49 protein-coding genes and 2 pseudogenes (1 of these 51 running past the window's edge) are annotated in these 57,671 nt (G+C 53.7%); 34 read left to right on the top strand and 17 right to left on the bottom strand.

Going from position 1 to position 57,671, the window contains the following annotated elements:
* From ACR0AO_RS21430 to ACR0AO_RS21420, 3 genes are all read right to left on the bottom strand, one after another.
* Positions 1–1,396 carry the 5' portion of a DUF1173 family protein gene (locus ACR0AO_RS21430; RefSeq protein WP_480608317.1) on the bottom strand. It extends 41 nt beyond the left edge of the window, so the window shows 1,396 of its 1,437 coding nt (coding positions 1–1,396); it begins with the start codon at positions 1,394–1,396; the stop codon falls past the left edge of the window.
* Between the two features lie 575 nt (positions 1,397–1,971).
* Positions 1,972–2,385 (bottom strand): thermonuclease family protein, encoded by a 414-nt coding sequence (locus ACR0AO_RS21425; RefSeq protein WP_480608314.1) that lies wholly within the window; start codon positions 2,383–2,385, stop codon positions 1,972–1,974.
* Between the two features lie 117 nt (positions 2,386–2,502).
* Positions 2,503–2,856, bottom strand: coding sequence for a hypothetical protein (locus ACR0AO_RS21420; RefSeq protein ID WP_170717111.1), 354 nt, complete (start codon positions 2,854–2,856; stop codon positions 2,503–2,505).
* Positions 2,857–3,244: 388 nt separating this feature from the next.
* On the opposite strand from ACR0AO_RS21420, the gene ACR0AO_RS21415 reads away from it, so the two are divergent.
* Entirely contained in the window at positions 3,245–3,796 is a 552-nt protein-coding gene (locus tag ACR0AO_RS21415; protein WP_480608310.1) for a hypothetical protein, read from the top strand.
* A 46-nt stretch (positions 3,797–3,842) separates the two neighbouring features.
* On the opposite strand, the gene ACR0AO_RS21410 is transcribed toward ACR0AO_RS21415, so the two are convergent.
* Together ACR0AO_RS21410 and ACR0AO_RS21405 are read right to left on the bottom strand one after the other, a co-directional pair.
* Complete coding sequence (locus tag ACR0AO_RS21410) at positions 3,843–4,826, bottom strand: alpha/beta hydrolase (protein WP_480608307.1); 984 nt, start codon at positions 4,824–4,826, stop codon at positions 3,843–3,845.
* On the bottom strand, positions 4,819–6,453 hold the full coding sequence (locus ACR0AO_RS21405; RefSeq protein WP_480608304.1) for an RcgA family putative transporter: 1,635 nt from the start codon (positions 6,451–6,453) through the stop codon (positions 4,819–4,821). Before ACR0AO_RS21405 ends, ACR0AO_RS21410 begins: the two co-directional genes overlap by 8 nt.
* Before the next feature lie 210 nt (positions 6,454–6,663).
* Between ACR0AO_RS21405 and ACR0AO_RS21400 the strand changes: the two genes are divergently transcribed.
* Positions 6,664–6,846 (top strand): hypothetical protein, encoded by a 183-nt coding sequence (locus tag ACR0AO_RS21400; RefSeq protein WP_480608302.1) that lies wholly within the window; start codon positions 6,664–6,666, stop codon positions 6,844–6,846.
* A gap of 420 nt (positions 6,847–7,266) precedes the next feature.
* Here the strand turns inward: ACR0AO_RS21400 and ACR0AO_RS21395 are convergent, their stop codons facing one another.
* The 6 genes from ACR0AO_RS21395 to ACR0AO_RS21370 form a co-directional block, all read right to left on the bottom strand.
* On the bottom strand, positions 7,267–8,052 hold the full coding sequence (locus tag ACR0AO_RS21395; protein ID WP_480608299.1) for an alpha/beta fold hydrolase: 786 nt from the start codon (positions 8,050–8,052) through the stop codon (positions 7,267–7,269).
* 35 nt (positions 8,053–8,087) lie between these two features.
* A complete protein-coding gene (locus ACR0AO_RS21390; protein WP_480608298.1) occupies positions 8,088–10,031 on the bottom strand; it encodes an acyl CoA:acetate/3-ketoacid CoA transferase in 1,944 nt (647 codons plus the stop codon).
* A 27-nt stretch (positions 10,032–10,058) separates the two neighbouring features.
* Positions 10,059–11,774 (bottom strand): PHA/PHB synthase family protein, encoded by a 1,716-nt coding sequence (locus tag ACR0AO_RS21385; RefSeq protein ID WP_480608296.1) that lies wholly within the window; start codon positions 11,772–11,774, stop codon positions 10,059–10,061.
* A gap of 152 nt (positions 11,775–11,926) precedes the next feature.
* Complete coding sequence (locus ACR0AO_RS21380; protein ID WP_480608293.1) at positions 11,927–13,297, bottom strand: TRAP transporter large permease; 1,371 nt, start codon at positions 13,295–13,297, stop codon at positions 11,927–11,929.
* An 18-nt stretch (positions 13,298–13,315) separates the two neighbouring features.
* Entirely contained in the window at positions 13,316–13,921 is a 606-nt protein-coding gene (locus tag ACR0AO_RS21375; RefSeq protein WP_480608291.1) for a TRAP transporter small permease subunit, read from the bottom strand.
* 32 nt (positions 13,922–13,953) lie between these two features.
* Entirely contained in the window at positions 13,954–15,036 is a 1,083-nt protein-coding gene (locus tag ACR0AO_RS21370; protein WP_480608288.1) for a TRAP transporter substrate-binding protein, read from the bottom strand.
* Between the two features lie 140 nt (positions 15,037–15,176).
* Between ACR0AO_RS21370 and ACR0AO_RS21365 the strand changes: the two genes are divergently transcribed.
* From ACR0AO_RS21365 to ACR0AO_RS21350, 4 genes are all read left to right on the top strand, one after another.
* Positions 15,177–16,070, top strand: a complete 894-nt coding sequence (locus ACR0AO_RS21365) for a LysR family transcriptional regulator (protein ID WP_480608285.1) — start codon at positions 15,177–15,179, stop codon at positions 16,068–16,070.
* Between the two features lie 145 nt (positions 16,071–16,215).
* The gene (locus tag ACR0AO_RS21360; RefSeq protein ID WP_480608282.1) at positions 16,216–17,730 is read left to right on the top strand and encodes a CoA-acylating methylmalonate-semialdehyde dehydrogenase; all 1,515 of its coding nucleotides are present in this window, start codon (positions 16,216–16,218) and stop codon (positions 17,728–17,730) included.
* 9 nt (positions 17,731–17,739) lie between these two features.
* A complete protein-coding gene (mmsB, locus tag ACR0AO_RS21355) occupies positions 17,740–18,636 on the top strand; it encodes a 3-hydroxyisobutyrate dehydrogenase (protein ID WP_480608279.1) in 897 nt (298 codons plus the stop codon).
* A 432-nt stretch (positions 18,637–19,068) separates the two neighbouring features.
* Positions 19,069–20,268 (top strand): serine hydrolase domain-containing protein, encoded by a 1,200-nt coding sequence (locus ACR0AO_RS21350; RefSeq protein WP_480608276.1) that lies wholly within the window; start codon positions 19,069–19,071, stop codon positions 20,266–20,268.
* Between the two features lie 14 nt (positions 20,269–20,282).
* Here the strand turns inward: ACR0AO_RS21350 and ACR0AO_RS21345 are convergent, their stop codons facing one another.
* Entirely contained in the window at positions 20,283–21,098 is an 816-nt protein-coding gene (locus tag ACR0AO_RS21345) for an IclR family transcriptional regulator (RefSeq protein WP_480608273.1), read from the bottom strand.
* 138 nt (positions 21,099–21,236) lie between these two features.
* Between ACR0AO_RS21345 and ACR0AO_RS21340 the strand changes: the two genes are divergently transcribed.
* From ACR0AO_RS21340 to ACR0AO_RS21275, 14 genes are all read left to right on the top strand, one after another.
* Positions 21,237–22,343, top strand: coding sequence for a C4-dicarboxylate TRAP transporter substrate-binding protein (locus ACR0AO_RS21340; protein ID WP_480608270.1), 1,107 nt, complete (start codon positions 21,237–21,239; stop codon positions 22,341–22,343).
* Positions 22,344–22,438: 95 nt separating this feature from the next.
* Complete coding sequence (locus ACR0AO_RS21335; RefSeq protein WP_480608267.1) at positions 22,439–22,942, top strand: TRAP transporter small permease; 504 nt, start codon at positions 22,439–22,441, stop codon at positions 22,940–22,942.
* 31 nt (positions 22,943–22,973) lie between these two features.
* Positions 22,974–24,272 carry a TRAP transporter large permease gene (locus ACR0AO_RS21330; RefSeq protein ID WP_480608351.1) on the top strand — a complete coding sequence of 433 codons (1,299 nt, stop codon included), beginning with the start codon at positions 22,974–22,976 and terminating at the stop codon, positions 24,270–24,272.
* Between the two features lie 92 nt (positions 24,273–24,364).
* Positions 24,365–25,507 (top strand): CaiB/BaiF CoA transferase family protein, encoded by a 1,143-nt coding sequence (locus ACR0AO_RS21325; RefSeq protein ID WP_480608265.1) that lies wholly within the window; start codon positions 24,365–24,367, stop codon positions 25,505–25,507.
* Positions 25,508–26,204: 697 nt separating this feature from the next.
* Positions 26,205–27,209, top strand: a complete 1,005-nt coding sequence (locus tag ACR0AO_RS21320; RefSeq protein ID WP_480608262.1) for a C4-dicarboxylate TRAP transporter substrate-binding protein — start codon at positions 26,205–26,207, stop codon at positions 27,207–27,209.
* A 66-nt stretch (positions 27,210–27,275) separates the two neighbouring features.
* Positions 27,276–27,899: a TRAP transporter small permease subunit gene (locus ACR0AO_RS21315; RefSeq protein ID WP_480608259.1), complete on the top strand. Its 624-nt coding sequence runs from the start codon at positions 27,276–27,278 to the stop codon at positions 27,897–27,899.
* Positions 27,900–27,910: 11 nt separating this feature from the next.
* Entirely contained in the window at positions 27,911–29,314 is a 1,404-nt protein-coding gene (locus tag ACR0AO_RS21310; protein ID WP_480608256.1) for a TRAP transporter large permease, read from the top strand.
* A 423-nt stretch (positions 29,315–29,737) separates the two neighbouring features.
* Positions 29,738–30,475 (top strand): IclR family transcriptional regulator, encoded by a 738-nt coding sequence (locus tag ACR0AO_RS21305; protein WP_480608253.1) that lies wholly within the window; start codon positions 29,738–29,740, stop codon positions 30,473–30,475.
* A 322-nt stretch (positions 30,476–30,797) separates the two neighbouring features.
* A complete protein-coding gene (locus tag ACR0AO_RS21300; protein WP_480608251.1) occupies positions 30,798–31,988 on the top strand; it encodes a CaiB/BaiF CoA transferase family protein in 1,191 nt (396 codons plus the stop codon).
* Between the two features lie 229 nt (positions 31,989–32,217).
* Positions 32,218–33,000, top strand: coding sequence for a 3-hydroxybutyrate dehydrogenase (locus ACR0AO_RS21295; protein WP_480608249.1), 783 nt, complete (start codon positions 32,218–32,220; stop codon positions 32,998–33,000).
* A 15-nt stretch (positions 33,001–33,015) separates the two neighbouring features.
* The gene (locus ACR0AO_RS21290) at positions 33,016–34,944 is read left to right on the top strand and encodes an acyl CoA:acetate/3-ketoacid CoA transferase (RefSeq protein ID WP_480608247.1); all 1,929 of its coding nucleotides are present in this window, start codon (positions 33,016–33,018) and stop codon (positions 34,942–34,944) included.
* Positions 34,945–34,957: 13 nt separating this feature from the next.
* Positions 34,958–35,815 (top strand): hydroxymethylglutaryl-CoA lyase, encoded by an 858-nt coding sequence (locus tag ACR0AO_RS21285; protein WP_480608245.1) that lies wholly within the window; start codon positions 34,958–34,960, stop codon positions 35,813–35,815.
* A complete protein-coding gene (locus tag ACR0AO_RS21280) occupies positions 35,812–36,600 on the top strand; it encodes a crotonase/enoyl-CoA hydratase family protein (protein WP_480608242.1) in 789 nt (262 codons plus the stop codon). Before ACR0AO_RS21285 ends, ACR0AO_RS21280 begins: the two co-directional genes overlap by 4 nt.
* A 171-nt stretch (positions 36,601–36,771) precedes the next feature.
* A protein-coding gene (locus ACR0AO_RS21275; protein ID WP_480608239.1) for an IS3 family transposase occupies positions 36,772–38,114 on the top strand; the annotation gives its coding sequence in 2 pieces (ribosomal slippage) (positions 36,772–37,099 and positions 37,099–38,114; 1,344 coding nt in all).
* Positions 38,115–38,186: 72 nt separating this feature from the next.
* On the opposite strand, the pseudogene ACR0AO_RS21270 reads toward ACR0AO_RS21275, so the two are convergent.
* Positions 38,187–38,422: pseudogene (locus ACR0AO_RS21270) on the bottom strand (DDE-type integrase/transposase/recombinase); the annotation flags it as partial.
* Between the two features lie 299 nt (positions 38,423–38,721).
* Between ACR0AO_RS21270 and ACR0AO_RS21265 the strand changes: the two are divergent.
* A pseudogene (locus tag ACR0AO_RS21265) lies at positions 38,722–38,850 on the top strand (IS6 family transposase); the annotation flags it as partial.
* Between the two features lie 331 nt (positions 38,851–39,181).
* Positions 39,182–40,237, top strand: coding sequence for a tyrosine-type recombinase/integrase (locus tag ACR0AO_RS21260; RefSeq protein ID WP_480608237.1), 1,056 nt, complete (start codon positions 39,182–39,184; stop codon positions 40,235–40,237).
* 56 nt (positions 40,238–40,293) lie between these two features.
* On the opposite strand, the gene ACR0AO_RS21255 is transcribed toward ACR0AO_RS21260, so the two are convergent.
* Together ACR0AO_RS21255 and ACR0AO_RS21250 are read right to left on the bottom strand one after the other, a co-directional pair.
* Positions 40,294–40,638 (bottom strand): type II toxin-antitoxin system RelE/ParE family toxin, encoded by a 345-nt coding sequence (locus tag ACR0AO_RS21255; RefSeq protein WP_480608234.1) that lies wholly within the window; start codon positions 40,636–40,638, stop codon positions 40,294–40,296.
* Entirely contained in the window at positions 40,635–40,892 is a 258-nt protein-coding gene (locus ACR0AO_RS21250) for a type II toxin-antitoxin system ParD family antitoxin (protein ID WP_480608231.1), read from the bottom strand. Before ACR0AO_RS21250 ends, ACR0AO_RS21255 begins: the two co-directional genes overlap by 4 nt.
* A gap of 838 nt (positions 40,893–41,730) precedes the next feature.
* Here ACR0AO_RS21250 and repA point away from each other — a divergent pair.
* From repA to ACR0AO_RS21230, 4 genes are all read left to right on the top strand, one after another.
* Positions 41,731–42,915, top strand: coding sequence for a plasmid partitioning protein RepA (gene repA, locus ACR0AO_RS21245; RefSeq protein WP_170765366.1), 1,185 nt, complete (start codon positions 41,731–41,733; stop codon positions 42,913–42,915).
* Positions 42,915–43,883 (top strand): plasmid partitioning protein RepB, encoded by a 969-nt coding sequence (gene repB / locus ACR0AO_RS21240; protein WP_480608228.1) that lies wholly within the window; start codon positions 42,915–42,917, stop codon positions 43,881–43,883. The genes repA and repB overlap by 1 nt, the downstream gene beginning before the upstream one ends.
* A 177-nt stretch (positions 43,884–44,060) precedes the next feature.
* A complete protein-coding gene (locus tag ACR0AO_RS21235) occupies positions 44,061–45,116 on the top strand; it encodes a helix-turn-helix domain-containing protein (protein ID WP_480608225.1) in 1,056 nt (351 codons plus the stop codon).
* A gap of 154 nt (positions 45,117–45,270) precedes the next feature.
* Positions 45,271–46,380 (top strand): DUF4172 domain-containing protein, encoded by a 1,110-nt coding sequence (locus ACR0AO_RS21230; RefSeq protein WP_480608222.1) that lies wholly within the window; start codon positions 45,271–45,273, stop codon positions 46,378–46,380.
* 222 nt (positions 46,381–46,602) lie between these two features.
* On the opposite strand, the gene ACR0AO_RS21225 is transcribed toward ACR0AO_RS21230, so the two are convergent.
* The gene (locus ACR0AO_RS21225; protein WP_480608221.1) at positions 46,603–47,595 is read right to left on the bottom strand and encodes a hypothetical protein; all 993 of its coding nucleotides are present in this window, start codon (positions 47,593–47,595) and stop codon (positions 46,603–46,605) included.
* A 136-nt stretch (positions 47,596–47,731) separates the two neighbouring features.
* The gene (locus tag ACR0AO_RS21220) at positions 47,732–48,430 is read right to left on the bottom strand and encodes a Crp/Fnr family transcriptional regulator (RefSeq protein WP_480608218.1); all 699 of its coding nucleotides are present in this window, start codon (positions 48,428–48,430) and stop codon (positions 47,732–47,734) included.
* A 217-nt stretch (positions 48,431–48,647) separates the two neighbouring features.
* On the opposite strand from ACR0AO_RS21220, the gene ACR0AO_RS21215 reads away from it, so the two are divergent.
* The 8 genes from ACR0AO_RS21215 (at position 48,648) to ypfJ (ending at position 57,439) form a co-directional block, all read left to right on the top strand.
* Entirely contained in the window at positions 48,648–50,480 is a 1,833-nt protein-coding gene (locus ACR0AO_RS21215) for a DUF3604 domain-containing protein (protein WP_480608216.1), read from the top strand.
* Between the two features lie 11 nt (positions 50,481–50,491).
* Positions 50,492–52,375 (top strand): DUF3604 domain-containing protein, encoded by a 1,884-nt coding sequence (locus tag ACR0AO_RS21210; RefSeq protein WP_480608214.1) that lies wholly within the window; start codon positions 50,492–50,494, stop codon positions 52,373–52,375.
* 80 nt (positions 52,376–52,455) lie between these two features.
* A complete protein-coding gene (locus ACR0AO_RS21205) occupies positions 52,456–53,457 on the top strand; it encodes a SphA family protein (protein WP_480608211.1) in 1,002 nt (333 codons plus the stop codon).
* 17 nt (positions 53,458–53,474) lie between these two features.
* On the top strand, positions 53,475–54,248 hold the full coding sequence (locus tag ACR0AO_RS21200; RefSeq protein ID WP_480608208.1) for a hypothetical protein: 774 nt from the start codon (positions 53,475–53,477) through the stop codon (positions 54,246–54,248).
* 22 nt (positions 54,249–54,270) lie between these two features.
* A complete protein-coding gene (locus ACR0AO_RS21195; RefSeq protein ID WP_480608205.1) occupies positions 54,271–55,185 on the top strand; it encodes a peptidyl-prolyl cis-trans isomerase in 915 nt (304 codons plus the stop codon).
* Entirely contained in the window at positions 55,182–56,192 is a 1,011-nt protein-coding gene (locus ACR0AO_RS21190) for a HupE/UreJ family protein (protein ID WP_480608204.1), read from the top strand. Before ACR0AO_RS21195 ends, ACR0AO_RS21190 begins: the two co-directional genes overlap by 4 nt.
* Positions 56,193–56,217: 25 nt before the next feature.
* Positions 56,218–56,406, top strand: a complete 189-nt coding sequence (locus ACR0AO_RS21185; RefSeq protein WP_480608201.1) for a hypothetical protein — start codon at positions 56,218–56,220, stop codon at positions 56,404–56,406.
* Positions 56,407–56,593: 187 nt separating this feature from the next.
* Complete coding sequence (gene ypfJ / locus ACR0AO_RS21180; RefSeq protein WP_480608198.1) at positions 56,594–57,439, top strand: KPN_02809 family neutral zinc metallopeptidase; 846 nt, start codon at positions 56,594–56,596, stop codon at positions 57,437–57,439.
* Positions 57,440–57,671 lie beyond the last annotated feature (232 nt).

The raw sequence follows: 57,671 nt of genomic DNA, 5'->3' as shown, positions 1-57,671 counted from the left end.
AAGTAGGGGGAGCTTGCTGGTCGAACCCCATCCCAAATGTAGTTTGATTAGCATCCCTCTCCGTCGCGACATCGTCCTGTCGGCGGGGAGGGACTCCATAGGCGTCCTCGGGATCTCTTTTGGCCACGTTTTGACCGTCTGCACTGCCTACAGTTTCGCCCACGTGCCCCTCCGGTGTTCGTGAGTGATGGCTCGAGAGGGACGCGCCACGATGCGGGAACGGGCTCATCGGCCTATCGTCAAACCAGCACCAGCTCGCATACCGGCCTTCTTCAGAGGCTTTGGTGAGAAGTGCCAGCGCCCCGGCATCGTCGGGGTTGTCTGCAACAAAGACGGCAATAGGATCTGCCGTGTCCAGCAGTACGGCGGAGGCGATTGGCGCATCAGCAGGTAGGTTGAACCGCATCTGTTTCTGGAAGGCACGGGACTGTTCGGTCAGCGCATTCAGCACCTCCAACTCGCGCAACCCTTCAAACGGAATCCAGTTCTCCGTCACCAGCATCATTCCGATTTCATGCAGAACCGGATAACCCGCTTTGGCGATAGAAAAGCTGGCGATCAGGATGGCATGGCCGGACCCCATCGCTTCAAGGAGCCGCAATTGATCCCCAAACACCTTGTCGAACTTCGCGGCCAGATCGGCGTCCGCGAAGAACGCGCAGTCAGGCGCATGTTTAAAAATGAAGCGCGCGCCATGGGCGGTAGGTTCCATACCCTTGTATTCCGCGATCACGAGGCCAAGCGGGGTTGCGCCGCGCCCGGCATGACGCAGGTTTGCAAAGACTTGGTTCCGTCTGGCGGCGATCTGGGGCTTGTCGTCGAGTTTGAAAAATTCCGGGACATAGAGGATGCGGGCCAGATCCTGACCCTTGACGATCTTCGCCGCCGCAGCCCGGCGCAGGGCATGATGGATCACACCCCAGAACCGCTTTCCTTCCATTCTCGGATACCATTTGTCCAGTTCCGCCTCATGCCAAAGGAAGTGCAGAACGCTTGTGATCGTCAGCTTGCGTGGCGCGGCCTTGGCCTCGGTTGGCTTTGCGCCTGTCTGTTCCGGGGCGGTCCGGCTTTTGCTGTTCTTGCGCAGCGGAAAACCCAGTTTAAGTGTGGTGGTGCCATCGTCAGGATCTTCGGTGATGGCCGTCGCATGGATCTGCGCCAGTCCCGACAATTCCTCGGGTGGCAGGAATGACGGGCAACCGACTGCGTGATCGGGCCCGGTGCCGGGCATACGTTTGACGATGAACCTGCCGCCAACGGCAGCGACATACATGGGTGGCGCCGGAACCCGACATCGGCATTCAACGCGATCACCGGATTTGTGTGCCTGTGACAGGCAGGTTTGACCTGTTGCACTATCGGGGTTAAGCGGCTTCTGCCAGAGATAGAGAGTCAAGGGCTTGGCCTTTCATCTCTTTGGTGCGGCGGCTTCTCGGCTTTGGTCTGAACATTGAGTGAGCAGCCGCCGCTTCCATTATTCTGCACTGCGCGCGAACACGACTGGCGGGCGTGGGCATACTCTCGGATCAGTAATTGCCGGGGCGCTGCCGGTCGACATCCTTCGGTTGGGCCAACGCGTAGAACAGCTGTATTCAGAGTTCGCAAAGGGTCAGCACTACTGACGTAATTAACATAAAACGGATTACGCGGGGCGCAACCGCCCGCCGTTTTGGCCAATATTGACATCTTGCAATCTTCGGAACCCGATAGAGGCTTCAAAGCTGGCCGAGGCGTGTGCTGGTCTACGGAAGTCAATGTGATTGACTCCGCCGCTATGCTGTCCTTTTTAGGAACAGCATCGGGGTTTGCTGTTTTCTTCATCGTTACGGTTTTCTCTTGATGCGCGAGAATTGCCCCGGATGGCTTTGGGGCGTCTCTGGCCCTGTCAGTTGTTGGCGCAACCGACAGGGCCGTTAACTGCTCGATTTAGTTCTCTTCCTCCTGCTGCATTCTAGTTTCCAGTCTTTCAGCTCATGCGCACCAGGACCGGCGTTTGCCGCCCCAGTATTCTCGCGCGAGACCCTCAGAAATGAGGATCTTGGCAACATTGCGTCCATCTACCTGACCGACCGCCAGGAAGCGGCCGTGCCTGTCGACGTCGTCTTCGATTTCGAGGTTAATGTGCCCGGCTGTTTGGATGAGTTCAGTAAGCCGGATCTTGGCTTTCAAACCCAACGCTTTTTCGGCGGCACACTGCGGTTTGTAGGTTTCGGGCGCATCGAAACCCACAAGACGATAGCTGTCACGGCCATAGTCAATTGTATCGCCGTCGACGATGATCACGTCGGAAGCTGATACCTTCAATGTCGATTTCCGATACCCGACCAGATCCGCCAGGATCGCCGCACCGACCAGCAATGCTATCAAAGAAAGAGCCACTTTCATCCGGCTTGCCCTCCCGTCGGAATAGCAAAACCAGACTGGTGAGAGGCTCGACCCAAATTGCCCATTAGCAGGGCCTTACTACTCCGGTTCTCGGAACGAACTGAAGGCAGTGCGACGTCAGTCCTCGTCTTCTTCCTTGTCGAAATCCAGGTTGATCTGCCCCCGCACACCATCTGTCGTGATGGTGAGGTCGTTGTGGAGAGTAATGTCGCTGCCCTGCCTAAACCGGCTGTGAAAATTGAAGAGACCCGGAAACAGTGACAGTCTTCTGGGCACAACCCCTTGGGACGTTGCCCTCTCGGAGATGAGGACGTTGTCCTTACCGTCATAGCGGTAAATGCAAATATATTGCGGACGTCCATTTTGCCCCAGCTCGACTAGGTCATACCGAAACTCATAGTCCTTACCTGATGCATCAAGGTCTCGTGCTTCACCTTGGGTGATCAATGGAAAGTTCTTTCTGTGCGGCATGGTCGTCCCCCTATAGGACGACTTCTTGCATTCTTTCGAATTCTCCGAAAGTTCTGATCTGGTAATTTCAATACTGCAAAATTTAAAATTTGCAAAACAGAAAATATGATGATCTAACTTTTTTGCAGAAATCAGCGCAAACGATCCACGAAATCACGTTGCTCGAAAGGACCACACCATGTTTCGACCGAAGCTACTGGGATGCACATCTGCCATCGCTCTTGGATTCACCGCTCCGGCTTACGCCTACCCAATCGACTGTGCGATTTTCTTATGCCTTGCTGGAGGGTGGCCCAGTTCACCAGATTGCAATGCCGCTCGAGCCGAGTTCATCCGGCGTATCACCCCCCTGCCGGTCGAACCGCCGCTTCAACTCTGGCGATGCCCAATGGGCGTGACTTCTGGTTCTGCCGACATGTCACCCATGCAGCGCCTCGATGCCATCAAATCATCAAGTGCCAACCCGCTTCCTGAATTTCCCGGGACATACGGCAAGACCCCTCAAGTTATAGATGTCACTTACTCTCAAGAGTCTTGGTCGTCGCTCGATGTCTCTGATACCTTGGAATTGGTGCCGCTTGGAACAAGCGAAAAACCGTTGGCAACTGTCGGCGCCGGTTCCCCTGCCCTCTCTGAGCCCACGTTGGCAAACGTGAATCTATCAACTCCTGATTTCGATGTAGTCCGATCCATACGGGTGTGGCACGTCCGTCACTACAGCTACAAAGTGCGGGAACGCGAAGGGCCTTGCGAAACCCGTTTGGAAATGGATGTCGGATCGTACGACGAAAACGCCAGTTTCGGCTGGTCCGATCGCTCGCCTGGCCCGCGTCCTGCGTGGCTACCTTTGCGGCGACAATGTCCGAGCTACTACCGCGGTGTTGGTGTGGAATGGTCGGACAGTTTTGGCCGCTACGACTATGTGCTCGTGCCATACTAGCGAACACACACAGTAGCTATCTGAGCGCGGCCAGAACACGGCAGGCCTACGAGGTCGGCGCTATCGGCATGTCTTTGTTTGTTGAGCCGAAAAGCTCACAAATTTGAGCCAACACGTTTTCGCGAACACTTGGAACCTCATACAAGACGTCGTGTCTTGCGTTTTGCATCAGCTCCAATTTCCCATTGGGCCAACGTGCCATTCTGTCCTTGATTGCGGGGATTGCGACGATTTCGTCCTCAGCGCCACAGAACGTGAGACACGGAATGCTAGGAGACTTCAGCTTAGAAAGTGCTCGAGTTTCTTTGAGGGCTTGGAACAACCAAGACATACTTGGTCCGCCGATCTGCTGGTCAGGCAGAGATTCCGAAACGTTCCGATAATACTGGTACATATCAGGGTCATGCGTCAGCCGATTGTCATCAAAATCCGTTGTCAGCACATAGCTTTCCCCGCGCGTGCCGGGAGCATAGGTGTCACCTTTCCCGAGCGTTTGAAAGGCCCATGACAATGGCCAAGCGCCGAGCCGCTGCAATACCGGGAGATTGATGTCCCACAAGGGGGCTGTGAAAGCACAGGCTGAAACTGCCAGACCTTCGATAATTGCTCGCAGGCCGACACATGCGCCTAGAGAGTGCCCAATGAGGTACCATGGCTGCGGCAGATTGAGAGACTTAGCCGCTTCTATCGCGGCCGCGACATCTTTCTGGTAGTCAACGAACCTGACAACATGTCCAATCATCGGATCTTCGGTGAGCCTGTCGGAAAGTCCCTGGCCGCGCCAATCAACAGCGAAGGCAGTGTAACCAGCGCGATGTAGATATTCGACGGTGCGCCCGTATTTTTCGATGTTTTCCGTTCTCCCCTGGAACAGAAAGACGGTGCCCTTAGATGGTTCCTCAGCTGCCCAGTGGGCCACCCGGAGACGAGCATTGTCATCAGCAAAAACCCAGAAGGCGCGCACATTGGATGGGCCTTCCGCGACTTTGGGATGAATGGGGGCTTCGTCCAAAACATTCGTCTTAAGCATCTAGTTTTCTCGTTTTTGTTGAGATCAGCCGACCTAAGGAGGGGCGTGTAAGGAAGCATGCGGCCAAGATCAGGGCGGTAATCATAAGGATTGCGAAGCCGGGAAACATACCAATTAGCAAATAGGTCACCGTCAACAGGAGCAGGATCCCGTACATCGCCATCAAGGATAAACTTTCCGCTTTCTCGCCGTTCAGCAGGCCTAGGCTGGTAACCGCTTTACGTATTCTGGCCGTGCAGATCACAAACACTGCGAAAATCACAAGCAGACAGAAGAAGCTGTAGTAGAAACCCGGCACATTCTGATGGAAGCCGTATCCGTTCAAATGCGGACCGCTACTCCGAAAAAGAGTTAGCAGATCGGCCGCCAGCCAACCGATGATGTCCCCACCGTCGGAGAGCAGGAAGCTGGCCTGAAGCTTCATCAAAATAGTGATCATCAAGCCCAAAGAACAACACCGGAAAACCCCAACGATCAGGCCGTTGCCGATCCTCGTAGCGTTTCTTCGCTTTTCTTCAGCCCCGTCGTGTGCGAGGCCCGAAGAAAAATCGACGAAATCGTCGGTGAGCGTATAGAGGACGATCAGGCCGGCAAAGAACAGATAGGACCCAAAAGCATTCAGCAGAAAGACAAGCCCGGAGAACACAATGGCGTTCGGAACTGAAACCAGATCAGGTTGGAAGATCGCAATTCTTCCCCAGTCGACCGGCCAGTTCCCGGCATCCCCAGTCAGCAACGGGATCATATGTGTTTCCATCCAGTTGAAAGCCGAGGCTATCAAAACGGTCACAACAAATACCGCCCAATACACATAGGACAGCGTCGCAACCCTGCTTGCCCAACTTGTTTGTGGTGGCGTTGAAATGGACCTCATCACCAAGTCAGGTCGCCATTCTTCTTTCCACTGCTTTAGCAGATTGATCAACACGGCGAAGTAGATTGGCAGAAGTACAAGGAAAACAACATTCCAATTTGGGGCCCACAAAAAACCGACTTGCTTTGTGGTTCCGGACGGAAGTGCGAATAGAATGCTGTGGATGTTTAATGAAAACGACATCAGCCCCAAAGCGGTAGCAGCAGCGAATACCACGGCAGGCAAGCCCAATGACGAATGAGTGCTGAACATCGCTTCCGTTCGACCGGCCAGTCCAGGGATCCTCTTTGCATCCGTTGACATATGGTGTTTCGCCGTATTCACAAACGCATCTTGATCGCCGCCTCTGGAAGTGCCCTCAGAGAGGTTCGCTTCGCGTTTTTTAGCACTCCGCATCTCTCGTCGCTTTGCTGCCAAACGCCTGTTGGCGGTATTGAGTTCTGCCCTCCACGCGGTGATGGCGTCAGGATCGTCACAGCCGAATACGCGCGCCAACCAGTAAATGTTGTCTGCGCTGATGCCTTTGTCATTGTCCTGAAACCAATGCTGAACGGTTCGAAGGTCTACACCCGTTTTATTGGAATCGAATTGCGAGATTGTGCTGGCAAGAAGTTCTGGCGTCCAGGAGCCGACGGGCAATCCGTTCTGGTCAGTCGGTAGACCAGCGCCGACAGACATCAAATACTTAAAGAGCTCTTTGATGTCGTTGCCGTTTTTCGGCGGAGGAACAAAATATTTCCCGCGCTTGATCAATGGCTTCCACGCTTTCGTTTCGTTCCATTTCGTCCTGTGTCGTTTCGTTTCGTGTGATTGTCAACGAGCCATGATATTCATCTATAAGTTGAGCAATATCCCGCTTCATTTCCTGGGGTGGGTCACAAAAATCGAACAGTGGAAGGTCCCCTACCCTTCGCTTGAAGCTGGATTTTGAGAAATGGACCTGCTGGATACCAAGGAACGAAAATGCAAACACAGCAACCAAACGAGCGCGCGAAAAGAGGCGAGCCGATCATTGAGGTACAGGACGCCGATACGGGCAAAACAGTGGTGCTCGTCTATGCTTGGAACAACGGACAGGTAAGCGTCGCATCTAACAATGGGTTGAAGGTGGTAGAGCTTTCTCCCTCGGCGCGCCTTCGTCTTTGAGAAACTGGTCCATTTGGCGGCTGCAACGGTAAGAGGCGCTAATTGCACATAATTTCGCTTCTGCGGTTTTGGCTATTTTTCATAACCATAGTTATCGGCCCCGCAGACTGCGAACGTGCGCTTGGCCAAGTCTATGCCAAAAATATGTATATTTTCCATTGTGTTATCCTCCCTATCGCGACCATTCTAGGTCACTCCGGTTCAATTGCGAACCGGCAGGAGGGGCATCCAATCCATCACCTTATCAGCAGCATTTGTGTGCGCCGGAGCGCGCTACCCTGAAGTGCGACGCCTAATAGAAAACAATGTGTTATCTAATGGGAGAACATCGCATCATAGCCGTTTGAACACAAATGTCGCTCGCGAACGCCGGAAGATGGAGAACTGATTGCCCGCACTCTTCGAAGGCAAGAAATCCTATCATCGATCCAGAAAGCCAGCTACAAGCCCACCAATTTCAACCCTACGAGAATACATCAACAGATGCCCGGCTTGGAAAACTTCAAGCTCGGCGTTGGGAATCCTGTGAGCCAAGAGAAATTGATTAGCAGCTGGGATGAGCCCATCGAATAACCCGCAAATCACTTGGGTTGGCTGGCCAAGTCGATGTAGCCACCCAAGGCTTGTCCAGGAGCACATCGCGGCGACCTGGCCCATATAGCCATCGTAGGAAGGCGCAATGCTGTTCTTTGAGTACTCCTCAAAAAGCCCGGGCGATGTGATTGCCTCCCCCCCATACATAAGAGGCCCGATGAAGTTCCCGTACTTTCTGCTGGAGTACCTGAGTGGAAACATGATCTCCAAAAGTGCGATCGGGGTTCCCCACCAACTGGCCACGCCACCTGCGGACGTCACGGCTAAAATGAGCCTTCTACATGAGTGAGGGTCGTCGAAGGCCAGCTGCTGCGCAACACTTCCACCCCATGAAATCCCCAGCACATCATACTCATCTATGCTCAGTTTCGTAAGCAGCGCTTTGGCAACGTTCGCGTGCTCAGGTATCGTCAAGGGTGTTCGAGGAACGGATGACTTGCCCACTCCAACCGCATCAAAAACAACTATAGGTCGGTCCAGAAACTGATCCAACAGTGGATACAGAATCTCAATAGCTTGACCCAATCCGTTGCATACCAACAGGGGCGGCTTGTCGCTCTTCACGTCACGAAACAGCGCGCGCACAGTGTTACCGAGGATGTCCATATACATAAACTGGCCCCCGTGTTTGCAATCGTCTATTCGTGTCACTTCTTATCCCCAGCCTCGAGCTTCTCGATGAAAGCCTGCGCTTCGCTTCTTGTTTCAAATATGTGGGGAGCAACGGTTCTTGAGAGCATTTTCCCAAGCTTCATACGCATGAAACCGCTAGTCGAATAGCGCGAAACTCTGTCGTAGTACGTGTCCTCGAGGTACTGTACCATTTCGCGGTATTCCGCGGCGACGTCTTCATCTAACCGAAATGAGCCGTAGTTGACTACGAGGTCCACTCTACGCCCGGCTGAGATGCATTTGGCTTCCAATGCCTTTCTAATTTCCGCCACATCTTCACGGCGACGGACGTGCAGGTTTTGGAGATTGACGAACAAGACGTTTCTGCGAGCGTCGTAGGAAACCCTGTCTTCTATTCGAAGGTCGAGCAATGTGCTCTTGAGGTCCATCAGTTCAGGCAAGAAGATACGACTATCCATTTTTTGGGGGTCGCGAACGATGGGCGAGAAATCCATATGTGCGAGTATGTCGGCCTCAATATCGATCCCTGGGGCAACCTCGATCAATTCAAGGCCTTCATCGGCAAGTCGAAAAACGCAGCGTTCAGTGACGTAGATGACTTGCTGGTCGTGCTCAGCGGCTACTCGTCCATTGAACGTCACTTGTTGTACATGATCGACAAACTTATGTGTCCGACCCTCTTCAAGAATGTTGACGTTTCCGGATTGAAACTCAACGCGCAAACCGCCCGTCGTGAAAGTTCCTGCGAAGACGAGCTTTCGTGCATTCTGGCTAATGTTTATGAATCCGCCTGCCCCGGCCAACTTGGTTCCAAATCGGCTTACATTCACGTTGCCCTCGCGGTTGCACTCCGCCATGCCAAGACAGGCAAGGTCGAGGCCGCCGCCATCGTAGAAATCAAACTGCTGATTTTGCTCGATGATCGCGTCAGCATTGATTGTAGCCCCAAAATCGCCACCGCTTGCTGGCATTCCGCCGACGGCTCCTGATTCCGCGGTCAGCGTGATATCGTCAAGGAAATTCTCCTCGGCAGCGATTGATGCTACTCCTTCGGGTATTCCAATTCCCAAGTTAACGACCCCGTTAGGCGGAAGCTCGAACGAACAACGCCGCGCAATAACCTTCCGGGCATCCAGGGGCATTGATCGAATATCTTCTATTGGTACGCATATCTCGCCAGAGTACGAAGCGGAGTAATGTGTTGAGTAAGTCTGTCGGTGGTTTTCTGGGGATGCCTTGACGATACAATCGACCAAGGCTCCCGGCACCACGACCTGACGTGAGGGGATGGAACCATGTCGGGCTATTCTTTCGACCTGCGCGATGACAATACCGCCAGAGTTCCTCGCCGCCATCGCCATTGAAAGAATGTCCAATGGCAGGGCTTCTCTTTCGCTGGAAAGGTTGCCCCACGGATCGGCCGTTGTGGCGCGAATGAATACAACGTCGACCGGAAACGCTTTGTAGAACAGAAACTGTTCTCCACCTATCGGAAGCAATTCGACGAGGTCCTCAGATGAGAAGGTGTTTACTTTTCCGCCTCCTTGGCGCGGGTCGACAAAGGTCCCGATCCCAACTTTCGAAATCGTCCCGGGTTTGCCGCCTGCGATGTCACGAATAAGATGGGTAATGATTCCCTGTGGGAGATTGTAACACTCGATCTTTCCCTCGATTGCGAGTTGGCCGAGCTTTGGCGCCAAGGCAAAGTGTCCACCGATCACGCGTTTTAGTAGCCCGTCCTTGGCCAATCGGTTGAGACCTTGCTCTCCACCATCTCCCTGTCCCGCCGCGAAGGCCAATGTCAAGTTCCTCGGGGAGCCCGTTTCCTTGAAGCGTTTTTCCAAAGCTATAATGAGCTCGTCTGGTGTTCCTGAGCCCACCAACCCCGAGGTACACAGCGTGTCCCCATCTCGGATGACAGCAACGGCGTCTTCAACCGAAACGACTTTGTTCCTCATGCTCGTCCCCGCAAGTTAAACGACAAATCAAGCATCTTGGGGAACTTCTTCCAGAACATAGCTTCCGGGCGCAGACAGAAGGGCTGGGTAATCCTTGTTGCCAGCGCTCTTGGGTGCAGCCTTTGGTTCATCCTCCGCATGCTCCGCCAACCAATCCAACCAGTGTGGCCACCAGCTCCCTTGAACTTGGGTTGCGCTGTCTCTCCATTCCAAGGCGGAAAGACTTCGATCACCGCCATGGAAATAGGTTTTCCTATTGTTTTTAGGGTGGTTGATAACAGTGCCCGAGACGTGCCCACCGTCCGTGAGTATAAACTCGGTCTCACCTCCGACCAAGTTTGTGGCCGTGTAGGATGTTGACCAGGGAACGATATGATCACCTATTGCTCCGACGAAATAACACGGAACATCAATTGCCCCTGTGTCGACGGGTTTACCCAGAACTTCCAAGGCTCCCGGTTCCTTGAGCAAGTTCTGGTGGTACATTTTCTCAATGTAGAACGCATACCATGCAGCGGGCAGATTTGACGTGTCAGCGTTCCAGAATAGAATGTCAAAGGGTGCAGGTGACTTGCCCAAAAGGTAGTTGTTGACCACGAAGCCCCAAACGGATTCGTTAACGTGCAACAGTGCCATAGCTCTTGCTATATCGCGCCCCGGAGCGATTTTGGCTGTGTCCAGACGACCTCTGTACGCAGCTATCTGAGGCTCGTCGACAAATACTTCAACGTCACCCGGGTCACTGAAGTCGATCATTGCCGAAAGGAAAGTAGCGGTTCCGACCCTGGATTTCTGCTTGGCGTCCATTATCGACAGCGCGACGGTGAGCATAGTGCCTCCGTTGCACCAGGAAAGCAGGTCAACTTTTCGGGCACGGGATATTTCTTGGCAAACAGAAAGCGCTTTGAAAATCCCTTCCTCAACATAGTCACCCCACCCGAGTTCGGCGAGTTCGGAGGTGGGGTTTCGCCAAGAAATTGCGAATACACTGTATCCTTGGTCCAACATGTATCGAACCATCGACTTCTTTTCGTTGATATCGAAGATATAGAATTTGTTGACGCAAGGCGGGACTATCAGAATTGGTCTGGCGTTCACTCGGGGAGTCCGTGGGTGATATTGGATCAGCTCGACGAGATCATTCCTGTAGACCACCGACCCCGTTGTCGTCGCCAAGTTCTTGCCGACCTCAAATGCGCTCTCATCGGTCGTGGAAATGTATCCCCTCTCGAGATCGGCTAACAGGTTTTTGAAGCCGTCGACCAGGCTTTGACCGTTGGATTCCCGTGCCAATTGAAGAGCTTCGGGGTTGGTGAGTAAGAAGTTGGTAGGAGCCAATGAGTCTGCCAAAAGGCGCGCGTAGAAGCTGATTTTTCTTTGTTCGTGGGGAGGAAGACCAAGGGAATCGGCAACTTCTACCAATGCATTGGTAGAAAGCTTGTAACTCTCCCGGAGAAATGAAAACATTCCTTCGTTCCACGACGGGTGAAGAAACCTGCGATCTTCCGCTTTTGTCGCGTCCTGTTTCGATCTAGGCAAAAAACTATCGGCCCAAGCCTTCGCTAGGCCGGATTGGAACTTTGCAGCGCTATCCATCCAAGAACTTGCTTGATCACTAGATGGGCTTGTCATTTTTTTCATGGCCTGACGAAATTCTTGGTCACCCATCGTTGCCATGAGTGGATGGGATCGCACCAAGTTTTCGACCACATCACGGTAGTTTTGACCTAGTTCCTTGTCCATTTATCCACTCCTTGTTTAAACGCCGGCTGCTCCGACGCAATGGGCAATGTTCCTCGAGAAGCAGGATCCTGAAGCGCGCGTTGACCGCGGTCTGTTCGCCTCCCTTTCGGGGTGGCCAGCGAAGCTTCCAGATCCTGCATCCCGGGAGTTGCCTAATTCCCGTAGGCGACCTTTGGCAGCCATGTGACCAACTCTGGGATTACGAAAACGAGCACCAACCCAAGCAATTGAAGCAAAATGAAGGGAATAACACCGCGGTAGATTTGCTTCACTGTCACACCTTCGGGAGCAACGCCTTTCAGGTAAAACAATGCAAAACCAACTGGTGGCGTTAGGAACGAGGTTTGCAAACAGATGGCAAAGAGGACAGTGAACCAAACGAGGTCAAAGCCAAGACTTTGAATGACGGGGCCGACCAAAGGCAGGATGATCAACGTGATCTCGATCCAGTCTAGGAAGAAGCCCAGAATGAACGTAAAGAACAGAACCGCGATCACTACGCCGCTTGGCCCGAACGGCAACCCGTGCAAAACGTCTCCGATGAGTTCATCTCCGCCGTAACCGCGGAGTACCAGGGAAAATGCCGTCGCCCCGACAAAAATTGCGAAAATGAAGGCAGTTGTTTTGGTCGTTTCACGTCCGACCTCCCGTAGTACCTTCCAATTTAGTTTTTTGTTGAACGCTGCAAGGATCAGCGTGCCAAGAGCTCCAACTCCGGACGCCTCTGTGGGAGTTGCAATGCCAAAGAAGATGGACCCAAGAACCGCGACGATCAAAAGCGCAGGTGGAATAATGGAGCCGACGGCCTTGGCCACATCTCTAAGCTCAAGAGGTTCGTCGGACGCATTCCCCGCCGGAGCATCCTGCGGTCGCACCAGTCCCCAAATGAGAATGAAGCCGATGTAAAGAAAGCCGAGCATGACACCCGGGATCAGCGCACCCATGAACAAATCGCCCACAGGAAGTCCCTGCCGATCCGCCATAAGGACGAGCATAATGCTCGGGGGAATCAAAATACCGAGCGTCCCGATCGAACAAACCGTACCGGTCGCCAATTCCGTGCGGTAACCCGCTTGCAGCATTGCTGGAAGACCCAGCAAAGCCAGCAGGACAACAGAAGCACCTATGATCCCGGTCGAAGCCGCCAAAAGAAGACCGATGACCGAGAGTGCCACGGCAAGACCACCGCGGACGCGCCCAAAGAGCTTTGCCATGTCCTTCATCAGATTTGCGGCCACGTCGGATCTATCCAACATAAGTCCCATGAAGATGAACATGGGCAGCGCAACAAGGACCCAGTTGTTCATTGTGTCCCAGATACGGTTCACAACAACAGAGGAATAGGCCCAGTCAACACCATAAAAGGACCCAGAAAATGCATCCGTATAAGTGGTTAAGAAATGTCCCAGGGCCGTGAATAGAACAGCAATGCCGCCAAGCGTCCAAGCTATGGGAAAACCCGCGAATAGCAGCCCAATGAAGCTCGCGAACATGAACGCGCAAATGATTTCAGTGATTTCCATAGTAGTTCTCCTGCGCGCTCAAGACTCGCCGTTGGAGGAGGTTTTGAGAGCCGTGGGAAACTTGAACAGCAAGCACGTGACCCTGGAAAGCCTCGCAATTGTTGCTATTCCCAAAAGGAAAAACCCAATCGCAAGCATGGACTTGATCGCCCATCGTGCGGGAAGTCCTCCAGGCGCGTCCGATGTTTCACCGAGCGCAAAAGAATGTGCAGCAAACGGTATCGCGTAATAGGTTACAAGGGCGATGAACGGCAAAAGAAAAAAGATGATCCCTACGAGCTCGACCCAGCCTTGCGCACGTAGGCTCATTCTATCGTGCAAAACATCAACCCGGACGTGATCGTCCGCCTCTAGGCAGTAGGAAAACCCGATCAGAAACCCCACCGAATAAAGGTGCCATTGGATTTCTTCGAACTCGATTCTTCCTTGCCCCAGGATGTACCGGAACGTGACGTTTGTGATGATGACGGCTAGTAGAACCAGCCAGACCCAAGAAATCTGATTTCCGATCCACCTTATCAACCTGTCCACACGCGTTGAAAACTTGGTCGGCGGCAGCCGGGTGTGATGGACGAGTTGGTCCAGTCCGACGTGCGGTATCGAGTTGTTTGATCCCGGTCCCATTTTTTCCTCCCCGGCTGCCTATTATCGATTTCTTAGAAGTTGCGTGGTAGGTAGCCGACGGAACTCCAGGCTTGGTAGTCCTCGTGGAAGGCTTGTTGGGCTTCGTAGATTCGGCGGAAACCTTCGTCTTCCGCCACCAACTCCGCAGCTACTTCACGGTAGACGTCACGAAGTTCCTGAAGCATCTCGTCGGGGAACTTGCTGACGATCACGCCGTTGGCAGCGTTTTCCATCAGTTGCGGACCTGAGAGCGCCTCCGCTCGTGCCAAGTTCTTAAGAACACCGGCTGTGCAGGCAGTGTCCACAACCGCTTTGTCCGCCGCAGTCATGCCGTCCCAGACGTCCTTGTTTACAACGAAATGAAACGCCGTGAAGGTTTGGTGCCACCCTGGGAAGTAGTTGTACTTGGCGATCTTGTAGAGACCCAGCCGAGTGTCAGCCGGGGGTGTTGCGTACTCAGTGGCATCAATCGCGCCCTTTTCCAACGCTTGGAAGAGTTCACCCCCGGGCAACATGGTGACCGAGGCTCCAACGCGCTGCAAAACCTTGCCACCAAGGCCTGCATAACGGATCTTCAAACCATCGAAGTCTTCAAGAGACGTCATCTCTTTTTGATACCAACCAGCGGTTTCTGGGCCAGTCAACCCGCAGAGAATCGGGTGGATATTGTGCTCGGCATAAAGCTCTTCACCCAGTTGCTGACCGCCTCCTTCGTACCACCAAGCCGAATACTCCTGGGGGTCAAACCCGAATGGCACGGCTGAGATCAATGGAGCCGCTGGTATCTTACCCTGGTCATACCCGAGCCATGTGTAACCAACTGAAAGTTTGCCGGCACCCACGGCTTCGGTAATCTCAAATGCAGGAATGAGTGCCTTTGGCTCGAAGATCTTCATCTGGATGTGACCATTGGTCATGGTATCGACGGTCGCTGCGACATCCACGATCTGGTCGCCGAGAGCGGTCAAACTGGTTCCGAATCCGGTGGGTACTTTCCATCGAATATCTTCGGCGCTGGCAGCACCCGAAGAAAGTGCCAAGGTTGCGCCAGCAACGATGCCAGCAGCGGCGAGCCGCGCCGCGCCTGCGATGTTGTTAGGTTGAATTGTTTGCATTTGGTTCCTCCCGTAGTGTTTCGGCGTCACGGGCTTGCTTTGCCCGAGATAGCCAAGGTGGAACGACAATATACTTGCAATTTTGCACGCAATATTGGATTTAGTGCAGATACGATCTGCATTTTTCCACAAAGAGGCCAATGTTTAACTGGGACGATCTGAAGTTTTTCTTGGAGCTTTGTCGAAAGACCAAGCTGGTTCGCGCAGCGGACACGCTGCGGGTGGACCACACTACGGTTTCGAGACGGGTCACCGCCTTGGAGGGAGCACTAGGAACAAAACTGGTCGAAAAAACTGAAAATGGATACCGGCCGACCGATGCCGGTGAAAAGCTCATCCCAATCGCAGAGCAGATAGAGAATTCCGCACTCTACCTACAAGATGACATCGGAGGTGGAGGTAGCCAGCTTTCGGGGCCTGTAAGAGTCGGAACCCCAGACGGGTTCGGCAGTTTCTTCCTGGCCCCCAACCTACCCGACCTAATATCCAAGCATCCTGGACTGGAGATAGATCTTTTAGCCGTACCCAGGTACGTGAGCCTGTCACGCCGTGAGGCAGACCTCTCAGTCACGTTGGAGCGCCCAACAACCGGGAGATTATACGCGAGAAAGCTGACCGACTACCATCTACAACTTTACGCATCCCGAGATTACCTTGAGATAAATGACCCAGTCACGCGGCGACGAGACCTACGAAAGCACACACTTATAGGCTATATCGAAGATCTGGTTTTTGCCCCCGAGCTTCGTTACATGGAAGCCGTAGGAAAGGATCTCACCGCCAGTTTTCGCTCGACGAGCCTTGTTGCGCAGCGCCAAGCAATCTTGGCCGGGGCAGGAATAGGTGTACTTCCGCGGTTCATTGCGAATGACGATGCACGCCTCGTTCCAATCCTTGGCAACGACTTTCAACTCTCTAAAACTTTTTGGTTACTGATGCACGAGGATATACGCGGTCTCGCAAGAGTTAGGGAAACTGCTGATTTCATAACCGAATGCGTTCGTTCCCAAAGAAATGTTTTCTTGGAAGAATAGCTTTCGTGTATTTTTGCAGATTGGCTCTGCAAAATATGGAGCTGATTCTGCATTTTCATAGCAATAGTCTCTTCCCGAAGCTTCGGAGCCTGAAAAAAGGAACTCCGAGTCAGATCCATCTGCAATCTATTTCGGGAGCATTTTCGTGACGCCAAGCAACCAAGACCCTATTCCGCATTTCGTCGATGGTTCGGCGTGGCCCGGCACCGGCGACCGAACCGGCAAGATCCTTAATCCCGCCACCGGAACCACACAAGGCACCGTAAGGCTTGCAAGCAAGACTGACGTTGAACACGCAATTACAGCAGCAGAGGTCGCATTCCCGGTCTGGTCCGCCGAGTCTCCAATGGCACGGGCACGTGTTCTTTACAAGTTCAGAGACCTTGTCATGGAGGAGATGGACTCACTCGCTACGACCCTTTCTCAAGAACATGGAAAAACCTTCACCGACGCGAAGGGCGATATTCAACGTGGGCTCGACGTTGTCGAATTTGCGTGTGGCATCCCACACCTTTTGAAAGGAGAAAGTTCGGACCTTGGCAAGTCCGGTATCGACATCAAATCCTATCGCGTACCTTTGGGCGTCGTATCGGGCATTACCCCGTTCAACTTCCCCGGGATGATCCCAATGTGGATGTTCGCGGTTGCGGTCGCATGCGGAAATACTTTCGTGATGAAACCATCCGAAAAGGACCCAAGCGTGCCTCTTCGGTTGGCGGCGCTATTCATCAAAGCAGGTGCACCAGCGGGCGTTTTGAACGTTGTCAACGGCGACAAAGAGGCAGTAGACACAATCCTTAACGACCCTCGAGTCAAAGCGGTGAGCTTTGTCGGTTCAACACCGATCGCCAAATACGTCTACGCAACCGCCACGGCAAATGGCAAACGTGCGCAGGCAATGGGTGGAGCAAAGAACCACGCGCTTATCATGCCCGATGCTGACATCGACTTCGTTGTCGATTCAATGGTGGGTGCTGCCTTCGGCTCCGCTGGAGAACGTTGCATGGCTCTGCCGGTTGCGGTCCCGGTTGGTCAGGCGACAGCAGACGAGTTCATCGAAAAAATTGCGCCACGTGTGCGAGACCTGTCGATTGCGCCGCCGATGGACGACAAGGACATGGGACCACTCGTCTCTCCGGAGCATCTCGCAAAGGTAAAGAACTACGTTGATATCGGCGTCGAAGAAGGAGCGAAGCTCGTCGTTGATGGACGGGACTTCAAGATGCAAATGCAAGGCTACGAAGATGGTTATTACATGGGAGGATGTCTCTTCGACGACGTGACACCGAACATGCGAATTTACAAAGAAGAGATATTTGGACCTGTTCTGTCGGTTGTTCGAGCTGAAAGCTACGACGAAGCAGCTGCGCTGCCCACGAAACATGATTACGGGAATGGTGTCGCAATATTTACCCAGGATGGTCGAATTGCACAGCACTTCTCTAACACTGTAGAAGTTGGCATGATTGGGGTAAATGTTCCCATCCCGGTCCCGCTATCCTTCCACACCTTCGGTGGTTGGAAAAACTCGGCATTTGGAGATCACAACCAGCATGGCCCTGAGGGCGTACGTTTTTATACAAAGGTGCGGACGATCACCACAAGGTGGCCCGAAGGCAAGTCGACAGGCGCCGAATTCACGATTCCAACGCATTACTAGGAGGCCAAAATGACAAAGATTGGTTTCATCGGGATCGGGAACATGGGTGGCCACATGGCCCGAAATCTGATCAAGGCTGGGCACGAAGTAACCGTGTTCGACCTTTCTCAAGCTGCACTGGATGCTATTGCTTCGGATGGCGCTATGATAGCGACCTCCGCTGGCGGTGCGGTGCGCTACTCCGAAGTAATCATAACCATGTTGCCTACAGGCAAGCATGTCGACTCGGTCTATAGGGAAGAGGTAATCCCCCATGCCCAAAAAGGAGCCATATTAATTGATAGTTCCACGATCGACGTCGAAACTAGTCGGGCAGTAAGCGATTTGGCTCAGACGAAAGGTCACTCGATGTTGGACGCGCCGGTATCCGGAGGAGTTGGTGGCGCTGAATCCGCGACCTTGACGTTCATGGTCGGAGGTGAGGAGTCCGCCTTCGCTGCCGCAAAGGAACTTCTTGGTCAAATGGGAAAGAACATCGTCTATTGCGGTGGCCCAGGCACGGGGCAGGCGGCGAAGGTTTGCAACAACATGATGCTCGGGATTCAGATGGCGAGTGTCGCTGAAGCGTTTGTACTTGCTGAGAGACTTGGCCTGGAGCATCAGAAGCTATTTGACGTGGCGAGTACGTCTTCCGGGCAATGTTGGTCACTAAATTCGTACTGCCCCGTTCCAGGACCAGTATCAACTTCGCCCGCAAACCACGACTACGAGCCAGGTTTCGCTACTGCACTTATGCTTAAGGACATGAGACTCGCACTGGATGCGGCGGCGGAGAACGGAGCAACATTGGACGTCGCGCATGCTTCTACGCTTCTATACCGAAGCTATGCTGAGGGGGGGAACAAGGAAAAGGATTTCTCTGGCATCGTGAACTTGCTTCGAGAGCGGATAACATCGATGCAGTAGATCACCCATCTACCGTGAAACCATTTTCATCGAGCAGATGAGAGAATGGGAAAGTGGCAAGTTTGGCGCGCATACTGATCTGCTTTCCCATTTCATTTAGTTTAGGGGCTGTGGCAGCTTGGGCGTAACTAAATGCCAAGCGACATGAGTTTGGGGGTATCCTTGCAGCGACATCACCGGGGGTCGCTCGCCCGCAGCTAACGCATTGTGCTTCAGCCGATTTGCCTCGACCCAGTGCTCGCCAAAGCCAATTAAGATGTTTCACCTGTGCGGTGCATCAATTAGTTGCATCTGAATCTCAGTACGCTTTGCGATACAGTCGACCTTTCAAACGCACGTTGATCCAAGGCTGTACTCAACTATGCTGTTGCGTATTTTGCTACAAACTATCATATTATGACACTAGTTGCTCACAATATGATAGGCAAGAGAATGCTCCACTCTGATCGCATAAGGCAATTCGACAGGAAAAAACTGAAGGCTGTTGGTGAATTCTTAGAAAGAAAAACACGCGATAGGATCGTTCCCGGAGGTCAAGTTCTCTTGGAACAATCAGGAGAGATCATCGGGTCCTGGATATCTGGTTACTCGGATATTGCGGAACAGAAGCCTTGGTCCGACGATACGCTGGTACGGATCTATTCGATGACCAAACCCGTGACCTCGCTCGCCTCACTCATACTCTTCGAAAGGGGCCAACTGCGGCTAGATGATCCGCTAGAGGAGTTCTTGCCTTTTTTTTCTGAGATGGCGATCTTAAAACGAGACGCCGCCTCGATCAACGAGACTGTACCTGCAACTCAGAGGATCACGATTCGACACCTTCTCACCCATAAGGCCGGCTTCACCTATCCATTTAATCCAGGCCTGCTCGCCAACAGCTATAGAGATGAGGGTATCGACTTGACGCGACCCGCAGTTTCAATGCGTGAAGAAGCGAAGAAGCTCTCTGAGTTGCCACTTTTGTTCGAACCCGGAACACGTTGGGCCTATGGCTTCTCGACGGACGTTCTGGGGCTCGTAGTTGAAGAAATCTCTGGCATTTCTTTAGGAGAGTTCTTTGAGCGGGAGATATTCTCAGTACTTGGAATGACAGAGACGATGTTTACGGCGGCGACAGATCAAATCCCGAAATTGGCTAAAGTATACGGACCTGGAGCTCGCGGTCTTGAATTTCTCAAAGCCCCGACTCAGGTAGGTTTGAGTCCTAAACGTCAGGAATGTCATTCTGGAGGTGGCGGACTGATTTCGACCGCGAGAGATTACATGAAGTTCGCGCGCGCTTTGAAAGGAAATGGGAATGGTACAAACCTGGTATCGCGCAGAACGCTCAATCTCATGCGCGCAAATCATCTCGAAGGTGACTTGCAGGAATGTGGCGAACCGTTGTTCGCAGAAGTACCATTTCAAGGATTTGGATTCGGACTTGGCGGATGGGTGTTGTTGGATCCGGCATCAGCTGGTGTGATCGGAACGAGAGGCGAATTTGGTTGGGGTGGCCGCGCATCCACGGTGTTTTTCATCGACCCGAAAGTTGATCTCTCCATGGTGTTCATGACGCAGTTGCTGCCTAGCAACGCACATCCACTTCGAGCAGACTTGAGGACTGCGATTTATCAAGCTCTCTGTTAAACGCTATCCACTGATCAGAGAACATGATCCGAGAAGGGGGCAATGTCGCGTGTTAGATTTCGCGCGGCCTGCATGATCTCCGGAGCAACTTGCGAAACCAATTCTTCGGCTTTCCAGTTGGAAGTATAACCAATAGCTGCGATCGCACCTACGGGACGTCCTGTATTGCTGGTCACGGCCGCAGCCAAGTTAAGAGCGCCGTGCGCATGTTCTTGATTGGTGAACGCAAATCCACGCTCACGCGCACGCAGGATCTCTTTCTTTATGTCGCGCAGGTCGACGATCGTATGTGGCGTTATTTTCTCCACGCTCATATGTCCGATCACTTCATCGATCTCGTCATCCTGATTCATTGACAGCATCGACCTTCCGCTTGCCGTCGAGAGCAGACGAAGTCGAAGACCCGGGTGCGCGGTGTCAAAAGAGGAAGTATTGCTCTGTAGCGGGATCAAGAACATTACCTCGTCGCCCATCCGCGTTGCAAGGCCAACGCGAATGTCGAAAGCTTTTCTCAATTCCACGACATACGGAAGAGCATGGCTTACAAGTGGGCTGGTCGACAAAAAGCTATTTGCGACATCCAACACTTTCGGCGTCAAGAAGTAACGCTTCGAAGATGGGTCCTTTCCGATGTAACCAAGTTCGCGCCACGTGTGAGTTAGTCGTTGTACCGCACTCTTGTCCAAGCCGGTGATTTTCATGATGTCCACGAGCCCAAGCTCGCGGGAACCTGACTTAAATGCTTCAAGTACGGCGGTCGCCTTCTCTACGGATTGAACATAAGGGATCCCCGTTTTGGGCACCGTCTGAGTTCCTTCATTCCTTGCCATTACATGCCTCCAATAGTCTTCACACTAGGCCCTTCACCGATACAGATGAAGCCAAAAATCAAGTTGACGGGGCATTATTTGATCTTTATATATCACATTATGATCCTTTAGATCGCATCAAGATACCGGGAGGAACTGATGAAGACGATGTTTAACGCCGCTTTTGGGGCCGCGCTTGCAGTGAGTGTTTCGGCAGGCATTGCCGCTGCAGATGAAGTCAAATTGGCATACGGAAGTTTTCTTCCTGAAGGCCATCTCGTTCACAAATCTGGCTTGGAGCCATTCTTTGAGCGCGTGGCGGCAGACTCAGGAAACACTGTGCAGTTTGAACTTATGTCGGGTGGCGTGATGGGCGGAGCCCGTGAATCGCTGCAGATCGTGCGTGATGGTGTCGTTGACAGCTCACTCATCCTCGACGTGTATCTAAAGAGCGACTTCCCAATAGCATCGATGTTGGGTGGATTGCTCGCAGTTCCAGATGATCCGTTGGTCTTTGTCGGAGCTGCAAATGAGTTCCTGCTCCTGAATTGTCCGGAATGCAAATCTGAACTGGACAAGCACGGGCTGGTTGCATTCTCTTACTATGGCACGAGCCCTTACTACCTGATGTGCCGAGATCAGGTCACGGGGTTGAGTGATCTGGACGGCAAGAAGATTCGTGCTGGTTCCCGCCTGGGCGCGCTTGCGAACCATATGGGGGGGACCGCAGTTAGCGTAGCAGTTTCAGAAATGTATGAAGCCTTGCAACGAGGGCAGGCAGATTGCACCATCGCTGCTGCTTCCTGGCTGAAGGACTACAACCTAAAAGACGTGATCGGATCGCTCGTTGACAAGCCCTTTGGTTCTTACTTCACCCCGATGCTGTTCAATCTCAGCGCGGGCAAATGGGAGGGCCTCAATGAAGAACAACAAGCGGCAGTAATCAAGAACCTGCCGTCATTGTTGGCCGCTACTGTCTACGGTTACCTCGACCAGAGCGATGCAGCAATTGCAGCGGGTCAAGAAAGCGGGATGTCTATCATTCCTGCCTCTGATGAATTCGTCGCCCGGCTTGAAGAGTTTCAAGCAGGTGAGCGCGATTACGCAATTGCGGCTGGGACCGACGCCGGTGTTGAGGGAGCTCAAGAGATTGTCTCGGAGTTCTTCGAGACCGTCGAGAAGTGGAGGGCAATTGTCGCCGCAACTCAGGGTGACCGCGAGGCCTACGAGCAGGCTCTTTGGAACGAAATTTACTCAAAGCTCTAGTCCAAACCCAACTACTCCCGGGACGCCTGCACGACTGGTTCGTGTGGGCTTCTCGGAAGCTGAATGCGAATGTCAAGATCCTGGGGAGGTGATCCGTGTCCAAATTCTTTGACAAATATGCGCAAGTCACGAGCTTCCTGGGCGGGATTGCACTTGTGCTTATGGCCTTTCACGTAACAGCCGACGTCATCGGAAAGCAATTGTTCGGGTATCCGATCCCCGCGACCTTAGAGTTTGTTGCTAGCTACTACATGGTTGCCATTGTCTTTCTTCCACTTGGTGCAGTGACAATGGAGAATGGCCATCTGATCGTAGAGCTATTTACGCAAGGCCTTAGTGAAAACCGAATTGCGCTCCTGACATTCATCGCGTCGACTTTGGCTGCGGTCTATGTGGCCACAATTTTCTGGTTCACCTTTCAGGAAGCCGTTCACGCCACTCAGATCGGCGAAGTGTGGGAGACCGCAAACGCCGACTTGCAGACCTGGATTGCTAGGTGGTTCGTGCCCATCGGTTGCTTTGGAATGCTCGCACAGTTTTGCCTTCAGGCGGTCAGAAGCCTGAACCAAGCACGCAGCGGCCAAGACCTGTCTGCATAGACTAAAATTAGGGGTAAAGAAAATGGACGGTATGACAGTCGCCGCATTGGGCGTCGTAATCCTTCTAGGCATGCTCGCGATCAGAATACCGATTGCCGTCGCTCTCGCTACAGTCTCGATCGGAGGTATTTGGGTGCTCCGAGGCGCGGACGCTGCACTGGGCACGCTAGGGTCTTTGCCATACGAGTTTTCAGCATCATGGAAACTTTCAAGTGTCCCAATGTTTCTGTTTATGGGTGCAGTTGCGTATCACACGGGATTGACGAGTTCACTATATAAGGCCGCAAGGCTCTGGTTGAATAGTCTTCCTGGCGGATTGGCCGTGGCATCCAACTTCGCTTCTGCCGGATTTGCTGCCGCATCAGGATCAAGCTTGGCCACAACTGCGGCTATGGGCCGATTGGCCATTCCGGAAATGCTGAAATTCGGTTACGACAAAGCCTTGGCGACTGGGACTATTGCAGCAGCAGGAACCCTTGGGGCGCTCATCCCGCCCTCGATCGCTTTCGTCATCTATGGCTGGTTTACGCAGCAACCGATTGGCACGCTCCTGATCGCCGGTTTGTTTCCCGGCATTCTGACAGCCGCAATATACACGATCATGATTGTGACAAGATGCAAACTGAACCCGGAACTGGCCCCTCCTGTAGAAATTAAGGCGTCCAGGCAGGAGAAACTCGATTCACTCAAGGAAGTATGGCCCCTTCCGCTTTTGATTTTGGGTGTTATTGGGAGCATTTACTCGGGTTTTGCGACCCCGACCGAAGCTGGTGCTCTGGGAGCTGTTCTTGCTCTCCTGATTGGGTTTCTAAAAAGAAAGCTAAATCAGACCACTTTCAGCGCCTCGGTGTCGGAAGCACTTCGCACAACTGCCTCGATCTTCTTCGTTGCAATTGGCGCAATCTTACTCACTCGTTTTTTTGCAATGGCAGGAGTTCCGCGGGAACTCTCGAGTTTGGTTGTTGCTTGGGACCTTAGTCCGTTGGTTCTCGTAATTGCGCTGGTTGGGGTCTACCTCATCCTCGGAATGTTCCTCGATCCAATTGGACTGATGTTGATCACGCTTCCGGTGTTTCTTCCAATGTTCAGGGCGCTGGATATGGATTTGATCTGGATCGGGGTGATCGTCGTGAAAATGATCGAAGTCGGTCTGCTCACGCCGCCAGTAGGACTTAATGCATATGTCGTGAAAGGCGTCGTAGGCGATGACATACCGCTGACCACTATCTTCCGTGGCCTCGGTTGGTTTCTGGTTTGCGAAATCGTGATCATGGCCCTGCTTATCGCCTTCCCAGCAATCTCGCTCTGGCTCCCAAGCCTCATGAACTAAGGCAACGTAGTGAGCATTTTGGTCGGGCTTTATCCCTAAACCAGGCTCCGGCGAGCGCCACAAAAAATTGAGAAGAAGAAAGGAAAGTCGGCATGTACGACCTTTTGAAAGGCGTCCGGGTTCTGGACCTTACGGCGGTCGTTCTTGGACCGATGGCAACTCAGTATCTTGGTGATTTCGGAGCCGATGTGATCAAGGTCGAGCCACCTTCCGGAGACATCTTCCGGCATGTTCGTCCTGCCCGCTCGGATGGAATGGGCGCAGGGTTTCTGAACTACAACCGGAACAAAAGATCCGTGACACTCGATCTCAAAACAGAGGAAGATCGCAGCAAGTTCATGGCACTGCTGGCCGACGCCGATGTTTTGGTTCACAATATGCGTCCAGGTGCGGCAAAACGCTTAGGGATTGGTCCAGAGGCTATCCGCAAGGCCTTTCCAGAATTGGTGTACTGCGTCGCAGCGGGATACGGCAGCACCGGACGCAATGCCGAGCACCCGGCCTATGACGACATTATTCAGGCCGCTTCAGGTGTTGCTCATTTGAATCGCAATCAGGATGACGAACCTCGTTTTCTGCCCACAATCATTTGCGACAAAGTCGGCGGCATGCACCTGGCAATGGCGGTTCTTGCCGGGATTGCCCATCAGGCGAAGACAGGGAACGGCTGCATCATCGAGGCGCCCATGTTCGAAGGCTTGGTGGCATTCCTCATGTCCGAACAATTGGCAGGCGAGACGTTCAGACCTGCCAAGGGCAACGTGGGGTATGAACGGCTCCTTTCCCCTCATCGCAAGCCTTTTCCGACCAAAGACGGTTTCATTGGCGTGCTTCCCTACAACGGAAAACACTGGGCCAGTTTTCTCAACTTCGTAGGTCGCGAGGATCTGGCGCAAGCGGAATGGGTTCAGGATTCAGCCGCTCGAAGTGAAAACATCGACAAGCTTTATGCTGTGGTCGCCGAGGAGATGCCCAAGCGAACGACGACGGACTGGCTGAAGACATTGCGTAACCTCGACATCCCCTGCACGCCTATCAACTCGCTAAACGACCTGCTGGAAGACGAGCATCTGTCAGATGTCGGATTGTTCAGCGAAATCGAGCACCCGACCGAAGGCGCGCTGCGAGCTATCCGATCCCCGTTTTGGGTTACAGGCATCGATGAACGTCCAGACGCGCCAGCGCCCGGCTTGGCGGATGCAGGTGAGACCCTTGGTTGGTGGCCAGTACGTTAAATTGCAGCAATGATGTGGATCGGAAAACCGCCATCGTGTTCCGCTCAACCACCGGCATTGAACTTACATTCGCCAATAGTCTCGCCGAAGTTCAATGAGCAGATGTGAGTTCAGCGCTTGTCGCCGTTCATCGGTATTGTGACGATTTGCCTTTGGCATAGCTCCAGCAATGCAGAAATTGAACAAAGGACCTTTCCCTATCTCGCGAGAACGGTCGTAAGTTCGGTCGAGCATGTTCTAGGCCGCCGAAAAGACATTTCTGCCGATACGGAGTGGGTGTCTCTCTATTTGGCGACGATTTCGGACTTGCACATATGCAGCGCCGAAACAGCAGATTCCGAACACGCAGGCACTTTATCTCTGAAACGAGGTGCTGAATGACGGCACTGCCCGCAGCTTTGGGCGGCACACGTTAGGCACAAACCGTTCACTACTTGGTCGGGTATAAGTATCTCTACAGATTGGGAAGTTTACCTTTCTAAATGCGATTTCTTATTTCTGACCATTCGAGACCGAAAGATGCCAGTCGACTACCATCGCGATCACACACTAGTACATCTTCGCGGAAAACTAATCTTCTGTTGCTTATCGCTGACGCAAATTCCGCTCTGAGGATCGATTCCAGTCTTCTTACTTAATTCTTGTACAGGAACTATTTTTCCTATATAGGAAGTTTGAGGAAAAATGGGAGGACCACATGAACGCACTACCAAAACTAATCGCCGCTTCACTCGCTGTGTCTTTTTCCGCGACCGAGGTGTTGGCTGTTGAGTGGAATGTCTCACTCTGGGGAAAGCGCAGAGCTATGACAGAGCATGTTGAGAAGCTTGCCGAGTTGGTATCCGAGAAAACAAACGGAGAGTTCACCCTCAATATCTCTTACGGAGGACTCTCAAAAAATCGAGAGAACTTGGATGGAATATCAATTGGTGCATTTGAGATGGCACAATTTTGTGCTGGCTATCACCGCGACAAGAACCCTTCGATAACCGTATTGGAACTCCCCTTTCTCGGAATTACTTCACTTGAACAAGAACGCTTGGTCAGCCAAGCAGTGTACGACCACCCTGCAGTCCGCGAAGATCTAGCGAGGTGGGATGCTACGCTCCTAATGCCGTCTCCTTTGCCCCAATATAACATTGTCGGAGTCGGAGACGCTCCGAGTACATTGCAGGATTTCGAAGGAATGGCGGTCCGTGCGACCGGTGGGATTGGCGTCGCTATGGAAACGATAGGCGCTGTTCCAACATCAATGTCTGCTAGCGAAGTAAGGCAGGCTTTGGATAGCGGAATTGTAAGCGCTGTTTCGTTTCCAGAGCATGCGCATATGTCCTATGGCACCATCGAAACAGGAACTTGGTGGACAACGAATTTGAATCCTGGAACCGTCAACTGCCCGGTAGTGGCCAACACCGCCGCTCTGGAGTCACTTTCCGAGGAGCATCGGGAAGCACTACTGGGATCAATAGACGAGGCGCTCAGCCACTACCTCGAGAACTACCAAAGTGTAACTATCGCTGCCTTTGGGCCTGCTATTGACGAGCGCGGGATCGAACGCATCACTTTTTCAGATGACGAGATCGAGGCATTCAAGTCCGCCGTAGCTGGCCCGGCCGCGGCCAAATGGATCGAAGAAAACACGGCGCGTGGCCTCCCAGCTCAGGAAATCTACGACTTGGTTCAGAGTCTAATCAAAAACTAAGTCAAACGGAATTTTCTGCGCACGCCGCCACCTTTACTGGTGGCGGCAACTTCGAAAGGTCCCCCCATGTCAGCAAGGTCTTCCGTTCGGTTAGACGACTCGCTCATCAGCAAAATTGATCAAAAACTTTATCGAGTAGAGACAAAACTAGCGCTGCTAAGTGGGCTTGCCGTTTTTGCTCTTATGTTACTCGCGGTCGTATCAGTTGGTGGGCGCCACTTCATCAACCAGCCTCTCCCGGGCTACGTGGACTGGATCGAGCAAGCTATGCCCTTGATAGCTTTCATGGGCATTGCCTACACACAGCGCGAAGGCGGGCACATCCGGATGGATATGCTGATCGGTTTTCTAAAGGGCAGGCCCCTATGGGCCGCGGAATTCATTACAACTCTTTGCATCTTGCTTGTCGTTTTGATGCTGCTTTGGGGCTCGTGGGCACACTTTGAAAGAAGCTTTGATTTCTCAGAACCCTACTGGAGCCGAGACAGTTCCATGGATATTGCACTGCCACTTTGGCCTGCAAAGCTACTCGCACCAGTTGCGTTTTTCATCCTCTCGTTGAGGTTGATCGCGCAGCTCATTGCTTACGCCAAGGCGTTTTGGGCCAATGACTCACATCCCGTGGCTGTGCCTCTGATTGAAGATACGGCGACCATAGCCGCCAAAGAAGCCGAAACAGTCTCCAACTAAGGACAGCCGCGATGGAACCGATTGATATTGGAATCTATGTCAGTATTGGCATGTTGGGATTGATCATACTCGGTATGCGAGTAGGATTTGCCGCAGCCTTGGCTGGCGCAGTTGGATTGATATGGATATTCTGGGCTAAGAAGAATTACGCGCCAAACGAGTTCGGCTGGGCTTTTTCAGTCGCCGCTAAAACAGCTGGCCAAGTGCCCCACTCAAAAGTTGCGAGTCAAGCTTTATCGCTGATCCCCACCTTCATACTCATCGGTTATCTTGCCTATTATGCCGGCCTAACACAGGCGCTCTTTACGGCTGCAAAGAAATGGGTCGCCTGGCTTCCTGGCGGACTTGCGGTGTCGACAGTATTCGCAACAGCGGGTTTTGCCGCTGTGTCTGGAGCATCAGTAGCGACCTCTGCTGTCTTTGCTAGAATTGCAATCCCTGAAATGCTGAAGATTGGATATGATCGAAGGTTTGCTGCGGGCGTCGTTGCTGCCGGGGGCACTCTTGCTTCGTTGATCCCTCCATCAGCAATCCTTGTTATCTACGCAATCATCGTGGAACAGGATGTCGGAATGCTGCTGCTAGCAGGTTTTGTACCCGGCGCGTTTTCAGCAGTCATATATGCAATGCTCATAGTCGGAATGGCACTTCTGTTCAAAAACTTTGGACCGCCGGTGACCGGTTTTTCCTGGAAGGAACGTTTTTTGTCGCTTCCTCCTGCTATGCCAATATTCGTTGTTGTCGCGGTAATCATCCTATTCGTCTATAACCCGTTCGGCGGCGATGCGCTGGGGACGCCTACGGAAGGTGGTGCAATCGGTGCGTTCGTTGTGTTTTGTATGGCTGTGGCAATGGGTATGCGCTGGCCGCAGCTCCGTGATGCATTGTTGGAAACAGCAAGACTATCTGTCATGATCTTTACGATTATTTGGGGTGTGCTCGTTTACGTTCGCTTCCTAGGATTTGCTGATCTGCCGAGAGCTTTTTCCGACTGGATAACCTCACTTGATCATTCACCGATGCTGATCCTAGTTTTGATACTGTTAGCCTATGCAGTATTAGGAATGTTCATGGACGCGATAGGCATGCTATTGCTTACGCTTCCAATTACCTATCCTGCTGTGATGGCCCTAAACGGCGGCTTGGACGTCACGGCAGCTGAATCAGCATTTGGCATGAGTGGCCCCATGGCAGGAATCTGGTTCGGCATTTTGGTCGTGAAGATGGCTGAGTTTTGTTTGATCACACCTCCAATAGGGTTGAATTGTTTCGTTGTCGCCGGGGTGAGAGATGACATCAGTGTGCAGGATGTCTTCAAGGGCGTGACGCCGTTTTTCATTGCCGACGCGTTGACCATCGCACTGCTAGTAGCGTTTCCATGGATCGTTTTGTGGTTACCCAACCTTGCCGGCTAGGAATTGTCTGAAATTTGGCGGAGCAATGTGAGCTGTTCCCCAGAACTGTCCTCAACTTGTGCTTGGCATGTTCTCCAACTGAAAAGACACACGTTGCAGAAAAGCTGTTTTATCGAGGCGTAGATCGCTGGGATCGTGAAGGATTGCTAGGCTAGCCCGTTGGCGCAAGATCTGTTCCGAAAGCATGGGATAGTCCCGCTGAAGTATCAATAACGCGTAGCTGAGAATCGGTTTTTCGAATGAACATCCAATGATTTGAAACTTGTTTCGGAGCACGTCAGCATCTACAGGAATGTAGTGCTTGTTCAACTCCAGTTTCCCACTCCAAGTTTCGTGATATATGTGGTTTGGGGCCATTCTTGGTTTGAACCTGCCTGCTCCTACCTCGAAGAGCGCCGCAAATTTCGTACCGGACTATGAAACATGACAATCCGACATATCGAAAACTTTGTTTCTCTGTTCCAAGCATTCGGAACAGAGCAGCAGCCCATGACGCTTACAGCGCTATCTGAGGAGCTTGGCCAACCCAAATCGAGCATGCACAAAATGATCGAGACGTTGCTTGAACTCGGTCTAATTTATGAAGTCAAACCTCGGAGAGGATATTACCCGACCCGAAAACTTCACAGCATTACGAAGATGGCTTTGATTGGTGATCCGATTGTGGAGCTGATGCAAAAGCACTTGGACTCATTGGCGAAAGAGACTGGTGAAACAGCACTACTGAGTATTAGAGACGGTAGCCAAGTTATGTACTTGGGAGTCGCTGAATCTCCGAATCCTATTCGATACTTTGCGGCGGTGGGCGATCGGCGACCAGTCTACGCGACTTCGGGCGGCAAGGCGATCTTTTCCTCTTACTCTGACACAGAACTTCGGTCGCAGGCTGAAGAGCTTAAATTTGAAGTGTATTCAGATGCCACTTTGTCATCCGCTAAAGAGTTCGTGGATGCGGTTGTAGAAGGTCGAGAGCGCGGTTGGCATGTTAACCTATCTGAGTACACCCCCGAAGTGTCGGGTGTTGGTGTGCCGATATCTGTGGATGGACGTCGGATGGCGCTTTCAATCGCTGGGCCAAATTACAGGATGAACGATCGCATTCCTGAGCTGGCCAAGCTGATTCATCGCCAATCGAATAGCATTTCCCTTTCCAAACCTTAGACAGAGCTTAGCGCACAGAGTATAATCACCTATCTATTTCGCACGACTAGTTTTCGGGCTCATGTTGGAACTTTGAGTGTATCCGAGAGGGCGCTACGTTCCGGTACTGCATTGTTTCCTACGGCGGCATTCTGAATCTGGACCCGCAGACCAACGTGAGAGCTCCAAAGCTGTGGTAAGGCTGAAAATTGCTTCAGGCGTGAGTTCCAGCCTTGACTTTGTTGTTCCTATATGGGAATTATTTTTCGTACAAGTGAACTATTGAGTCAACTTGAAGCCTTGGGAATAAGGCCATCGTTGTGGAGCAGTTAGGAATACTCAAGTGATCGACTACCTAAAGGGCGTAAAAATCGTGGACCTAACGACCATTGTTCTTGGCCCAATGGCCACGCAGATTCTGGCGGACTTGGGTGCTGAAGTAATCAAGGTAGAAACAGTTGAAGGTGATTTAGCCCGCGCATCAGGCACAACTGGACCTGATGGCATGGGAAGTATGTTTGCAAACAACAACAGGAACAAAAAAAGCCTTTCTATCGATCTAAAATGCCCTGAAGGGAAACAAGTTCTAAATTCATTGATAGAGAACGCCGACGTTTTTGTTCACAATATGCGTCCCCAAGCGATCGACCGGTTGGGATTTTCTCCAGAAAGTGTTTCCGAGTTGAATCCCAAGGTAATCTACTGCTCCGCGACGGGATTTGGGACAGACGGTGTGTACGCAGGCACACCAGCGTATGACGATATCATTCAAGCCGCTTGCGGACTGGCAGGGCTCCCCCTGGAGGTGAACAGAAGCCCTGAATATGCGCCAAGCATTATCGCGGATAAAATAGCGGCATTGCATGTAGTGTACGCCCTACTTGCCGCCTTGTTGAAAAAGGAGAGGACAGGTCGCGGCTCCATTCTCGAGGTTCCGATGTTTGAGGCTCTCGTAGCATTCACCCTTAACGAACACTTGGATGAGGCGACTTTCAATCAAGATGGTCATCTCGGGTACGGACGGCTCCTAAACGAGCATCGGCGTCCGTTTCAAACTCAGAATGGCTGGCTTGCCGTAATGCCCTATTCAAAAAAACAATGGACGGCAGTTCTGAGCGAAATCGGTCGCGACGACATACTTTCAGAGCCTTGGTTTTCTTCAGCTTCTGAGCGGAATCGAAAATCGTCGCTGCTATATGAGGCACTCTCATGTGAACTCAAGAAGAAAAGTACCGAACAATGGATCAGGGAATTGAGGAAACTAGATGTTCCGTATTCCAAAGTTACTTCAATTCAAGACTTGGTTTCCGACCAACACCTTCAAGATATTGACTTCTTCAAGCCGACTGATGGACTGGAAGGTAGAGTGCGATCTATTCCCCAGCCGATTGTATTCTCGAACGAGCAAGCTGCTCGCGATTTGCCTCCACCTAAACTTGGTGCTCATTCGACAGAAATTCTCGGGGCACTTGGATATAGCTCCGAAGAAGTATCGGATCTGATTGATCGAGGAATTGTTGTTGTCAGAAAATGACAAATTGATGGATTGAGAGGCCCTTCCAGGTTTGGGTCAGTACTATTGTTTTAAAATGCGCTGTGGAGCTTCTGGGCAAGCACCAACCAGAAGATCACTACGTTTCCCTAGACTTGGCCATTTGCTTACGTCGCTGAATTGAGGCCGGGAAGAGGGAGACACTAAGTGCACAATTCGCACGGAAAGTACTCTCAAAGCAAAGCAAAAGAATGAAAATGAGGACACAGTCATGCTTACAGGGAAAACAGCGCTAGTAACCGGTTCAACCAGTGGAATAGGATTGGCAATCGCGCGCAGCCTTGCCGAAGCAGGCGCGAACGTCATGCTAAATGGAATCGAGCGAGAGTCTCTGGGCAAACCTATCGCTCAGGATCTCCAGGACAAATTTGGCGTACGCGTCCGGTTTGATGGCACCGACATGCGCGATCCTTCACAGATCGAGCGGATGATCTGCGAGACTGAGGAAGCATTCGGATCGGTAGACATCGTGGTCAACAATGCCGGCATTCAGAACGTTGCCCCGGTCGAAGATTTTCCTGTCGACAAATGGGATGCGATCATCGCCATAAACATGTCCTCGGCGTTCCATACAACGCGTGCGGCGCTACCAGGCATGAAGAGACGTGGTTGGGGTCGGATTATCAATCTGGCGTCCGCTCATGGGCTGGTCGCCTCTCCGTTCAAATCCGCATACGTCACTGCCAAACACGGCGTAGTGGGCCTAACCAAGACAGTCGCGTTGGAAGTAGCTCAGACGGGGATCACCTGTAACGCGATCTGCCCTGGCTACGTTCGAACACCGCTTGTCGAAAAGCAGATCCCAGATACGGCGGCGGCGCGCGGCATTACAGAAGAAGAAGTCGTTCGCGATGTCTTGCTCGCCGCCCAACCGACCAAGCGATTTGTGGACACCTCGGAACTTGGCGCGCTTGCCGTGTTCCTATGCTCCGATGCAGCCGCCTCAATTACCGGAACGGCCTTGCCTGTCGATGGCGGTTGGACGGCGCAGTGATCGGCGAGTGTCCAAATGGTCGATAAAGTCATATCTGCGCAGGCTGCGGCGGAGTTGATCAACACCGGTGATGTGATTACCACATCAGGTTTTGTGGGCATTGGCGTTCCCGACGAGCTCTTGTCGGCGTTGGAAGCTCGGTACCTCGAAACGCGAGCGCCCGGCAACCTGACCCTATTCTTTGCAGCGGGACAGGGCGATGGGCAAGAGCGCGGTCTCAACCGGCTCGGTCATGAAGGTTTGCTTGGCAGAGTCATCGGCGGTCATTGGGGCCTGATCCCCAAAGTCGCCCAGCTTGCACTTGATGACCGCATTGAAGCCTACAACCTGCCACAAGGTGTGATTAGCCAAATGTTCCGCGACATAGCTGCGGGCAGACCAGGTACTGTGTCTCACGTTGGGCTTGAGACCTTCGTCGATCCAGCCTTGGAGGGGGGTAAGGTCAATGCCCGCACCAGGGAAGATATCGTCGAAGCCGTTACTTTGGGTGGCCGCAAGCTCTTGTTCTATCATGGCGTGCCTCTCAATGTCGCCTTGCTGCGCGGCACCACGTCCGACTCGCTTGGCAACATCTCGATGGAGCGGGAAGCGCTCACGATCGATATCCTGGCGCAAGCCATGGCCGTGAAAAACTCCGGCGGTGTGGTGATCGTTCAGGTTGAACGCCTGACGGCAGACAACTCACTCAATCCCCGGTCGGTTGTGCTTCCCGCTGCTTTGGTCGATGCCGTTGTCCTGGCCGAGCCCGACAACCATGTCCAGACATACGCAACTGCTTATTCGCCTCACTTTGCGGGTGTACTGCGGTCGCCGGAAGTCCGGACGGGCCCCGCCGCTCTTGATGCGAGGAAGATCATTGCACGCCGCGCAGCCTTCGAACTTCCCGTCAATGGAATCGTGAACCTCGGTATCGGAATGCCGGAAGGCGTTGCGGCGGTCGCGCGAGAAGAAGGAATCCTGAGCCACGTCACACTGACGGCTGAACCTGGCGTCATCGGCGGCGAACCCGCTTCAGGTCTCGACTTCGGGGCTGCAGTGAACACTGACGCCATCATTCCACAGAACAATCAGTTCGACTTCTACGATGGTGGCGGCCTTGACCTTGCGGTTCTTGGCATGGCGGAAGCCGACGTCAAGGGAAACGTGAATGTCTCACGCTTTGGGTCACGGTTGGCTGGCGCCGGGGGCTTCATCAACATCTCCCAGAACGCCCATAAGGTCGTCTTCACTGGAACCTTCACCGCCGGCGGTTTGCAAATCGGTCTCGAAGGCGGCCGCGTCAACATTGTCCGCGAAGGACGTGCCCGCAAGTTTATGGAAGCCGTTGAACAAGTCACGTTCTCAGGGTCGCGCGCGTCTTCGCAGCACAGGTCCGTGCTCTACGTCACAGAGCGCTGTGTCCTCGAGCTGACCGGCAAAGGGTTGGAACTGATCGAAATCGCACCGGGGATCGACCTGGATCGCGACGTACTCGCCCAGATGGCATTCAAACCACTGATACGAGACCTGAAAGAGATGGACCCTCGGTTGTTCGAGAAGGGACCGATGGATCTGCGCACCGACTTGTTGCACCTCGACCTTCCTTCTCGCATCGTTCTCGATCATGGATCGCGCCGCTTGTTCATTAACCTCAGCAAGATGCGGATCAAGTGGCCCGCCGACGTTGAGGCCATCCAGGAGCGAGTGATCGAGCTGTGCGACCCACTGGGCCAGCCAGTGGACGCGATCGTTAATTATGATGACACAATGATCGACGAGGAGATCGCGGACGCATTCGCCACCATGGTCCGTTCTCTCGAAGGGCGTTTCTATCGAACCGTCACGCGCTATGCGAGCTCTGCGTTCATGCGGGTCAAGCTGGGCGAGCGGCTCTTTCCGGGTTCCCAACCCCATATCTTTGAAACAGCCGAGGATGCCGAGCGCTTCCTCAGCCACGAAACATAGCGGAGCCTGCCCTATGCAAGAACACGTCATACTCTTCGAAATGGGTCCGCGTGATGGGCTTCAGAACGAGCCATCCCCCATCCAAACCAACGACAAGATCAAACTTGTCGACCTGTTATCCGGTTGTGGGTTCAAGAAAATCGAAGTGACGAGCTTTGTCAGCCCAAAGTGGGTCCCGCAAATGGCGGATGCAGCGGACGTGCTTGCAGGCATTGATCGCGCAGAGGGTGTCTCTTACACCGGCTTGACGCCCAACGAACGCGGAATGGAGAGCGCGCTTCGTGCGCGGGTGGATGAAATCGCTATTTTTGCGTCGGCATCAGAAGGCTTCAGCCGAAAGAACATCAACTGTTCAATTGCGGAGAGCCTGGAACGCTTTAAGCCCGTCGTGGCACTCGCCCACGAGAATGACATCCCCGTCCGGGGATACGTCTCTTGCGTGACCGACTGCCCCTATGACGGTCCAACGTCGCCTGAGAACACAGCGAGTGTCGCGCGGTCACTCCTCGATATGGGCTGCTATGAGATCAGCCTTGGCGACACGATCGGGAAGGCCACCCCCGAAACGACGTCGTCGATGCTCGACCATGTCCTGGAGACTGTGCCAGTCAATCATGTCGCAGGGCACTTCCATGACACGAATGGACGTGCGCTCGACAATATTGAGCTTTGCCTTGCCCGCGGAATACGCGTGTTCGACGCCGCAGTTGGCGGCCTGGGTGGATGCCCCTATGCGCCAGGCGCGAAGGGCAACGTGGCAACCGAAGAGGTCGCCGATTTGATGGCCCGGCTCGGCTTCGAAACCGGCCTCGACATGGAAAGGCTGCAAGCCGCCGCGCAATTTGCGAAGAGCCTGAGGAGACCGTCATGACCACCTACGAAACGCTCTCACTTGATATCGACGACCGTGGCGTCGCCTACGTATCGCTAAACCGTCCACAAAAACGAAATGCGCTGTCCGCGCAGATGATATCTGAACTGACTCACTTAGCCGAAACTGTAGGCGCAGATGCCTCGACGCGCGCGATGGTTCTGTCGGGAACAGGCGACGTGTTTTGTGCTGGTGGCGATCTTGGTTGGATGATGGAACAGATCTCCGCGGATCGCCCAACTCGGATGCGTGAAGCCAGAAAACTTGCGGAGATGCTGAAGGCATTGAACGAAATGCCAACCCCATTGATCGGAAAGATCCATGGTGGAGCCTTCGGCGGAGGCGTTGGGATGGCATGCGTTTGCGACGTCGCGATAGGGCAAGAGGGAACCAAGTTCGGTCTAACAGAAACACGTCTTGGTCTGATACCCGCCACCATTGGGCCGTATGTCGTCGCACGCATGGGAGAAGGGATGGCGCGCCGCGTCTTCATGTCCGGGCGAGTGTTCGATGTGGACGAGGCAGTTGTTCTTGGAATTGTGTCTGCAGCCACACCTAAAGATGGAATGGACGATGCAGTCGAACTACAAGTGCGCCCCTACCTCTCGGTGGCCCCCGGTGCCGTTGGAGCGGCAAAGGCATTAGCGCGCAAACTCGGACCTAGAATAGATGACGACGTCATCGATGACACAATCGAGCGTCTCGCCGATACATGGGAATGCCAGGAAGCGGAGGAAGGCATAGCGGCCTTTCTTGGCAAGCGAAAGGCAGAATGGAGCAAATGATATGCTTGCTTCCGACGAACAGAACACACAGGTGTTCATGAAATTATGGACAACTCAATTTTCATGAATCAACGCATTGTCTAAGTGTCTGACGTCAGCGCCTATGGGTCCAAATAGCGTTATTTGATAAGAGAGTGTTCTTGGCTCATCGTAACGACTGAGGAGTGGACGATGAGAAAGACAAGTAAGAGCCCTGGCGAGAAGATCGTCAAAGACATCAAGCGGGCAACACGCAAACAGTATTCAGCCGAAGAGAAGATCCGGATCGTGCTGGATGGCCTTCGCGGCGAAGACAGCATTGCTGAGCTGTGCCGCCGCGAGGGTATCTCGCAGGGTATCTACTACAAGTGGTCGAAGGACTTCATGGAAGCTGGCAAGCGCCGACTAGCTGGCGATACGGCCCGCGCTGCCACAACCGATGAGGTCAAAGATTTGCGCCGCGAGGCACGTGATCTGAAAGAGGTCGTGGCGGAGCAAACGCTGGAATTGCGCCTTCTCAAAAAAAGCATGATCGACGATGGGGGCGACCAAGAATGAGGTATGCCGCATCTGAGAAGCTGGAGATCATCAGGCTGGTTGAGGGCTCGCATCTTTCGGCCCGCCAAACGCTGGCCAAACTTGGCATCCCGCGCACCACATTCTACCGTTGGTATGGTCGTTATCAGCAGCGTGGCGAAGCTGGGCTGCAAGACCAATCCCCCAAGCCAAAGCATGTCTGGAACCGCATCCCTGACGAGGTGCGGCGCAAAGTTGTGAAGCTGGCGCTGAAGGAGACCGAACTGTCACCACGAGAACTGGCGGTGACGTTCACAGACAAAGAAAGCTACTTTGTCTCAGAGGCTTCAACGTATCGGATTCTGAAGGCGCACGACCTGATCACCAGTCCCGCCTTCATCGTTCTCAAGGCGGCAAACGAGTTCAAAGACAAGACAACGGCCATCAACCAACTTTGGCAGACCGACTTCACCTATCTCAAGGTTCTTGGCTGGGGATGGTTCTATCTCAGCACGATCTTGGACGATTACAGCCGCTACATCATCTCCTGGAAACTCTGCACGACCATGAGGGCAGAGGATGTGACCGACACGCTGGAAATGGCGTTGCAGGCGTCCGGCTGTGATCAGGTTCATGTTGTCCACAAGCCGCGGCTTCTCAGCGACAATGGCTCCAGTTACGTCTCCGCTGATCTGGCTGAATGGTTGCAGGGCAAAGGTATGGAGCATTCTCGCGGTGCACCGTATCACCCTCAGACGCAGGGCAAGATTGAGCGATGGCACCAAACCCTCAAGAACCGCATTCTGCTGGAAAACTACTTCCTGCCCGGCGACCTCGAAGCTCAGATCGAAGCCTTCGTCGACCACTACAACCACCAGCGCTACCACGAGAGCCTAAACAACGTCACACCCGCCGACGTCTACTTCGGACGCGACAAAGCCATTCTACAACAGCGAGAAAGGATCAAACGAAAGACATTCGAAACGCGCCGCTTGCTTCACAGCCAACGCGCCGCATAATCAAACCAAACAGATGAGCCAAACTCTCTTAGTTCAGGCCGCCACTGGTTCCAAAAACTCTGATGACGGACAGTCGATGACTATCTTTCGTGGAAGGCCATTGCTTTCAAGCATTCGAGCGATGAATTTCGTAGCGGCAGGTTTGTTCCGACGCCCTGAAAGCATGAAATCCAATGTCTTGCCGTGTTTATCGACCGCTCGGTAGAGATAGACCCACGCACCTTCCACCTTGATGTAAGCTCGTCCATCCGCCAGGAGCGGTCACACGGTCCCTTGCGCCTGCGCGCGACGTCGGTTGTCACTGTGCCCTTAATTGCTGGACGCAGATACATCCTCGCGCATTTGCCCAGGTTTTGCCCTTTTTTTCTCGGATATCCACAGGTCACCAACCGGCGACCTCACATACATTCGGTGAAGGATCCAAAGGGGCCGCTGTACCTGTTCACGTCTGTCTAACACACGACTTATCCCCAGAATGCACAGTCTTGGAATTAAGGGCACAGTCCGGCAATTAAGGACACAGTCCAGAAATTAAGGGCACAAATTGGAACTGATTATGCTCAACTTTTTGAAGCGAGCGTCCAGCAATTAAGGACACAGTGACAGTGGGTTTAAGTCATTCGAATCCGCTTCCGCCACATTGGACGGCATCGAGGTCACCAACATGATCCGGAAGCGGCAATTCTCGAGTGGTACGACTTCCGGCTTTCGAATGTTTGCTGAGATCGCAGGATAGCTGCGTCTAGCATATCGCTGGCTTTAATCCTTCAAAAAGTTTGCGACACAACCGTCTGCCGTCAGGGCCCACCGGACAGATTTAGGGGTTTGAGCAACGGATGATAGCTGGTTCATCGTGATCTCTCATCTGTTAGGTGTTGGAGATGGAAACCAAACGCTTGCACGCCCGTCGAACAGGGTTGCGTTGCAAGCCCCTACCCGCTTTACGCGCAAAATTTATCCTTTTTGATCTTTACACGGATTACATCACCAAATCACTATCACTAGCGATAAGTACCGCTTATCATGTCTGATTGATTTTGGCGAAAATCGAGCATAGAATGGGCCACATGACAGCCCCTACCCCCTATCTGCCCGCGCCCTCCCCGGCCCTGTCGCAAGCGGATCAGGACGCGCTGACAGACCTTTATGTCCGCGGCACACCGGCCAATACACTGCGCGCCTATGAGCGCGACCTGCTCTACATCACCGCCTGGGCCAATGTGGCCTTCAAGAAGCCGCTTGAATGGCCAGAAACTCATGCCACCGCCCTCGCCTTCATCCTCGATCACGCCCGGGATCTGAATGACGCGGCGCCGGACGACCGCGCCCGCTGGACAGCAGAAGCGCTGATTGCGCAAGGGTTGCGCAAATCGCTGGCCTGCCCGGCGCCCTCGACGCTGGACCGGCGCATCGCCTCCTGGCTGGCCTTTCACCGGATGAAGAATCTCCCCTCGCCTTTTGACGCCCCGCAGGTGAAACAGGCCCGGGCCAAGGCCCGCCGGGCGGCAGCCCGCCCCCCTGCCCCGAAGTCACAGCACCCAATCACCCGCGATGTTCTCGAACAGCTGCTGGCCACCTGTCGGGGGTCCCGGCGGGATTGCCGCGACCGCGCCATCTTGATGCTGGGTTGGGCTTCTGGTGGTAGACGGCGCTCGGAGATCACCGGGTTTATGTTTGAAGACGTCTCGCTGAAGGAGTTCGACGAGAAAAGCCTGGTTTGGATTTCACTGCTGGAGACCAAGACGACAACCAAAGGTGAAACGCCGCGGCTGGTGCTGAAAGGCCGCGCCGCCCAGGCGTTGGTCCATTGGATCGAGGTGGGACAGATTAAGAACGGGCCACTGTTCAGACCAGTCTCAAAAGCGGATCGTGTGCTGAAACGTCGGCTTTCGCCGGACGCTATCTATCAGATCGTCAAACATCGCCTCCAGTTGGCAGGGTTGCCTGAGGACTTCGCCTCGCCGCACGGTCTGCGCTCTGGGTTCCTAACCCAGGCCGCACTGGACGGCGCCCCAATCCAGGCCGCCATGCGCCTGTCCCTGCACCGCTCCATGGCGCAGGCGCAGAAATACTATGACGATGTCGATATCGCTGAAAACCCGGCAGCGGATTTGTTGGGGTGAGCATTTACTGAGTGATCAAAGAAATCCCAGCCTGACAGATACGCTGGCTTTCGCACCTATGTCTTGCCCCCTGCCGCATCCGTTAACGTGGCCAGTGCCGAAACATGTCGCGGCAGATCACAACGGGAATGCAGGATATCGACTATGATCACACTTTCCGGCTGGTCCAGGTAGACGAGGAAATGCTCCCCTGCACGCACATATCTGAGATCTACCGACTCCTCGACCAATAGAGAACAGCTGCGGCTGGCCACCCTACCCTCTGCGATGGCCTGGCAGCGCGCTATCAGTTCTTGTTCATAAAGATCGGCTTGATGCGGTCCAAACTTGTCGATGGTCCATCGGGCAATTTCCACCAGGCTGGCTTCGGCGCGGCGTGTCAGTCGAAAGGGTCTGGTCACGCTTTGGTTCGTGCCCTTGCAAAGGCACGACGGATCGCATCCGAACCGCTGCCCTCTGCCAGATCTCCAGCCTGAGCCTGGGCCACACCCTCCTGCAGGCCTTGTTTGAGAGATACCAGCCCCGCTTCTTCCCGCTCCAGAAGACGAAGGCCCGCACGCAACGCCTCACTAGCGTTCTGATAGCGACCGGATGCAACCAGGTTCTGCACCAATTGATCCTGCGATTCTGTAAGTACGACATTGCGGGTTACCATGGCTTAAGCCTCCTCTTTGGCAATATATGCCAACGAGACTGTCGTTTCAACGATTGAGGAGCCCATTATCGCAAATTCGAGCAAGCTGGTTTTATCGACGCCAAAGGGACATGAACACACGGATCGTGTCTGTGCTCCCATATGAATCCAACGACAGCAGAGACTTGCGCCAAAAGCCGCGCCGCGCAAGCACAGTTGCACTGGATCGAGGGCGGTTCCCTGTTCCGTCGTAACTTAAAGGCACACAGTACTCTAAACCCCGTCTCTCCCTGTATGCCATTTCTTGGGCAATCGGCCAGCGGCTGACCCTAGCCGGAGTGTCCGCGGGATTTGCCTCTCCGCACGGGCTGCGCTCGGGGTATCTGACCTTGGCCGCCATGCCCTTCTCACAGCATCGTCCTCCCGTACTGGCGCAGAAGTACTGTTGCGACGTCGATATCGCGGAAAACTCAGTAACGAATTTGTTGGCGAGAGAATTTGACCAATCAGCTCAACTAGCTCCCTGCCCTTCCCAATTGCGCGATTTGCGCCACATGCCGTTCGGCCTTCACTCCAATTCCAAACTAGAGGTTTTCTACTCAAAGCGGAGCTTAGGGAGGAGTTTTACAGGAATGCCTTCGCATGCCTACGTTAGAACTTCATCGACTGAAAGAACCCATGATCCCGCTCAACCGAGTTTACAACTGTAAACCACCCTGCTCTGATGCTAAGCGTATGTAGTCCTCCGCGTTGGAAAACCTACAATATAGGCGAAAATCCTTGACTTAGCGCAATGAATCACGGCTGTTTGTCTCAAGTGGCGCAAAAATGACCACATTCTTTAATTTGAGGCAACTACATGATTCCCGTGACACCACTTGCGGCAGAAAGACCATCGGCACTCGCCACGGAAATATCTGAGAGATTAAACTCGGCTATCCGGGAACATCTACTTGCTGCATTTGCCCCCGACAACACCAAATCACTGCGAAACTTTGCAGCGCCAGAAGCTGCTGAACTCTTAGGAGTCTCAGGTCAATTCATGCGCAAAGTCCACGCAGAGGGAACGATTCCTGAACCGAATGACGTACGCAGCGGTCGGCGTTACTATACTGCCCAAGAACTCTGGGAGGCTCGCGAAACGCTTGAGAAAACCTCACGCAAAAAAGGGCGCTATGTCCCTCGCCGGACTGAAGGAGAAAAGCTCCAAGTCTGGCAGTTGATGAACTTCAAAGGCGGCAGCAGCAAGAGCACCACAACAATTCATTTGGCTCACTATTTTGCGCTTCGCGGTTACCGTGTATTGGCCGTTGACCTGGATCCTCAAGGCTCTCTTACATCCATGTGCGGCATAAGCCCAGAAATAGAGTTTGACGGGCTGACGATTTACGATGCTATTCGATATGAAGATCCGGTAGATATGGCGGACGTCGTGCTTCCGACATACTTCCCCGGTCTCTCTGTGGCTCCGTCACGGCTTGTTCTCTCCGAATTTGAGACAGAATCTGCAGTTCACTCCAATCCGGACCATCCGTTCTTTACGAGAATACGAAATGCCCTGGCCCAGGTAGAAGGCGATTTTGACCTTGTTCTGATTGATAGCCCACCTCAACTCGGATTCTTGACTATAGCAGGGATGGCCGCCGCCAGTTCATTGCTTGTGCCACTGACACCTTCAATGCTGGACGTGTCTTCGACGGCTCAATTTCTCGAACTCGCTGGGGCTTACATGGCAGTCATTGAAGATGCCGGCGCCACACTCGAATACGACAACTTCAAATTCCTAATAACGCGTGACGAGCCGACAGACGTTCCGTCTCAACAACTGGCTTCTTTCATGCGAGCACTGTTTCAGGATCGCGTTATGTCGGCTACGGCGCTCAAAAGCACTGCAATCAGTGACGCCACAATGCTCAAACAATCAATTTACGAGGTCGTGCGGTCAGAAATGACGCGCGCAACTTATGATCGGGCAAAGAACTCAATGGATGCGATCGGCTCTGAGGTAGAGCAAATGATCCATCAAGCATGGGGACGCAGCTAATGGCTAGAAAATCGCTACAGGAGATGTCGGGGATCGCAAACACCATCGCGCGCTCTAGCCCCAAGGCCATCGATAAAGCCCCAAAACCCAATGCCCCTGCTCTTGGTGCGCTTCAGGGCTCTCTTGCCGCAATCAGGGAAATTGACCCTGCTCTGATCGACGATTGGGGGCCAGCCGATAGGCTTGGTGAGTTTACAGCTGTAAACACTGACGAAGAAGACGATAGTTTTGAAAGCTTGCTGTCGAGCATACAAGACGGTGGCCAACAAGTTCCCATTCTTGTCAGAAAATCGAAATCCGACGGTCGATACGAGGCAATTTATGGGAGGAGGAGACTCAGGGCCTGTCGTGAACTCGGTATTAAAGTCCGCGCTAATGTTCAGGATATCGACGATGCTTCAGCGCTTCTCGCCAAGGGGCTTGAGAATGCTGCGAGGCGCAATCTTTCCTTCTACGAGAAAGCACGTTTCGCGGAGGCGATCCTGACTTCAGGGCATGACACTGCAACGGTGCGGCAAGTATTGAACCTTTCGAAATCAGGGCTGTCCCACCTGACAAAAGTTACCCAACATGTTCCTGCAACGATTGGTGACATGATAGGCGCAGCCCCAAAATCTGGCCGCCCAAAATGGACCGTGCTTGCAGAACACTTCATTGCAGGCAAGCTAGCGGAAGAAGAAGCGGCAAACCTGCTAGAAACCATTGAGCCATCAATGTCGTCAGATGATCGGCTAGAAATGCTCCTTAAAGCAGCTGCCAAACGTGGTGCACGACAAAGAGAAGGTGCAGCCGAAGTCAGCCCAATCGTAGGCGTTACAATCAAATCCTCCAACGGATCACTAACTGTTTCGGTCAAAAGGACCGGAGCTAACGCTGGCTTCGCTAGCTGGTTGGACAAAAACATGGCTGAAATCATCAAGCGCTCACACGCTGAGTTTACAGCTGTAAACGCTGAGAAAAAGAACTGAGGACGAGCAGAAAGGAGGAAGGCAAACAAACAAAACCCCCGAAACCGGAGCTTCGAGGGCTGCTGCGCAAAGCGCAATTCTTAGATTAGACACCTAGAATCTAGCAGCACCCGAATCGCCACACAAGAAAAAACGCTCTTGAGCGAACGGGTAAATTTTGTCTGCCAATAGATAATCATGAAAACACTAACAGCATTGGCTCCAAGTGGAGCAACCTTGTCGGGAACGGCAGGGCAGGGGAGTAGTACGCCCAAAAAATGGCTTCTTCTTCGCGCCGTTGAAGAAGCCAGAGAACCTCTTGGGTTAAAATCCACAACTCTCAATGTCCTGAGAGCGATGGTTTCTTTTGTGGGCGGTGATCAGATTGCTGCGGACCAAGATGATCATCACATCTGCTTCGCTTCCAACGCGGCAATCGCCAAACGAACTCATGTCAGCGTGCAGACAGTTGAGCGTCATATCTCGGCGCTGGTTGGGCTTGGGCTTACCCGTCGCGTCATGAGCGCAAACGGCAAGCGATGGGCGCGCCGGGATCGACAGGGCAGGGTGGTCACCGCAACTGGGCTCTCCTTGATGCCTTTGTCTGAACGGCACGCTGAGTTCATCCAGGAAGCCCAGACGCATGCCGATCGAGTTCTGGAGTTCACTGTACTCCGCGACAAGGTTTCCGCCGCTATGGCGCGCCTTAGGGAACTCGTAGCAAATGACACCGCGATCTCTGATTTGATGACCACCGTACGCAATGCTCTGCGTCGCAAACCAGATGCGAATGTACTCAGCGAGCTGCTGGCTGAAATCTCTGTGGAAATCTCAGAGATAACACAGACAGATACAGAAAATTTGAGGGCCAGTGACAGTGAAATTGAGGGGCACAAAGAGGACTCTTTGAATCCGGAAGTTAAGAAAGAAAAACTTTCTCAGATTCAGGTTTCTAAAGACCAAATGGAGCGCAGTTTTCCACGGCTATGCTCAGAACTACGCTTTGCTAAAGATCAGCCCCACTGTGATCGGCTTATGGATGATATCGCCGAGTACCTACGGCTTGGCCAAACTTGGTATACAATGAAATCAACGTTTGGCCCGGCTATTCGCTTCATTGTTCTCGGATACATCTTTCAACGTGCTGAGAACATACAATCTCCAGGGGCTTACCTGATTTCATTGTTGGCTAAGATCGAAAAGGGGGAGCTGTCTCCAAAGGCAATGCTCTCGCGAACCTCCAATGCTACGTAAATTTGGAGAAATAGGATGAGATTTACCGTTTTCAGATAACGCATCCAATCGATGATCCGATTGAAGAGTTTGGAAAAGGTGAGCAATAGGATTGACCCCTATAAATCACGCATCCATAAATAGTGAGCTATAGAAAGGAAACTTATACCTCACGATGTGGAACTGGCAGTACCCTGATTGGCCGACCTTTCGTTACGATGCCGCAAGACTCGAACCATACGAGCAACAGTTCCTGTTGTCCTCAGGGGAAGTTCTTGGAGCGGTTCATCATGTGAACACGTCGGATCGAGATCAATTACGTATCGACCTTCTAAGCGAAGAAGCGATGAAAACCAGCGCGATCGAAGGTGAGATGCTGGATCGGCTCAGCGTACAATCTTCCTTGCGTCGGCATCTTGGGCTGGCTCCCGACAGCTACCCATCCAAACCGCGCGAGCAGGGTGTTTCAGAGATGATGGTGGATGTTTACTCCAACTATTCGGCACCACTGTCACACGACACCTTGTTCCGGTGGCATGACATGCTTCTGTCTCATGACAGACAACTGGAAACGATTGGGGCCTACCGGAGGCATGAGGATGCGATGCAAATCGTCTCAGGCAGGCTAGACCGTCCAACGGTTCATTTTGAAGCGCCACCTTCACGACAGGTTCCGGCTGAAATGGAACAGTTCGTAACCTGGTTCAACCGGACCGCACTGGATGGTCCCGAACCGTTGCGTGCGCTGATCCGGGCCGGATTGAGCCATCTGTATTTCGAAAGCATTCACCCCTTTGAAGACGGCAATGGCCGGTTGGGCAGGGCGCTGGCTGAAAAGTCCCTGGCGCAAAATATTGGTCAGCCAAGCCTGATTGCACTTGCTTTCACGATCGAGCGAGAGCGGAAGGCATATTATGATCAGCTTGAACGCCATCAAAAAACGCTGGACGTCACACCATGGCTTATCTGGTTTGCAGAGACTGTTCTTACAGCGCAGCAGGTGACTCTTGAGCGGGTTGGGTTCTTCATATCCAAGACGCACTTCTATGACCGGCATCGCGATCAGTTCAACGCCCGGCAAAGCAAAGTAATCGCACGTTTGTTCAAAGCTGGACCGGGTGGGTTCAAAGGGGGATTGAGCGCGGAAAACTATATCTCGATCACCGGAACGTCACGCGCCACGGCGACGCGGGATCTCCAGGACCTGGTAGAGAAGGGCGCTTTGATCCGAACGGGTGAACTCCGGTACACACGCTATTGGTTAAAGCTGGATCGGGACGGGTAGGGAGCTGAAGTACGACACGAAGGGCGGAAAGCTGACACTCGCCGCGCTTGCCAAATGGATCTTCGATTCCCAGAAACCGGACGTTCGGATCAACCAACCATGAGAGAATTTTTGACTGGCGGTTGGCACGAGTGCAGTTTTAACACGCAAAAAAGATCAGCTGCTTTAGTATGTGAGACCAATCAATGAAGCAGTTTCGGCGCAGATCGATACCGTCAGTTGTCACTCAATTGGGACGAGTTTGGTTTGGAGGACGAACCGCGTTACCGGATCAACGTTTTCGTTTTCGAGCAAGTCTGCAAACTGGCTGTCCAGACGTGTTTCATCCCAATTGCGCATGGCAACCGCAATCTCCAAAGCCGACGAGTGATCCTGTTCCAATGCGCGGGAAAAAATCCTGATGATCTGATCTCTGAGTACAGGCGACGCCGAACCTGAGTCAGCCAGGGCGCGAAGGAGGGATCGCTTATGGTCCGGTTTGAGGTTTGCCGACCCTAACGCGGCGTCGACAACCGTGATTGCGTCTGGTCCATCGACAGATATCCCAGCCAGAGCCCAATCATACGCATATCCCGAGCGTTGAAGAACCGACCTGGGATATCGTGATCGGACAGTTTGCGTGGCCTTGTCATCGTCGGTCTGAAGGCCCAGCAATCGGATCGCAACCGGAACGAAGCTAATACGAGAGAGGCTGTCGAACTCGCGCAACAACTCGCCTGTAGCAATCGTGTTACGCAACATCTGGATGCTTGTGTAAGGTGCTCGGTCGATTTCGATCAGGGCGGTATCTCTTAGCACCCGATCTTCGTGCGCAAGGTATCGGGCAAAAAACGCAACGCGCGCATCGGATGCCGTTGCGCGATCCTGCCACAGCGCTGCTTCGGCCCAAAGCGCATCCAGGAATTTTTCACGCTCGGTGGTCAGCGTGAAAATCCTTGTCCACATGCGTGACAAGCTGCGTCCGGCGCCATCCTTGGCAACCGTGCCGTAGGTCAGCAGAACTGTCATCTCGGGGTCAGCACGAAAGGCAGCGCGGGTTGTGCTGTCGATCAGGAAGGGAATTTCAGGAACTCTCTCCAGATCGTCCGATGTGCCCTTAATGATTTGACGCGGGACAAATATGAATGGGTTGTCTTGCGCTGGTCCTGCCATGACGACGATGTCGGCCGTGATCAAGTGATCCGCAAGTGAGGCCTCGGGCAGCGTGATGCACACTTGGCATGCCAAAGCCGAACGCGGGCCGAATAGTCCAAAACAGAAGATCAAAATAAGTATGAAAACCCGAGAAAAGGCCGGGGGCAGCTTTTCCCAAGATTGGCTGCACTTATGACATGAGCCACCACGCATCGCTCTATTCCTCTACCACGCGCCGCAGTCCGTCCAAGTCGATCAAGACGGTACGCCCATATTCCAAGCGTATCAGGCCTTCGCCCGCCATTTCCCCCAAATAGACAGAGATCTTGGACAGGGCGATATTCGACAGGTCCGCAAGTTCCTGCTGGCTGGCTACAACGATGTCGGTAGGCTCGGCGCCCTGCAAAGCGCCACGCCATCCGCCCAAACGCAAAAGCGCCGCCGCGATGCGTTTGCGGGTGTTTCGTTGCGCAAGGTCATTGGCTGCAGACATTGCCAGCAGTTGGTTCATCGAGGTGAGGCGGGCAAATGCCTCCCATAGGTCAGGGCGTGCGTTGGCCAGTGGCCGAAACCGGGAATAGGCGATCCTGACCAATCTGACATCGCCTGCGGCCTTCATCTCCACCAAACCGTCAACGCCAAGCAACAACTCTGATTCACCAAACCAGGCACCGGGGTGGTGGATGTGACCCAGAACCGGCTCCATCTCGGTCAGGGCGAGGCGAACCTGAACCTTTCCCGAGACGGTGCCATAGAGAAAGTTTTGCGGCCCACCAATAGCGTAAACTGTTTCCTTATCCTTGTACGTGACGAATTCGGAAATCTGCTCGAGTTTTTCTAAGCTTTCCTGAGATACGCCTCTTAGCCATGCTGAAGAAAAGATAGGGAAAAATGTATCTTTAGATTCCTTCTTCATCGCAATTACCCCATTTGGGAAAGTATTTGGCAAACCGTTCTGTTAGCTTTGCCCAATAACGTTTACGTTACAATAGCATAATTACCTGATAATAAACAATATTATGGGGGCATTGGAGATGTATTCCGCTCAGGTTTCTCGTGAGTTTCTGTTCTCGACTTCTGCGATAAGCTGCGCTGCTATAACTTGCATTGCAGGCATATTAGCACATTCTGCAATGGCCCAGGATGCGCCGAACGTTGCGCCCGACCGGGCAGAGTATTCACCGTACCCGGACAAGAGTTTTCCCAATCAGGTCTTTTTCGGGGATACGCATCTGCACACATCCTATTCGTGGGATGCCGGATTGGTCTTTAACAAGCTGTCCCCTGCAGATGCCTATAAATTTGCCAAAGGCGAAACGGTGGTTGCGTCCACAGGCATACCTGCAAAACTGCAGAGGCCGCTGGATTGGTTGGTGGTCTCCGATCACTCTGACGGTCTGGGCATCGCACCACTGCTGACGCGCGCTGATCCGACATTGTTGGAAGATCCTTTGGGCGCAGAACTTTACGAACTTGTCAGCCAGAAAACGATCGAAAGCACGCAGGCTGCTTATAATCTGTGGTTGGGACGCGCCTACGAAGGCACGAACCATCTGGCGTCGGATCAAAATGTGCCCAAGATTCCGTGGGAAGAGATCATCGATGCCGCCGAAGAGGCCAATGTGCCCGGTAGCTTTACCGCCTTTATTGGATATGAATGGAGCTCGGCCCCGGACGGAAACAACCTGCACCGTGTCGTCGTTTATCGGGATGGCAAGGAAGAGGCCAACACCCGTATTCCGCTGTCCAATGAGCTTAGCAATGATCCCGAGGCGCTGTGGGACTGGATGGAGGACTACCAGTCCGAAACCGGAGGCCAGCTTCTGGCCATCCCACATAATGGGAATCTGTCCAACGGGCTGATGTTTGATGACAAACGGTTCTCGGGGGAACTTCTGTCTGCGGAATATGCTGAGCGGCGGCAACGTCTGGAGCCTCTGTACGAAGTAACCCAGATGAAAGGGGATGGTGAAACCCACCCGGCCTTGTCCCCCGATGACGCCTTCGCGGATTTTGAAACATGGGACAAAGGCAGTTTCGGCACCGAGGTCAAAACACCGGAAATGCTGCCGCGTGAATATGCGCGATCTGCTTATCGTCTGGGGCTTCAACACGAAGCTGCGCTTGGCACGAACCCGTTCAAGTTCGGGATGATCGGGTCAACGGACGCACATACATCCCTGTCCACCTCTCGCGAAGAAAACTTCTTTGGCAAGATCACTGCTCTTGAACCTTCGGCCCATGAAATGCGCTTCAACGAGGCGATTACCGGTCGCCTTGGTGACGAAGCTAATCAGATCAAGGCATGGGAGACCTCAGCCTCGGGCCTGGCCGCCGTCTGGGCGCGTGAAAACACCCGCGAGGCTATTTTTGACGCCATGATGCGGCGCGAGGTTTTTGCTACGACCGGTACGCGCCTGCGGGTTCGAGTCTTTGCTGGGTATGACTTTGAAGAATCCGACCTGCCGCGTTCGGACTTCGACGCCCATGGTTATGCTAACGGCGTGCCGATGGGTGCGGATCTGGTCGCTTCGGGCGATGGCCGCGCACCGCGTTTCATGGTGCGGGCGCTGCGCGATCCGGATGGGGCAAATCTGGATCGCATCCAGATCGTCAAGGGCTGGATGAACGCGGATGGAACCACCACCGAACGGGTTGTCGACATTGCCTGCGGTGGGCGCGACCTGATTGACGGCGCTTGTGATGGCCCTGTGGGCGACACGGTGGATCAGGAAACCGCCACCTGGACCAACGATATCGGGCAGGCGATTCTGGCCGGTTTCTGGGAAGACCCCGATTTCGACCCGTCGCAATCGGCCTTCTACTATGTCCGCGTGTTGGAAATTCCTTCGCCGCGCTGGACCACCTTTGACGCCAAGTTCTTTGGCACTGAACTGCCCGAGGGCGCGCCAATCTCAATTCAGGAACGCGCCTACACCTCGCCCATCTGGTACACGCCGTCCTGAGGAGTTTTACCATGTATTTGAAAGCACTTACTGTATCGGCCATTGCACTGTCTTCGGCAGCCTTCGCGCAGGACGCGCCGCCATGGAACCCGGGCGACCGCGAATACTCACCATATCCACAAGAGGAATTCCCAAACCAAGTCCTGTTTGGCGATACCCATTTGCACACGTCATATTCGGTTGATGCGGGCATGATTGGCAACACGTTGGGTCCCGATGAAGCCTACCGATACGCCAAAGGCGAAACAGTCACCTCATCGATGGGCGTCAAAACACAGCTCATCAGGCCTCTCGACTGGCTTGTGATTTCGGATCACGCCGAGGCGCTGGGGGTTGCCCCGATGATTGCCCGGTCTGATCCGATTATTCTGGAAGACCCACTGGGGCAGGAGTTGCATGCTCTGGTGATGCAGGGAACCGCGGATGCTGCGGGAGAAGCCTTTAACCTTTTCACCAAGACAAAGGCGGATGGAACGAACACTCTGGCGTCCGACCCAAATGTGCCAGTGGCCCCATGGGAAGAAATCATCGACGCCGCAGAAGTAGCTAACGAACCGGGAAGGTTCACGGCACTCATCGGGTTTGAATGGACGTCGGCCCCCAATGGCAACAACCTGCATCGTGTTGTTGTCTTCAAGGACGGTAAAGATGTTGCGAACAGTCGAATACCGTTGTCGTCTGACCTTGATCCGAACCCCGAAGCGCTGTGGGACTGGATGGAAGAGGTTGAGGCTGAGACCGATGGCAGTTTGCTGGCCATTCCGCACAACGGCAACCTATCCAACGGTTTGATGTTCAATGACAAGCGATATGGAACAGACGAACCGATAAACGCGGACTATGCGGCGCGACGTCAGCGTTGGGAGCCAATCTACGAGGTCACCCAGATGAAAGGGGACGGCGAAGCCCACCCGATGCTGTCGCCGGACGATCCGTTTGCCGACTTTGAAACATGGGACACGACCTCACTGGGTGGATTTGAACCTAAAGTGCCCGAGATGGTCTCCGGCGAGTATGCTCGTGAAGCATTAAAGCGTGGCCTTGCACATGGTGCGGAACTGGGCACCAACCCATGGAAATTCGGGGTGATTGGATCCACGGATGCCCATACCTCTTTGGCATCGACGCGTGAAAACAACTTTTTCGGTAAAGTTGCGCAGCTTGAGCCAACGGCGGACCCGATCCGTTTCGAGGAACCCGTCGCAGGACGGCTCGGACCACAGGACACATGGTTAAGGGCGTGGCAAACCAGTGCATCCGGCCTCGCGGCCGTCTGGGCGCGTGATAATACGCGGGAAGAGATATTTGACGCGATGATGCGCAAGGAGGTCTACGCAACCACCGGAACGCGCATTCGGGTGCGGGTCTTTGCCGGGTATGACTTTGAAGAATCTGACCTCCCTCGGTCGGACTTCGCGGCGCATGGCTACGCCAATGGCGTACCTATGGGGGGTGATCTGGGAAAGAGTGAAGGTCGTGCGCCGCGATTCCTAATTCGGGCTTTGCGAGACCCCGATGGAGCCAACCTGGATCGGGTTCAAGTCATCAAGGGCTGGCTGAACGCCGATGGAAATACTTCCGAGAAAGTTTATGACGTCTCGTGCGGTGGTCGTGAGGTGATTGAGGGCGCTTGTGATGGTCCGGTTGGAAACACGGTTGATGCGCAAGAAGCCACTTATACCAACGACATCGGCCAGGCCATTTTAGGCGGCTATTGGGAAGACCCGGAGTTCGATCCAGACCAGAGCGCGTTCTACTACATCCGGGTTCTGGAAATCCCTACCCCGCGCTGGACCACGTATGACCGCAAATTCTTTGGCGTCGAACTGCCGGAAGGTGCGCCTGAATCCATTCAGGACCGGGCCTATACATCGCCCATCTGGTACACGCCGTGACCCGCCTAACCTGATTAAACAATTCCCATCCAAAAAACAGCGCGACAAAAGCGTGAATTCGTTTGAACGAGGTGACAAAAATGAAGAAGTTTCCAAGCCGCCTGCGCCCCGCGCTGGGTTTTGTAACCCTTGCTGCCCTGACGGTCCTTCCAGTCAAACCAGCCTTCGCTGTTGAAGGGGGTATAGGAGCCTACTTCATCGGCACGCGCGACACGTTTGCCGGTTTTGTACCCGAGCCTGGCACCTATACGACACTGACATTCGATCATCTGGACGGCAGTGTAGAGGGCCTGTCTCTTGGTGGTTTGCCGATTGCGGCAGATGCCGATGTTGAGCTTAACCTGTGGCGTCTAAACCTGACGCAGGTGTTCGATGCACAAATCTTTGGTGGTACACCAGCCATCGATATCACTTTGCCCTACGTGAACGGCGATCTTTCATTCACCGCGATCCGTCCACCTTTAGAAGGGGCCAGCATCTCGGACACTGCGTCGGGTCTTGCCGACATTACTGTAACCGGCCTTGTGGGATGGCACCGTGGCAATCTACACTACAGTACCGGCCTGTCTGTTTTTATCCCGACCGGAAATTATCAGACGGCTTCAATCGACATCGCAAACCGTTCCATTAGCGCGTTGTCGGTGGGAAAGAACGTCTGGTCATTCCAACCCTATTTTGCGGCGACCTGGTTCGTTCCGGAGCGCGGTTTTGAGGCATCAGGCGCGATCAGTTTGCTGTTTAGCGAAGAAAACGACGACACCAACTACCAGACCGCGCCCGCAATCCAGTTGGAAGGCGCCGTGATTCAGCGGTTTCGGTCAGGCTGGGGCGTCGGGCTTGCGGGCTACACATATCAACAGCTCGAAGATGACAGTGGTCGAGGAGCGGATGCCCTGAAACTTGCGCTTGGGGCCAGCAGCCTGAAGGCTCAGGTGAGCGGCATCGGACCGATTGTGACCTATTCAGGGGGAACACTTCTGGGGGCAGAGGCTTCCCTGAAGCTGAAATATACACATGAATTCTCGGCGAAAAGGCGGTTGGAGAGCGATATCCTGACCGCACAGATTTCGCTGGCATTTTGACCTGCGGGACGTTGAGCATGAAGACAATCTTGCCAGCGATTGTTGTTGGTGTCCTGAGCCCGTTTGCTGTTCAGGCGCAGGAGAAATCTGAGTCATTGCAATCGGCGGCCAATGACCCGACTGCTTCAATCATGTCATTCCAGCTGCAGGGGTTCCATTCATTCAACCTGCATAACTCACCCGAAGACAGCAGTCTGATACAGTTCCGCGCCGCGCTTCCGTTCACACTGGGGCAAACCAAACACATTGCACGGCTTACGCTGCCTTATGTGACAGACAGCGCCACCGGGCAGTCGGGGCTGAGCGATACCACCCTGTTTGACCTCATGACCTTTGATCGGCGCTGGGGTCGTTTCGGGGTGGGCGCGGTGGCCTTGTTGCCGACCGGCGAGGATGGTCTGAGCGCGGAAAAATGGGCTCTGGGGCCGGCAGCAGGCTTCGCAAAACAGGAAAAATGGGGACTCTGGGGGCTTTTCAACCAGAACCTTTTCACCGTCGCCGGGGATGACGACCGGCCGGATGTCAACCTGTCCACAATCCAACCTGTCTTCAACTACAACCTCGGCAATGGCTGGTCGGCAGGGACATCAGAGATGGTGTTTGTCTACGATTGGGAAGCCAGCGAATTCAACAGCCTGCCGCTTGGGGTCAAAATATCGAAGCTGGTCCGCGGCAATGGCCTGCCATGGCAGTGGTCCTTGTCCTACGAACACAACTTTTACGATAAGGCGATCTCAGCGGCCGACACCGTCAGCTTAACGCTGAAACTGTTGGTGCCAAAGGGTGGATGATTACCATGTGCGAGAACACAAAATGAACGCGCATTGGCAAACGACAAATCTGCCAAGCCCGAGCGACCCGTCGTCGGTTGATCCAAGCCTGATACGCCGGATTTTCACCGAGCCGTTTGTCCATTTCGCGATACTCAGCATAGCGATCTTCGGCTGGTTCAAACTTGCACACCCTGACGCATGGTCCGCTGATCCGGATGCGCGGGTCGTCATTGTCGATCAGCGGCAGATCGATGTTCTGGCCGGTCAGTTTGAAGACACCTGGCGGCGCCCTCCGACAGCTGACGAGTTGGCAAAGCTCAAAGAGGATTGGCTGAACCGAGAAGTGCTGGTGCGCGAAGCGCTGGCGCTGGGGCTGGATGGCAATGATGAGATCATCCGCAACAGGCTGGTGCAGAAGATGAACTTTCTTCTGACCTCCGAGGCGGGTGCCGCCCGCCCCGAGGATGAAGTGCTGCAGACCTACCTGACGGATAATGCCGAGGCGTTCACGACCCCCGCAAGGCTTGCGGCCAGCCTTGTGTATCTGGGTCAAAACCCCAGCGATACGTTTGTCGACCAGACGCGTACGCGTTTGGCAGCAGGGGCAGATCACCGCCAGTTGGGGCAGGCGTCGCTGCTTCCTTCCGGGTTCGGCCTGAGCGTTCGCACCTCAGTTGACGGAAATTTCGGTTCGGGCTTTTTCGAGCAGGTGCAGCAAATGCCGCTGGGCGAGTGGAGCGGACCCGTTCAGTCGTCCTTCGGACTGCATCTGGTGAGGTTGGACAACCTATGGGAGGAGACTCTGCCGCCGTTAGGTGCCATCCGTCATCGCGTGCTTGCGGACTGGCAGGAAGAACAGTCCCAACAGGCAACGCAAAATTTCGTCGACAATCTGCGATCTACCTACACGGTTCAGGAACGCATCGAAACGGCGCAGTCTGCGGGTGAATCATGAGGCGTTTGCTCCCTCTTTTTGCAGTGTTGGCGGCGCTTCTGGTGCCCGCATTTGCTCGCGCCCATGCGCTGGAGCCGGGGTATCTGGAAATCTCGCAAGAGACCGACAGCGACTGGCACGTGTTCTGGCGCAAGCCGGATGTTCGCGGCGCGCCGATGGATATCGACGTAACGCTGCCAGACACTTGTACAGCGCCAACGTTTGAAGCCCCCGTTTTTGATGGTCGTGCCTGGACACAGATATGGCGCACGACCTGTACCGAAGACCTGCGTGGCAACGCGATACGGATCGATAAGCTTGATGCGCAAAGAACCGATGTCCTGCTTCGGGTGGGATATCTGGACACGGTGAATATGGCGACCTTCCGCCTGACCCCGGACGCGCCTTCGGTGACATTACCGGCGCAGCAGGGTTTGCTCCAAACTCTGTGGCAATACGGCATTCTGGGGTTCGAGCACATTCTGGAGGGCTGGGACCACTTGCTGTTCGTATTCGCGCTGCTGGTGCTGATACGAGAATTACGTCAGCTTATCTGGGCCGTGACCGCCTTTACCGTCGCGCATTCGATCACGCTGGGGCTGGCCACTTTCGGCGTGCTGAACGTCCCGGGCCCGCCGGTCGAGGCTGTCATCGCTCTGTCGATTGTATTTCTGGCGACCGAGGTTCTGCGCTCTGGCGACAAACCCAAGACACTGGCCAGCCGGTTCCCTTGGGTGATTTCCTTTGGGTTCGGCCTGCTGCACGGTCTGGGCTTTGCCGGAGCGCTGGCCGAGATCGGCCTGCCCGATCAAGACATCCCGGCAGCCTTGCTGGCGTTCAACCTTGGGGTCGAGGCCGGGCAACTCGCCTTCATCTTTGCAGTGCTGGGCGTGTTCTTGACGGTCAGGAAATTGGCGCAGGCAGTTTGGGGCTGGTCATTGGCGCAAGGCCCGTCGCGCCAGATCCTTGGATATCCTATCGGATGCGTCGCCGCGTTTTGGCTGGCCGAACGGCTGGCTGGATTTTGAACAAAAGAAGGAAGGAGAAGGGACAATGATGAAAATACTTGGAGGGGTGATGCTGGTCGTCACTGTTGCGCTTGCCGGTTGCGACGTGGTGGACCCGGACTGCACTCCGGAAAAAGCCGCGAAGCGTCAGGTCCAGCAGGCGACGATCGGCGTCAGCACCAACCGATGCACACCGGCTGAGACTGCACGTGATACCGCAGGTATCGACGGCTGAGGAATTCGGACGCTCCAAAACACTGAGCGCGATTTGAGTGGTGGCGAAGTGACACCCGATATCGTCCATTAGTTACGGTTGTCACTGCCTCAGGCTTTGGAAGCCCGGATCGGTTCCCCGTTCAAACCTCGTAGATCGGGGAACCGTCAAAAACTGTAGTAGACTACCCGGATTGTTCGGAGGCCGCATGCGCTGGAAAGGACGACGTACAAGCCGCAATATCGACGATCGACGCCATACGTCTCGCGTTACGTCCCGTGCGGGTATCGGCGGTCTTGGCCTGATCCTGGTCGTTGTCGTCGGGTTGTTCCTGGGCGTGGATGTGACCCCGTTTTTGACCGGTGGTGGTCAACTCTCGGCCCCGCAAGCGAATGAGCCGGTTCAGATTGACGACGAAACCGAAGAGTTTGTGGCCGTCATCCTGGCCGATACCGAAGAAATCTGGTCGGAGATATTCCGGAACTCCGGCATTCAATACACGCCCCCCGTCCTGGTCTTGTTTGCTGACCGGACCCATTCAGCATGTGGACGAGCCATGTCCGCAACCGGTCCATTCTATTGCCCGGTAGATCAGCGCGTCTATCTGGATACGTCCTTCTTTCAGGTCATGGAACAGCGCCTCGGTGCGCACGGCGACTTTGCCAAAGCTTATGTGATCGCACATGAAGTGGCCCATCATGTTCAGAACAGTCTTGGCGTTCTCGAACAGGTGACCCGCGCCAAAAACCAGTCCAGCCAATCCCAGGCAAATGCCCTTTCGGTGCGCGTGGAACTTCAGGCGGATTGTTATTCCGGTGTCTGGGCCCGCGCCGTTGATCAGCGGTTTGGCGTACTTGAACCCGGTGATATCGAAGAGGCATTAAACACCGCTGCCGCGATTGGGGATGACGCTTTGCAACGCGCGCAACAGGGCGTGGTGGTTCCGGACAGCTTTACTCATGGCACCAGTGAGCAACGGCAAAGCTGGTTCTATCGGGGGTATGAAACCGGGGACCCAAACAGTTGCGATACTTTTTCGACAAACCGGCTGTAAGCTAAAGAGAACAAATCGACGGCAACACAACACGAATATCCTGGTCCATCCAGCTATGCTCTAAATTCCGAAACAGATAGCAGCAGTGATCGTCTGCTTTGTCGAGCCGCACCGCAGCATCGCGAGGGTTTCCGAAGGGCGTCTGTGGGTGGCTCCTGCATTGCAAGTGTTTTCTGGTGATTTCTGCGGTCATTTTCGTCAGTACCTTCGTCTGTCCGGCCTGTTTGTGTGG

This window comes from Ruegeria sp. AF8, from assembly GCF_056541825.1.
This window is presented reverse-complemented; position numbering and strand designations above follow the sequence as displayed.

Excerpts from the sequence above, each read along its gene's own strand:
- ACR0AO_RS21425 (WP_480608314.1), bottom strand. The coding sequence starts at position 2,385 with ATGAAAGTGGCTCTTTCTTTGATAGCATTGCTGGTCGGTGCGGCGATC.
- ACR0AO_RS21420 (WP_170717111.1), bottom strand. The coding sequence starts at position 2,856 with ATGCCGCACAGAAAGAACTTTCCATTGATCACCCAAGGTGAAGCACGA.
- ACR0AO_RS21415 (WP_480608310.1), top strand. The coding sequence starts at position 3,245 with ATGGGCGTGACTTCTGGTTCTGCCGACATGTCACCCATGCAGCGCCTC.
- ACR0AO_RS21410 (WP_480608307.1), bottom strand. The coding sequence starts at position 4,826 with ATGCTTAAGACGAATGTTTTGGACGAAGCCCCCATTCATCCCAAAGTC.
- ACR0AO_RS21400 (WP_480608302.1), top strand. The coding sequence starts at position 6,664 with ATGCAAACACAGCAACCAAACGAGCGCGCGAAAAGAGGCGAGCCGATC.
- ACR0AO_RS21395 (WP_480608299.1), bottom strand. The coding sequence starts at position 8,052 with ATGTATATGGACATCCTCGGTAACACTGTGCGCGCGCTGTTTCGTGAC.
- ACR0AO_RS21390 (WP_480608298.1), bottom strand. The coding sequence starts at position 10,031 with ATGAGGAACAAAGTCGTTTCGGTTGAAGACGCCGTTGCTGTCATCCGA.
- ACR0AO_RS21385 (WP_480608296.1), bottom strand. The coding sequence starts at position 11,774 with ATGGACAAGGAACTAGGTCAAAACTACCGTGATGTGGTCGAAAACTTG.
- ACR0AO_RS21380 (WP_480608293.1), bottom strand. The coding sequence starts at position 13,297 with ATGGAAATCACTGAAATCATTTGCGCGTTCATGTTCGCGAGCTTCATT.
- ACR0AO_RS21375 (WP_480608291.1), bottom strand. The coding sequence starts at position 13,921 with ATGGGACCGGGATCAAACAACTCGATACCGCACGTCGGACTGGACCAA.
- ACR0AO_RS21370 (WP_480608288.1), bottom strand. The coding sequence starts at position 15,036 with ATGCAAACAATTCAACCTAACAACATCGCAGGCGCGGCGCGGCTCGCC.
- ACR0AO_RS21365 (WP_480608285.1), top strand. The coding sequence starts at position 15,177 with ATGTTTAACTGGGACGATCTGAAGTTTTTCTTGGAGCTTTGTCGAAAG.
- mmsB (WP_480608279.1), top strand. The coding sequence starts at position 17,740 with ATGACAAAGATTGGTTTCATCGGGATCGGGAACATGGGTGGCCACATG.
- ACR0AO_RS21350 (WP_480608276.1), top strand. The coding sequence starts at position 19,069 with ATGCTCCACTCTGATCGCATAAGGCAATTCGACAGGAAAAAACTGAAG.
- ACR0AO_RS21345 (WP_480608273.1), bottom strand. The coding sequence starts at position 21,098 with ATGGCAAGGAATGAAGGAACTCAGACGGTGCCCAAAACGGGGATCCCT.
- ACR0AO_RS21340 (WP_480608270.1), top strand. The coding sequence starts at position 21,237 with ATGAAGACGATGTTTAACGCCGCTTTTGGGGCCGCGCTTGCAGTGAGT.
- ACR0AO_RS21330 (WP_480608351.1), top strand. The coding sequence starts at position 22,974 with ATGACAGTCGCCGCATTGGGCGTCGTAATCCTTCTAGGCATGCTCGCG.
- ACR0AO_RS21325 (WP_480608265.1), top strand. The coding sequence starts at position 24,365 with ATGTACGACCTTTTGAAAGGCGTCCGGGTTCTGGACCTTACGGCGGTC.
- ACR0AO_RS21320 (WP_480608262.1), top strand. The coding sequence starts at position 26,205 with ATGAACGCACTACCAAAACTAATCGCCGCTTCACTCGCTGTGTCTTTT.
- ACR0AO_RS21315 (WP_480608259.1), top strand. The coding sequence starts at position 27,276 with ATGTCAGCAAGGTCTTCCGTTCGGTTAGACGACTCGCTCATCAGCAAA.
- ACR0AO_RS21310 (WP_480608256.1), top strand. The coding sequence starts at position 27,911 with ATGGAACCGATTGATATTGGAATCTATGTCAGTATTGGCATGTTGGGA.
- ACR0AO_RS21305 (WP_480608253.1), top strand. The coding sequence starts at position 29,738 with ATGACAATCCGACATATCGAAAACTTTGTTTCTCTGTTCCAAGCATTC.
- ACR0AO_RS21295 (WP_480608249.1), top strand. The coding sequence starts at position 32,218 with ATGCTTACAGGGAAAACAGCGCTAGTAACCGGTTCAACCAGTGGAATA.
- ACR0AO_RS21290 (WP_480608247.1), top strand. The coding sequence starts at position 33,016 with ATGGTCGATAAAGTCATATCTGCGCAGGCTGCGGCGGAGTTGATCAAC.
- ACR0AO_RS21285 (WP_480608245.1), top strand. The coding sequence starts at position 34,958 with ATGCAAGAACACGTCATACTCTTCGAAATGGGTCCGCGTGATGGGCTT.
- ACR0AO_RS21280 (WP_480608242.1), top strand. The coding sequence starts at position 35,812 with ATGACCACCTACGAAACGCTCTCACTTGATATCGACGACCGTGGCGTC.
- ACR0AO_RS21260 (WP_480608237.1), top strand. The coding sequence starts at position 39,182 with ATGACAGCCCCTACCCCCTATCTGCCCGCGCCCTCCCCGGCCCTGTCG.
- ACR0AO_RS21250 (WP_480608231.1), bottom strand. The coding sequence starts at position 40,892 with ATGGTAACCCGCAATGTCGTACTTACAGAATCGCAGGATCAATTGGTG.
- repA (WP_170765366.1), top strand. The coding sequence starts at position 41,731 with ATGATTCCCGTGACACCACTTGCGGCAGAAAGACCATCGGCACTCGCC.
- repB (WP_480608228.1), top strand. The coding sequence starts at position 42,915 with ATGGCTAGAAAATCGCTACAGGAGATGTCGGGGATCGCAAACACCATC.
- ACR0AO_RS21235 (WP_480608225.1), top strand. The coding sequence starts at position 44,061 with ATGAAAACACTAACAGCATTGGCTCCAAGTGGAGCAACCTTGTCGGGA.
- ACR0AO_RS21230 (WP_480608222.1), top strand. The coding sequence starts at position 45,271 with ATGTGGAACTGGCAGTACCCTGATTGGCCGACCTTTCGTTACGATGCC.
- ACR0AO_RS21220 (WP_480608218.1), bottom strand. The coding sequence starts at position 48,430 with ATGAAGAAGGAATCTAAAGATACATTTTTCCCTATCTTTTCTTCAGCA.
- ACR0AO_RS21215 (WP_480608216.1), top strand. The coding sequence starts at position 48,648 with ATGGCCCAGGATGCGCCGAACGTTGCGCCCGACCGGGCAGAGTATTCA.
- ACR0AO_RS21210 (WP_480608214.1), top strand. The coding sequence starts at position 50,492 with ATGTATTTGAAAGCACTTACTGTATCGGCCATTGCACTGTCTTCGGCA.
- ACR0AO_RS21205 (WP_480608211.1), top strand. The coding sequence starts at position 52,456 with ATGAAGAAGTTTCCAAGCCGCCTGCGCCCCGCGCTGGGTTTTGTAACC.
- ACR0AO_RS21200 (WP_480608208.1), top strand. The coding sequence starts at position 53,475 with ATGAAGACAATCTTGCCAGCGATTGTTGTTGGTGTCCTGAGCCCGTTT.
- ACR0AO_RS21195 (WP_480608205.1), top strand. The coding sequence starts at position 54,271 with ATGAACGCGCATTGGCAAACGACAAATCTGCCAAGCCCGAGCGACCCG.
- ACR0AO_RS21190 (WP_480608204.1), top strand. The coding sequence starts at position 55,182 with ATGAGGCGTTTGCTCCCTCTTTTTGCAGTGTTGGCGGCGCTTCTGGTG.
- ACR0AO_RS21185 (WP_480608201.1), top strand. The coding sequence starts at position 56,218 with ATGATGAAAATACTTGGAGGGGTGATGCTGGTCGTCACTGTTGCGCTT.
- ypfJ (WP_480608198.1), top strand. The coding sequence starts at position 56,594 with ATGCGCTGGAAAGGACGACGTACAAGCCGCAATATCGACGATCGACGC.